This window comes from Paenibacillus sp. JT22N7 (genome assembly GCF_059383875.1).
On the sequence record NZ_JBXENY010000003.1, the window covers coordinates 57,672 to 115,342 of the forward strand.

The window sequence follows — 57,671 nt, forward strand, 5'->3', positions numbered from 1 at the left end:
ATAGCAGGCACTAAGACACGCAGCTGCCATTTGCGGATAGAAAACGGAACCATTGCTGAAATTTTGGAGAATGGGGTGGAGCTAATCAGCCCTCTACCGAAATATGATGCAAAAGGTTTATTGCTGCTGCCCTCGTTTGAAGAAGGACATATTCATCTAGACAAAACCTATTTTGGCGGCCCGTGGAAAGCGGTCAAGCCTGTAGCGAGTATTTTCGAACGGATAGAGGAAGAAAAGGTTTTATTACCCAAGCTGCTGCCGACGGCTAAGCTGCAAGCGGAGCGTATTTTGTCATTGATTCAACGATTTGGCGCCACGCATGTGCGCAGCCATTGCAATATTGAACCCGTCAGTGGACTCAAGCGATTAGAAGCTACGAAGCAAGCTTTGGAGACGTTTTCTGGTAAAATTTCGGCCGAAATTGTAGCTTTTCCCCAGCATGGCCTGCTTCGCTCTGATTCGGTTGCGCTCGTGAAACAATCGCTGGCTGAAGGCGCTACCCATGTAGGTGGGGTAGATCCGTATACAGTAGATGGCGATATCGAAAAATCGCTGCAAACGATCATTGAATTGGCTGTTTATCATGGTGCGGGCATCGATATTCATTTGCATGATGGACACGAAGCTGGTCGGCAAACTTTGAACCGCCTAGCGGAGCTGGCTGAAGAAGCGGATCTGCACGGAAAAGTAACCGTAAGTCATGCCTTTTGGTTTGCAGGCGCTGAGCCGCAGGAGACAAAAGAAATGGCTGGGCGGATGGCTCAGCTTGGCATGTCCATCGCTTCCACGGTACCGATTGGGAAAATGAATATGCCGCTGCCGATGCTGGGCCGCCAAGGCGTAAAGGTGAAGCTGGTAACCGATAGCCTCACAGATCACTGGTCGCCATTTGGGAGCGGGGATTTGCTGGATAAGGCAGGACGATTCGCAGAATTGTATGGTTGCCAAGAGGAAGCCTCCTTGTCCCAGACTCTTGCCTTAATTACAGGCGGAATTACACCGCTCAATGCTCAAGGCGAGCAGGTTTGGCCTAAGGTTGGCGATGCCGCCAGTTTTGTATTGCTTCACGCAAGCTGCTCGGCGGAGGCTATTGCCCGAAAAGCGCAGCGGCAGGCCGTGTGGTATAAAGGAAATTTGGTGAGCGGAGCTATATTATAATTCTCGCAAAACGAACTAAATAAACTTAACAAGCTAGGAAAAATGCCCGAAGGCTTCTTTATAGGAGCGCATCGGGCATTTTTGGATTACCGATTATGAAACAAAAGGGAGTTAGCAACGCTTAATAATAAAGGCAAGTCGTTACATAAAATTAATCCAGCTCGGCGCGAGTAAATAGATCGCTGATTAAATCATGATCCTCGCAAGCTGCTTTGAAGGCCAATGCAAAACTCACCATGGCTTCCCGATTGCTGGCGTACACGCAGAACATATCTGCCTCTGAGTCGAAGTGGATATGCTCGGCAAGCTCAGGCATTTTTTCCTCCAAAAATACAGCGGCGAGCGAGCTCCAGTCATAGCCGCTGCCTTCAAAACCTTCATCCACCCTCGTATCAAACAGTTCCTGTTTGTAGGTACCGGCATTTAGAATAACAGACCATGATTTATTATCGTGGTCAATAAAGATAAAAGGCTGCAATTGTGCTGTAATCCCGTCAGACTCTGTATGAAGCACTGCTTTATTGTTAGGAACTGCATAGTCGTTTAACTGCTCAAGCACCTGCTCGATAGCTTCATCCGTCATGGCGAGTGTACGATCCATTACGATGATTTTTCCCAGCTTGATGCGATCATCGAGCCAGTCCGTAATAAAGGCTGGCGCATAGCCGCCTGTGCTAAACTCGCCTTCGCCGAATGCGATCAACTTATCATAGTCGTCAATATATTTTTTCCGTGCAGGATTCGGATAAGTTTTCGTATAGAGCCAAAATTGCAAATCATACATCAAGGTAGACAGCTCGTCAGCCTGAAAGACGAAATACCCTTTCTCCTCGGTAATCTGGGTGCAAATCGACCGGATTTTTCCTTCCAGATTATCCGTTTCCGTCACAGCAGCACAAAGCTCAGTCAATAAAGGGGAAAATGCGCCTTCAGCCACCTTCACCAGATCCGCTTCCTTCTCCTCAGCAGATCTATCGAACACGTCATCGTGAACGAGCCCTATAATAAATTGCTCAAAGCTGCATGCCAAATAAGTAATGTTATATTCGTCCTCTTGATCAACGTGAACGACGGCAGGTTCGCCTTCTGGCCCGCAGAAGCGGTAATCCAGCATAATGACGTCATGGCCTGCGGATGGACAGTCGCAAATGACGATCCCAAGGTCTGGATAGCCCCATTCTTCGATCATGAACCGGCTCCCTAAATCTCCGCCAAGCGTGTAGGATTTATTGCGTCCAATGCCCATAATGCCCGTAATCGCGACATGATCCTCTGACCAGGAGGTCGGCTCCTCCGATCGGAAACGGCAATTGACGGGAACCCCGCCGTTTTGGCTGTTCATGAGAGCAATGTAGGAGGCTGGCAGTTTGTAGCCAAGCTCCTGCTCAATGGATGAGATCAGCTCAGTGGTTGGAGGGGGCAGCACATAAGACTTGCGGGCGTAATCGCTGTCCTCCCAAAAGCTTTGTAAATCGAACGAGGCAAAGGGCGCGTCATTCCCGGTGCCGCGATTTTGCCCGACCGCTGTGCTTTCCTCTACATAGCGCTTATGCTGGAGCACCATTTTTTCAGCGAGCGGCTTGGTCCACTCCAAAAACTCCAAGGTTGGTTCCGATTGGGGGTCCAAGCGGCTGGACAGGTCAAAAGCTTGTAAGGCATCCACATAACGCGCTAGAAAATAATAAGCATAGCCTTGGCGAAAATGCCATAAAGGGTCGTTTTTGCCTGGCTCGGCGATTAAGGAAAGCTGCTGTAGTGCCTCACGGTAACGATCTGTATTGTTAAGGGCGCGGGCAAGCTGGATGATGACCTCATAATCTCTGTCGGTTTCAGGGATTTGCTGCAATCGATCAACGATGCTCTCGAATGCTTCTTCGTCATGCCAAAGGTTGATTTGTGCCAGAAGCTGCTGGTCCATAAGTATGCTTCACTCCTCATTATGAAATGCTCATATCTTTTATGATATATTGTTAATTATATCCTGAGACGAAGGCGGCTGGCTAATTCATAAGCGGCTAAGCGGGAATGCAGGATGTAGTTTCAAGATGTAGTATAATGAAGAAGCATGCAAATTGATGAAAAAGTAGGCGATCGAATATGAGCGAGAAGCAAGCCAATATATATATCGGATGGAACTTTGACAACAGCTATGCAAGGTTGCCAGACGGATTGTTTACAGCAACAAACCCAACCCCAGTGCGCTCACCGGAGCTGATTGTATGCAATGAAGCGTTAGCTGCATCACTAGGGTTAAATGCTGAGGGGCTGCAAAATGATGAAGGTGTCGCCATGCTTGCAGGCAACCAAATTCCCGAAGGTGCTTTGCCGCTTGCTGAGGCTTATGCAGGGCATCAATTTGGACATTTTAACCGCTTGGGTGACGGACGGGCTTTGCTGCTGGGCGAACAAATATCACCATCAGGCGAGCGAGTCGACATTCAGTTAAAAGGCGCAGGCCGCACGCCCTATTCTCGCGGTGGAGATGGCCGTGCGGGGGTTGGGCCGATGCTGCGTGAATACATCATTAGCGAAGCCATGCATGGGCTGGGTATTCCCACTACCCGCAGCTTGGCGGTCGTGAAAACGGGCGAGCCTGTTTACCGAGAGGATACGCAGCAGGGTGCTATTTTAACCCGCGTAGCGGCGAGCCATATCCGTGTCGGAACGTTTCAATTTGCTGCGCAATGGGGAACAGCAGAGGAGCTGCGAGCACTGGCGGATTACACCGTGCAAAGACATTTTCCGCATATTGCTGGGGATGACAATTGCTATCTCTCCTTGCTGCAGGAAGTAATTAAGCGTCAGGCATCGCTGATTGCCAAATGGCAGCTCGTCGGTTTTATTCATGGCGTCATGAATACGGACAACATGGCGCTTAGTGGCGAAACGATTGATTATGGCCCATGTGCTTTTATGGATGCTTTTAATCTGGCGACAGTGTTCAGCTCCATCGATAGTCAGGGGCGTTATGCCTATGGAAATCAGCCTTACATCGCGGTCTGGAATTTGGCAAGATTAGCTGAATCGCTATTGTCGCTGCTGCATGATGATGAGGTGCAGGCGCTAAAGCTTGCCGAGCAAGCTTTAGCTGATTTTACAGACCAATACCATCGTCATTGGCTTGCAGGCATGCGTGGAAAGCTGGGTATTTTCAATGAGGAGGAGCAGGACGACGAGCTGATGAAAGACCTGCTCACTTTGATGGAGAAGCATGGCGCGGATTATACGAATACATTTGTGGCGTTAACGTTTAACAAGCCGGATGACTCGGCTCTGTTTAGCAGCACCGAATATACAGAGTGGCATGAGCGCTGGCAGAATAGGCTGGGCAGGCAGGAGCAGTCCGTAGAGGAAGCGGATCAGCTCATGCGCAGCAGCAATCCTGCCGTAATTCCCCGCAATCATCGGGTAGAAGAGGCGCTGGAAGCAGCGGTAAAAGGCGATTACAGTGTAATGGAGCGGCTGCTTGAGGTGCTAGCTGATCCGTATGCACATTCTCCAAAGCAGGCTGAATATGCGACATTGCCTGAGCCTTCAGGCCGTGCTTACCGCACTTATTGCGGAACGTAAATACACGAATATGGACATCGCTTCCATAATCCTGCATAATACACTCAGGGAACGACAGCAGGAAAAAACAAGCTTGTGAATCATTGTCGAAATTCATCTGATAGGCGAGAGGTGGAAACGTTTTGTCGAAAACAGAAGAAATTACTGCTTTTATAGAAGCGCTGGATGTGCCTTGGCAGGTGGAAATATCCAATCAGCTGCGCAGCCTCGTACACGGGGTCATTCCTGACGTTCAGGAGCGGCTGCAATATAAGAAACCTCACTTTTTGAAAAATGGCAAGTATGCGGCGGTCATTTCGCCTTCCAAAAAAGCGGTTTCCTTCACGATTTTCAACACGGCGAGTCTGGATTTGCCAGCGGAGCTGTTTGAAGGGCCTGAGGAACGAAAAACGATAAAAATTCAGGAAAAGGATACCCCTGATTATTCGCAATTAACGAAATATTTGGAGCAGGCGTCGAAAGAGCTTTAAGCCTCTTCCTTTTGCCCGAAACCTATAAAGCTGTCCAAGCACAAGAATGGAACTGAGGGGCTATTGCAGCTCACAGCACAACTTTCTGATTGGTGCGGGGACAGCTTTTTTTATAAAAACAATTCTATTTCAGCGCGAAGCTTGAGAGTAAAGGAGAGGTCGATGAATAGGGAAGACGCTTTACTCTTATTAAAATGCCATGCCTTTGCGTTTGACGATATCGAGCAGGAGAAAATGACGAAAGGGTTTCTCGGCATGCTCCGCCCCTTTAGCGGTCAGCTCGTAGAGGATAATTTTCATGAGGTAATGACAATCCTTGATGTGCTGTCGCCCGAATTAGCGAGTAAATCGGTCAGCAGTGAAATCATGGCCTGTTTATGGAGCATTTGCCATTTGGGCAGAGCCTGGGCGGTAGAGCCGGATGGCATGCTGCGGAGTAACGGCATCATTACGGCAGAGCAAACGAAGGAGATGGAGGAATGGCTGAGCATCATCTCTTATGCGGTAATGATCCTGCTGGAGGACGGCGGAACAGAGGAAGCCTTTTGGGGATATGAAGAATATAAGAGAGAAAGGGGAATGAATGATGGAATGGACGCTTGAAGATGTAGAGCAGACAAGCAAGCTGTATCCAGACAGCTTCTTTATCCCGCCTGCGAAGGAGCGACGGTCGCAAGAAGTAGGTAGGCGGGTCCGATTGCATTTTACACTGGCAAACCCGGGTGAAAATGAGCCGAGAGCCGAACGGATGTGGGTGGAGGTTACAGGCTTTAACCAAGCGACTGAGCAATACACCGGGGTGCTGACGAACCAGCCAGTCTATTTGAAAACCTTGAAGCTAGGAGACAGCCTAATGTTCGAGCCGCAGCATATTGCCAGAACGATCCTGCGGGAAGGCGATGAAAGATGGCTTGCGGATGGCGAAAAAATGGCGCTCGTTTCTAGGAGATGCTTGGAGCAGGGCGATGCCGTGTGCTGGATGTACCGTGAAGCTGGCGACAATGAGCAGGACAGCGGCTGGCGTTTGTTCGCAGGCGATGAGGAAGACAGCTATATTAACGCCGATAATATTTTCAGGGTGCAGGTTTATGAAATGGTAGACCGGGATGCTAGTTTATTAGTGCCTTTTAAGGGGGAGCTTGGCTCGGCGTTTGAAAGGCAGGGGCAGGATGCTGCATGGGAAGAGGTAGTGGAGGAAGAGTAGAATGGCCCACTTCCCTTGCAAACGACAATATATTTCATTATTCTGGATAAATAGCGTAAATTCAGCATGCTAGATTAGTAGAGGAGAGAGCCTAATGTCTGATTTTGATGATCTCGCAGCGCAAAGGCGCAAAAATCTAAAGCTTATTCAATTCAATCAAGAGGATCAATCGCTTGTCGAGTCGGATAAGCCAGCGGAAACGTTCGATGATGTAGGCGGACTAGAGGATGTTAAGAAGAAAATTCGCATGAACTTCATTTTGCCGCTAAAGCAGCCGGAATTGTTTGCCGCCTATGGCAAATCAGCTGGAGGAAGCTTGCTGCTGTTTGGACCTCCAGGCTGTGGCAAAACGTTTCTGGCACGAGCAGTGGCGGGCGAAATTGAAGCAAATTTTATCCATATTGAGCTGCAGGCGATTCTTTCAATGTACACAGGCCAGAGCGAGCATAATTTGCATGACTTTTTTGAAAAAGCGCGCCAGTGCAGGCCTTGTGTCATTTTCATAGATGAGCTTGATGCAATGGGCGGCAGCCGGAACCAAATGCGCCAGCATCACGACCGCATGCTGGTCAACCAACTGCTGCTAGAGCTGGACGGTCTACAAGCGGAGAACGAAAACGTATTTGTAATTGGCGCAACCAATACGCCATGGTATTTGGATTCCGCTCTCAGACGTCCCGGACGCTTTAATCACCTTGTCTTTGTACCGCCGCCAGAGGAAGCGGAGCGCCAAACGATTTTGGGGCTGAAGCTGAAAGGCAAGCCGATGGATTCGCTGAATTTGGAGCGGATTGCTGCCGAGACGAAATATTTTTCCGGAGCTGATTTGGAGCAGGTCGTTAGCGATGCGGTGGAATCGGCGATGGAGCGCATGCTGGAGACGGGTGAAGTGCAGCCTATTTCTCAAAATGATGTGAAAGCTGCAGTAAAATCCCGCAAAGCGACAACACTGGAATGGTTCTCCACCGCGAAAAACTATGCGACCTTCAGTGATGTAAACCGTGATTACCAGGTTGTGCTAGATTATATGAAGAAGCACGGCATTAAATAGCAGGAAGGAGCAAGGAAAAGCTTTGGCGGAAGACAGAGATTTTGAGCAAAATACTTATGCTGCTGTATATCAGCTGATCGAGTGGAAACGGTATAAGGAAGCTCTGGAGCAAACGGAGCAGCTTTTGCGCCATAACCCGGAAGATACAGATGCATTAGCCCTTATAGCACAGATTTATTTATTAATGGAAGATTACGAGAAAAGCTTGTATTGGTCCGGTGAAGTGTTGAAGCGAGATCCGGACCATACGGATGCTTGGTATGTGCGGGTTGTCACCTATTACGATATGGATGATGTGAATGCCTTTCTTGAGGCTGCTTATGAAGCTTTGCGAATTGAACCATACAGAGCCCATTACTACTATTTGCTTGCTAGTCAAATGAACAAAATGGGAAAATTAAAGCAAGCGAAGGAGTATCTGCTGCAAGCGCTCCAGCTGAATGCGGATTCGCCGCTTTATTTGGCTGTGCTGAGCTATACGGAAGCGCTGCTGGGTCATTTTGAGGAATCGGAGCAGTTGGACAAGCAGGCTATTCAGATCGAGGCGGAAGATCCAGGTGTGCTGCTGCATCTCGCTTGGGCGGCAGGCCACCGCGGCGATTATACGCTGCAGGAAAAGTATATGCAAAGTGCCGTCAGGCTCAATCCAGAGGATAAGCAATATCAGGATGAATATTTAAATGCTTTGCAAAACAGCCATAAGCTGTACCGTATTTTTTTAGCACCAATGAAGGTTATCCGGCGCATGAAACGCTGGCAGATTCTCGTCAGCTGGCTAGTGGCGGTGTTCTTTTTTAAACCGCTCCTAATTCTATTTATTGTGCTGTATATTTTAGCCCATTGGGTGACGAAGGGCATTGTGCATGTACGCGTTTTTGGCTGGCGGCGTCGCGGCTCATGAATGATCTAGCAAATTTGTTAAAGAGACTGATTTTTACTTCGGTTCACTGCTATTCTTTTCGGGGTCAAGCGGACGATCCATTAACCCCCAAAATTATCCATACCTATGCCATAGTCTATGTAACTGCTGGCAAGGGCTTAATGAAAATGAACGGTTATGCTGCTCAAGTCAAGCCAGGCGATTTATTTTTTCTACAGCCTGAAATGATGGTCGAAGGATATTCGGACTCCACCGATCCGATTCAGTATTCATTGATCGTGTTCTCCTGTATGCAGTTGAGCAGGCAGCGAGAAGGCTGGTCAGTGAAGCGGCCTATATTTCCATTGAAGGGGAAGATGGAGGGAGTTGACGATCTTGCTGCGGTTGAAGGGCTAATTCAGCAATTGTTTGAATTAAATCGGCAAGCCAGAGTACAAGAGAGTCATACGATCCACTACAATCTTTCTAAGCTGCTGTTGCTGATGATGGGCACAAGCAAACCAGCGGAGCAGCAGACTGTAGGCATGGAGCAGGTGCTGGCCTATATGAATGAAAATTACACGAAGGATTTGCAGGTCAGCCAATTGGCGGAAATGGCAGGCTTCAGTCCGAATCATTTTACGAAAATTTTTAAACACCAAATGGGCACCACACCTACCGAATATCTTATGAAGCAACGGATTACTAAAGCAAAGCAATTATTAGTTTCCTCAATGAAAGCTAAGCGTGTAGCTGAGCAGGTCGGTTACAAGGATGAGCATTATTTCAGCAGAGTTTTCAAAAAAGCCGAAGGCGTTGCTCCTACCTTATATATTAAAAATAAATGCCATCGCATTGCGGCTTTATATTATGGACTGGATGACCATCTAATCACGCTTGGCTATAAGCCAGTTGCTGCGCTGTCCTATACGGACCGGGTTTCCTCCACCTACACCATTCCGAGGCTGAATGCGTACAGCCAGCAAAGCTCTATGCTCCAAGGCGGTCACACGAATTACGATAAGCTGCTCCGAACAAAGCCGGATCTGATGCTGACAAGTGATCGTCTGGAGCGAGATGAGCTGCTGAATCAGATTGCGCCAACTGCCGTACTAAAGCATTCGAACAAGTATGGACAGACGCTGGAGCAGCTTGCTGGCCTATTAGGCAGAGAGCAGCAGGCCGCAGCATGGATAAGCAGCTATGGCGAGAGAACGGAAAAGCTGAAGGAACGAATGAAGGCCTGCTTGGGAGAACAGAGCGTTTATTTTATAAGGGTGAGCCAGAACTTTTATCGGGTATATGGGCGAAAAAATCAAACGGGCAGCCTTTTTTATGATGATCTGGGTTTAACGCTTCCGGATCGGTTCCCTGCTCACGAATGGGCACTCGATATCCAGCTGAATGAACTGCCATTATTTAATTCACAGCATATTTTTCTGATGGCTGATCCAACTAAAGGCTCGAAGAAGCGCTTGCAGCAGTTGCTTCAATCGGAAGAGTGGCAATCCCTTGATGCGGTACGTCGCCATCATGTATATGATGCTAGTGATTTATTTTTTAAAGCGCTGGGCCCTTCCGGGAGAATGTGGGCGATGAACTATGCAGCATTAAAGCTGGGAATAATAGAATGAAATGATCCAACCTAATCGCATGGAATAATCCATGGTTATTGGAAGGGCCTTTCTTTATGATTGGTGATAATGATTATTATTACTATAAAGAGAGGGTTAACAACAAATGAATAAGCACCGAATGATGTACCTCGTATTATGGGCTATGCTGCTGCTTGCAGTGACGGCTTGCGGTAAAGCAGAAGGTCAAGCGAGCGAGTCTGAACAAACGAATCAATCTGCAAATCAACCTGTGGAAAAAGCGACTCGAACCGTTACCCACCTGAAAGGGGAGGCCATCGTTCCAGCTAAGATCGACAAAATAGTCGTGCTTTCCGCTGCTTATATCGATCATCTGCTGACTATCGGCGAAAAACCAGTTGGCGTAAATGTAGAGACCCGTTATGGTGGAGATTACCTGCCTTATTTGGCAAGCGAGCTGGAAGGTGTACAATTAGTAGGCTCTGCGGATAGTCCCAATTTGGAAGCAATTGTTCAACTGGAGCCGGATGTCATTCTCATAGAGAGCCGGACCGCGGAAAATACGTATGATCAGCTGGCAAAGATCGCGCCAACGCTTGTGCTTGGTACGGAGTGGCTGGAGTATGGCGATGATACGACCTACTGGACTGCGGATTTATTGAAGGTGGCCGAATTGTACGACAAAGTGGATTTGGCTAAAGTGAAAATTGCCGAGCTTGATGCAAAGACTAAACAAGCCAGTGAGAAAATTAAGGCTATCGACAACCATAACCTTGCTTATTTAAGAGTCAGAGAGAAAAACCTGCAAATTTATGCGGAAAAAGGCCATCCAACAAATACGTTGTTGTACCACGATCTCGGCTTTACGAAAACGTCATTGACGCCTGAGGAGCAGCGCGGCGAGCTGTCTTTAGAAGTGATTTCGGGCTTAGACGCCGATTATATCGTGCTTGAGGTTGATCCTAATGGACAGGATAATCTCAAGAGCATCAACGATAGCTCTTTTTGGAATAAGGTTTCTGCGGTGCAAAACAATAAGGTGTATGAAACAGACTCGTTTTGGCTGTTTAAAGGCTGGGGCGTTATTGGACGCGGACAAATCATAGATGAAGTATTGAAGATGATTGAGTAAGAAGATGGAGGATTGTTCTCAGCGGGAACAGGCGGCTAACTTTTTACAAGACCATTTTCGGATATCCATAGGAGAATTGGCGGAAGAAGCTTATCCATTCTCTGCTGCAGAGCTTCTAGATCCTGCTAAATGCTCTCACATTATGAAGCTCCAGTCCAGACAATTGGGAGATCCGGGTGGTATTGTAGTAGGAACCTTGTTTGCCAAACGTTACGCTGTATTTTTTATGGGCATGCTGTCTGCTGTTAGTTTATTTGACTGTCTACTGGAAACATCGGCTGCAAATGTGCGATTTCGAATAATGAAGCTCGCGGCCATGGAGTATCAGGCAACGTTGGCCGTGCGTCCATGGCCGCCCGTTTTCGAGCTGGAACAACGCAAAGTAGAGGTTGAAAATTGGACAGATCGTTTGCTTCAGCATACGGAAAAGATTTTGACGGCGGTATCCTCGCATACTGGAGCAAAGGTTAGCGTCATGTGGTCGCTGATTTCGCATTATGTTCAAAAATGTTATGCCCAACTCGAGCACAATACGAGTATTTGGCAAACGGAACAGCGATTGCAGCTTATAAAGGCTGACCGGCATGTTTTGTTCCAAAAAAGGCATGGTAATCCGCTGGATGTTTCATTTAAAGAATTTCAGCATCGCCAATATGGAGGGGCTTCGGTTCTTTTACGGCGATATTGCTGCTTAGCTTACCGGCTGCGGCGGGAGGGACAGCAGGTGCATGGGTATTGCAGTACTTGCCCAAAGATCAGCGCTGAGGAGAGGCTCGATCTATTGAAGGATGGAGCAAATACTTAGCTGATAACGAATAGATTAGGTGTGCTTTTACAGAGGCTCCTGCGGCTTAAGCTGCTGGGAGCGTCTTTTTTTTTATAGGAACAGTAAGTCTAGAGGCTTTTTATATTGAAAGATGGCTAAGCCAAAGAGACCTGCTCTTGAGGGAGTCGGTTTCTTTGTGCTTTACACTATTCTTTTAAAGAAAAGGCATAAGTACAAACCGTATGATTGAAAAATCCATTAACTAGCATCAGAGGAGCAATTTCGAGGGATTAAAAAATAAAGCATGTTAGCACATTGGCACATTGGCAGAATGATTACTTTATATAGCTTTCGTTAGTAGGTAGCATGACGAGAATATGTAGCTTTCTATTTTATCGTTAGCTATATTTTTATAAGTTCAACCGTCTACGGAAATTAGGGCACGTCATAAAATGATCGATAGCTACTAAAACAGTCAATGAGTCTAAAAAATAAACCAGCTGTTTCCATTAATGCATCGAAAACAGCTGGTTATCTTGGCCTTATTATTCATATTGTCATCGTATAATAAAGTTTTATTTAAAATTACTTGAAGCAGTAGCTCCGATCATCGTGCCTGTATCACCAGGATCTATGGTTTATAAAAAATCTGTTAAAGTTATCCACTTGCTTTTTTAAAAAAAATAAATCTAATTATTTCATTGTGAAGTATTGGTAGCCGTATTTTATTTAGACTGAGCTTGGGCGAATATTGTTGCATGATCGCCAGAGAAATTATCGTTTGAATGGCATTCGCTGTGGCCTGATTAGTCAGTTGCACATCCTCAACACAAAACGCTACAATGAGGAGAAAGGCAGAAGGGAAAGATTGGTATGAAATATCCAGGACATTACGTATCGTATTTAGTTGAGTTTCATGCAACGCGAGATTTTTTCGAATGCCATGAGCTGTTGGAGGAGTATTGGAAGGAACATCCAGAAGATGAGCGGGCGTTAATCTGGGTAGGGCTGATCCAGCTGGCTGTTGGCCAATATCATGAGCGGCGGGGCAATCTCGCAGGCGCAGCAAAAATGTACGAGCAAGCGCTCGGCAAGCTGACCGCCGTAGCTCTGGACAGTCTCGGACTAAATGGCGCTAAGGCAGTTGTGGAACTGGAAGCTGTGCTCGCGAGGGCCAAGCCTCAGGAAGATGTCATTTCGCCTGTCTATCAAGATATGACTCTCGAGATTGTCGATGCTGAACTGCAAGTGTTATGTGAGCAGGAATGCACGGAAAGAGGAATAACCCAGAAGCAGTGGGGGTTGCCAAGCGATATGACAGACGAATCGCTTATCCATCGTCATACGTTGCGGGATCGCAGCGATGTCATTGCCGCAAGAGCAGAAGCGATTGCCGCGAGAACAAAGAAGCCGTCCACGCACAATCGTTGAATGATTGTGCGCAGGCAGCTATCGGTTCAACTTCCCTTTTGTGCGGGAACGGCTACTTTTTCAAATCAATAGGTTTATTTAGGAAAGGCTTGCGTTTATGGCTGCTTCAGCTTGTCATAGCCGTTGACAATGAGATCAAGTTGGCCTGTTTCCGGCTCTATCGTCATGCCATGAACGGGAACGTTTGGCGGAAGCAGAGGGTGGTTGCGGATAATGCCTACGCTTTTCTCCACGCTTTCTTTCACATTGTCGAATCCAGTCAGCCAGCGCATAAAATTGAGCCCGGAATGCCTCAGCGTTTCAACCGTCTGCTCAGGTACGCCGCGATCCGTCATATGCTGGACGATGACCTCGGGATTAAGCCCGGTCATGCCGCAGCCATGATGCCCGATAACAAACACTTCATCGGCTTGCAGCTCGTAGATGGCGATTAAGACGCTCCTCATAATATTGCCGAACGGTTGGGTGACGATGCCGCCAGCGTTTTTAATAATTTTGGCGTCTCCGTTGCGCAGGTTCATCGCTTTAGGCAGCATTTCGGTGAGTCGCGTATCCATGCAGGTGACGATAACCATTTTTCGATCGGGAAAACGGCTCGTTATGTATTGCTCATAATCTTTGCGCTCAACAAAAGCTGTATTATCGTTCATGATTTGATCTACGTTGTTCATAGGCTCCTCCTATATCTGGTGTTGCAGATTAATCTTAGTTGAATCCTCATAAAACACAGTGTGCATAGGCTGGAGCCTTCAGGCCGTCAGAAATCGCAAATTAAGGGAATAGATTTGTCCGTCGCTTTTCAAACTGAATGTTCCACGATCTGTATCGTAACCGATACGCAGTTGAGGCTCAAAAAAAACTTCATGGCGGGGCTCATACAAAAAGGAGAAGGGCTGACCTTGTGTTAATCGGTCGTCTGAACTAGGTTCCTTTACAAGCTGGAGGGCAGGGACGCCGCTGACAACGCAGCCGCAGCCTTCTGTATCATGCAGCAGCTTAAGCTGATGAACGCCGTCCTCTAAATAAGGAGAAAGCTGCTCAACTGCTGATGGCGAAAAAGTTATAAACATAGGTGATGCCTCTCTTCCATTTCAAATCGCACTTTAATGATGTTTAGATTAAAGTTGATTATACGTACAGTAATCGTTAAGATCAAGTTAAGATCAGATGAAAGATGAAGGAATGTCGTTATTCTTTTGCTGAAATCGCTCATTTTATGGTGAAACAGGCTGATCTTTTATTTATTTGGAAAGGGTGATGAGAAATGACCGTACATAATTCGAAGGCACTTGCTCCGTTTCTGGAAACGGTGAAAAAATTGAAAGCTTACGGTGAGGCGCTAGGCGTGCTGTATTGGGACCTGCGCACCGGCGCTCCGCGCAAAGGCATGGATATGCGTTCGGAGGTCATCGGATCTTTGTCCGGCGACATGTTCAAGCTTTCCACATCGCCTGAATTAGGTGAATGGCTGAGTGAGCTGGAACAGCCGGAAACGTTTGGCAAACTAAGCGAAATAGAGCGCAAGCTTGTAACCGATACGAGGGAAGAATACGACCGCAGCGTCAAAATTCCGCCGAAGCTTTATGAGGAGCATGTCGTTATTTGCTCCCAGGCAGAATCCAAATGGGAAGAAGCGAAGGCAGCTAACGATTATGAGGGCTTCCAGCCTTATTTGGAAAAAGTCATCGATTATACGCAGCAGTTTATCGACTTATGGGGGCCGAAAGAAACCCGCTATGACACGCTGCTTGACCAATATGAGCCGGGCATGACCGTGAAGGAGCTGGATAAAGTGTTCGGCGGCTTGCGTGAGCAGCTGGTTCCACTAGCAGCAGCAATTGCGGCTTCCAAGCATCAACCGGATACGTCCTTCCTGCGTCAAAACTATGATAAGCAAGCTCAAAAAGCGTTCAGCCTGCGGATTTTGAAGCAGATGGGCTACGATTTTGAAGCGGGCAGACTTGATGAAAGCACGCATCCATTCGCAACAGGACTCAACACAGGCGACGTGCGAATTACGACACGTTATTTGGAAGATGATGTGACGAGCGCCTTGTTCGGCACCATTCATGAGGGTGGCCATGCGCTGTATGAGCAAAATATTATGGCTGAGTTGGATGGAACGACGCTAAGCACAGGCACATCGATGGGCATCCATGAGTCGCAATCGCGTTTCTGGGAAAATGTCATTGGCCGCAGCAAGCCGTTCTGGCAGCATAATTTTGCCGCTTTGCAGCAGCAGTTCCCGGGTCAGCTTGATGTGACGCTGGATCAGTTTTATCGGGGAAATAACGTCGTTCAGCCGTCACTCATTCGCATTGAAGCCGATGAGCTGACGTACAATCTTCATATTATTATCCGCTATGAAATTGAGAAAATGATATTTAACGAAGGCGCGAAGGCCGCGGATCTTCCCGCTATTTGGAATGAAAAATATAAAGAATATCTGGGTATTGAACCACCGACGAATGCAGAAGGCGTCCTGCAGGATGTACACTGGTCCGGCGGCGCATTCGGCTACTTCCCGTCCTATTCTCTGGGCAACATGTATGCAGCGCAATTCGCCGATACACTGGAGCGCGAGCTGCCGAACTTCTGGGAGCTTGTAAGCACAGGGAATCTGCTGCCGATCAAAGAATGGCTCAGCGAGCGCATTTACAAATACGGCAAGCTCAGAACACCTTCCGAGTTGATCCAAAATGTAACCGGCAAGCCGCTGGACCCGCAATATTTGGTGAAATATTTGGAGAAGAAGTATAGCGAGATTTATAAGCTGTAGTAAGGGAATAGTTGTAGCTGGTAAGGAAGGTTTGGTTAGTGGGGGAAGGTAGCTGCGCTATTGTTAGGAAGCGACTTACCTCCACGCGAACCGGAAGCTCCCATGAAAACCCCGGCACGTTCGCACTCCGCTCCCCGTAAGGGGTAATGCGGATTTTGGATTAGCTAAACGGGTGGATAAGGGAGAGGAAAATGAGGTTCGCGAAAATGGGCCTTTTTTTCCTTGCTAGGTAAGGAGTTTTTGAGGGTGCTGTCGCTCCCCGTGCGGGAGCGTGGATTGAAACCGTCTGCCAATTCCGCCACGACCGCATATTTTTTTGTCGCTCCCCGTGCGGGAGCGTGGATTGAAACGCGTATTTGTCCATCAAGGCGACCTGTGGGCTAGTCGTCGCTCCCCGTGCGGGAGCGTGGATTGAAACTGTAACGTTATGTTGTCGATTTTTGGCGCTATATGGTCGCTCCCCGTGCGGGAGCGTGGATTGAAACACGTTTCCGCGATGTATCTTCGCCGCTTAATAGTCGCTCCCCGTGCGGGAGCGTGGATTGAAACGGCTCACTGGTTATTGGTTTAGCGCTATGGGCTAGTCGCTCCCCGTGCGGGAGCGTGGATTGAAATGTTTATTAATTTATATAAAATGCAAATTTATTTTATTGCTTCCGATGATGTGTATGCAAACGGAAGCTCTTCCTGCTGCACCTTGCTAAGTACGTATTCGAGACCAATCTCCTCTGACTGTTCAAGGCTTAAGGAAGCACAGCATGCGATTGTTACTTAGAGTACAGTCACAGAGACCACTGTGGCTTAGGATATATATATTTGGAAACTTATTCCTTTTTTGAAGGACTGAGTTTCCGTTATTCTGGATTTCACTCCCATTTTGGGCCTTAAGCGGACAGGAGAGCCGCTATTACCTTCATAATCCTCTCAAAATGACGATGGGCAGCGCATTAGCGGCTCCTGAGTCCGCAGCCTGTGCCAAAACCAGTGATTCGGTACAAATAGCGGCTGCTGCGTCCTCCAAGTCTATTTTTGTCTGTTTGTGCAGGGAGCAAAGCTCCAAAAAGAGCAGCATGAAGCTGCCTTTTGGTAAGTAGGTTCACATTTATGAGTTGTGCCATTCTCGGTAGTAGAGGGAAGACGTTTGAACGCTGGCTTCTTTCGAGATATAGCTCGCTTGCGTTCACATACATGCCCTAGTAGAGCCGTTATTCCGGAGCAGGTGGAATAACGGCTTTTTCATGCCCAAAAAGCCGTTAGCGGCAATCACCGCCGACGATATGCACGCATAGGCTGGAGTACAACACGCAAGCTGTAAATAGCGGGAGGAGAAAGAAAGATGAGGAGAAGATGGACAACGTTGCTGCTAGTTGTCACGCTGGCTGCAACCGCTGCGCTGGCAGGCTGCGGCGGCAAAAGCGAGAAAACAACGCTGAAAGTCGGCGAGGTCACGCGCTCTCTCTTTTATGCGCCACAATATGTAGCACTGGAGAAGGGCTTTTTTGAAGAGGAAGGGCTGAACATTGAACTGACAACAACGGCTGGCGGTGACAAGACGATGACGGCCCTTCTGTCGGGCGTAATCGATGTGGCGCTTGTCGGCTCGGAAACTTCGATTTATGTGTACCAGCAGGGAGCGGAGGACCCGGTCATCAATTTTGCCCAATTGACGCAGACCGATGGGACGTTTCTAGTTGCTCGCGAGCCGGAGCCCACCTTTGATTGGCAGTCATTGAAAGGAAAAACTTTCCTTGGACAGCGGAAGGGCGGCATGCCGCAGATGGCTGGAGAATTTACGCTGAAAAAATTCGGAATTGACCCGCAAAAGGATTTGGAGCTGATCCAAAATGTCGATTTTGCCAACATTTCGGCAGCTTATGCTTCAGGGACAGGCGATTTTGTGCAGCTTTTTGAGCCGACGGCTTCTATTTTTGAGAAAGAGGGCCGTGGCAAGGTTGTGGCTTCCTTTGGTGCGGAGAGCGGGCATTTGCCGTACACCGTTTATATGGCGAAGCAAAGCTTTACAAACAAAAACAAGTCGGCGCTGCAATCTTTCACCAATGCGATTCATCGGGCACAATTATGGGTGGCTGAAAATAGTGCCGAAACCATTGCGGACGTTGTCCTGCCTTATTTTGAAAATGTAGATCGCGGCATTTTGATTAGCTCGATCGATCGTTATAAGCAGCAAGGCTCTTTCGCGACCGACCCGATTATTGACCAGGAGGAATGGAACAATTTGCTGGACGTCATGACCTCGGCCGGCGAACTGAAGGCGCGAACCGAGCATGATGCCATCGTAAACACGGCCTTTGCGGAAGCTGCGATTGAAGCCGTGAAGTAGCGATGGCTGCGAGGAGGAAAAAAAGATGGCGAATAGTGACCCCGCGCTTACGCTGCGGCAAGTGACTCATGTATATGTGAATGACAAGGGCGCCTCGCTTGCTGTGGAGGATATGAACTTGACCGTTCAGCGCGGCGAGTTCGTCAGTCTGGTTGGCCCAAGCGGATGCGGAAAAACGACGGTGCTCAGCATGCTGGCGGGCTTGTTTTTACCGACACGCGGCGAAGTGCTCCTGAACAATCGACAGGTTAAACAACCGTCAACCCTTGTCGGTTATATGCTCCAGCAGGATTATTTGTTTCCATGGCGGACGATTTTGGATAATGCGGCGCTGGGGCTGGAATTGACGGGGAATAAGACGCAGGCTGCGCTTGAAACCGTAGCTGAATTGCTGGCTGAGCTCGGCCTGCCCGGAGCGGGAGCCCGTTATCCGCATGAGCTGTCGGGCGGTATGAGGCAGCGGGTCGCCTTGGCGCGGACGCTGGCAACTGAGCCGGAAGTATTGCTGCTGGATGAGCCTTTTTCTGCGCTGGATTTGCACATTAAGCTTCAATTGGAGGATTTGGTGCAGGTAACGCTGCGAAAGCTTGGGAAAACGGCGCTGCTCGTCACGCATGATCTATCTGAAGCGGTGGCGATGAGTGATCGCGTCATAGTACTGGCAGCAAATCCAGGTCGAATTCGCTACGAGCTGACGATACCCGATTCAATCCGGCAGGCATCACCGATGAAAGCTCGACAGCTGCCGGAATTTCAGCCGCTGTTCGATCAATTATGGGCAGAGCTGGACGCTGCCGAGAAGACCCTCTGGGAAGGGAGCGAGAGCAATGAAGGATGACGGGGGTTCAAATCAGCAAAGGGAGCAACACACAGATAGTAAGCCGGAGCGAGTAGGGCAGGAACAGAAATTGCCTTCTGATGTAAAAGAGGGTAGAGCAGTATGGCTAGACTGGCTGCACCAGGCTTATATGCGGCGGGCAAAAAGGACGACGGCGTTAGTCGGAGTGACGCAGTTCATTATTTTAGTACTCTTTATTGGGCTGTGGGAGGCCGCGGGACGTAATCGGTGGGTTGATCCGCTGCTGTTCAGCTATCCAACGAAGATGTTCCATCAATTGTGGGGGACGATGTCGAACGGCTCAATCTGGCCGCATATCGGGGTGACCGTATCGGAAACGATTGTCGGATTTGCACTGGGCACACTGCTGGGCACGCTCCTTGCGGCGCTGCTGTGGTGGTTCCCTTTTGTATCGAGGGTTGCGGACCCTTATTTGGTCGTGCTGAACAGCATGCCGAAGGTAGCGCTAGGGCCGATCTTTATCGTTTGTCTTGGTCCTGGCTTTCTCTCCATTGTAGCGGTCACTTTGTCGGTAACGGTTATTATTACAACCTTGAACATCTATAACCAGTTTCGTGAGGTGGATGCAGGCTATATTAAAGTCGTCCGGCTGTTCGGAGCGGGGCGGTCACAGCTTTTTCGCAGCGTGATTTTGCCAGCTTCGTTCCCGGTTATTATTTCGACGCTGAAAGTGAATGTGGGCTTGGCATGGATCGGCGTTATTGTAGGCGAGTTTCTCGTGGCGAAGCTTGGGCTGGGCTACCTAATTATTTATGGCTTCCAAGTGTTCAACTTTACGCTCGTTCTCTCCAGCCTCCTTGTAATTGCTGCGGTTGCGACGGTTATGTACAAAGCCGTTTCGGCGCTGGAGCGCAGGCTGATGGCGGGATGGCGTGAGCAGTAGAGCATATGGCAAAACGTTTTTTATGTCATTTTTTGAGCTAGTTCGTAGATAACAATAGGTACAAATACAGGCTTTGGCATAAAGGCTAGGGCACCTTCATAACTATGAGTATAGTTCGATTTTAGCTGGCGCTTTCGTAATAGGAGCGGGAGCTGCAAGGGTGAAAAAAGATTTTGCGGCGAGCCTCCCGCAAGCTGCTCGTATATAGCGGCCAACTAAAGGCGGGGAAATGGGGAGCGAAGGTCTTGGGGAAACGTGGATTTACGTTTTGCAGCGGGTTTTGTGGGTGTTTTTTAAAACAATCTCTCTTTGTCTGCATTCGTTTTATCAACATTCGCCCACGTCCTGCATACACTTTAAGTGAATGATTGCATGGAGGAGGTTAAATCAATGGCTAATGCAGATAAACAGCTTCAGTACAGAGAAATTATCACCAAAGCTGTCTGCGGCAAAGGTCGTAAGTTTTCCACTGTAACCCATACCGTTACGCCGCCTCAACATCCGACCAGTATTTTGGGCGCATGGATTATCAACCATCAATATGAAGCGGTTCGTTCGGGCGATGGGATTGAGGTCATCGGTACTTACGACATTAACATCTGGTACTCGTACAGCAAAAACTCGCAAACCGAGGTTGCGAAGGAATCCGTTCATTATGTAGAAAATGTTCCGCTTTCGTTTGTCGATCCGAAGCATCGTGCCACAACCGTGGAAGTTTCAGCAGATGCGCTTCAGGAGCCGAATTGTATCGAAGCGAATGTTTCATCGAGCGGCTCCGGCGTTGTCATCCGGGTTGAACGCGAATTTTCGGTAGAGCTGGTTGCCGAGACAAAAGTGACGGTTGCTTGTATCCCTGGAGGTTTGGACGGCCTTGATGCCAAGGAATACGAGTTCGGTCTCGGCGATGACGACTACGAAGATCTTGATCCGGATTTGCTCGACGACGAGCTTTAATCTGGCAGCCTGACGGCCATGTGGCTTATGTGGATTGAAACTTCCCGGCACGGAAGCTTAAATCTTCTCCACGGTAGCTTAACTCCATTGTGCCTCGGCTTCTGTACGGTATGATATGCGGCGATGTCCGCAAACTTGAGGGCGAAAGCCCTCTTTTTGTTGGAATTAAACATAATCGGGCGTATGCCCTATAAGCCAGGTTTGAGTAGGGTGAGTGGGTTTTAGTAGAAAGGAGCAATGAGATGGCGGCAGTATGGCTGTGGAACAGCAGTACCGGGCGATTGGAGTTGGCGGGCAAAGAGAATGCCGCTGCCGCTGAATCAGCTCCAACTGCAAGCCTGCTTGCAGAGGTCAAGGCTGGGGACGCGGTTATCGTGAGCGGCTGTGTTGCTGAGAAAAAGAAGGGTAGTGAATCTAGGCAGGGAGAGACAGGTCAGCAGGGAGAGACAGGTCAGCAAGGCGAGAGCGGGCAAGGGCAGAGTAGGTGGGAACAGCAGGGCGTTAAAGAAAAGCGGGGCTTGAGGGAACAGAAGGGAATTACGGAAAAACAGCATATGAGTGAAAAACGTGAAGGCTATGAAAAGCAGGTGCTGCCTGCTTTGCCAAGCGGCATCTGGCTGCTGAATGAGGGGGAGATCGGCTTTGCGGCGATGTCTGCCGCCGAGCAGCAGCAAAGGCTGCGCCGGGCAGGCTTGCTCCGGCGGCAGGAACTGGGAGATAGCGACCGATTGTATAAGGTCGCTATTGCGCATTTGGAGCCGATCGAGCTGCAGCGCCTCGATCGGTGGGGCAGGCCCGCAGCGGGGCAGCCGCTGCTGCGGGCGGAGCCAGGCGGCCATGCGGCAGCGCCATGGCCGCGGGATGCGGCTCTGCGGCGGGTCATCCGCGCCGCAGTCGCCGCTTTGTATGCACTCGGCCTCGATATGGGCGAGGCCGAGGTTGTGCTGGGCGAAGGCGGGCGGGCCGCCGTCCGCGCAGCGGGGGCTGTGCGCGATGCGAAGCTGCGCGCAGTGGGCTTGGCGCGGATGGCCGCCTGGTATGAGGCGGCAGCAGCGCCTATGCCGGGAACGGCGCCCAAGCTGATGCTGGGCGCCGACCCGGAGTTTGCGCTGGTGCGGCCGGATGGGCGGATCGTGCCGGCTTCGCGCTTTTTTGGCGATGGCGCCCAAGGGGCCGCGGGCAGCGACGCCATGCTCATTGGGCGACGGATCGTCTATCCCGTCGCCGAGCTGCGGCCCGAGCCGGCTGAAAGCCCGGCCGCGCTGGCCGCGCATCTCCGTCGGCTGCTGCTGCGCGCCGCCGAACGCATAAGCGACCCCAGCCTCTGCTGGGTCGCCGGAGCCATGCCCGTGCCGGGGCTGCCGCTCGGCGGGCACATCCATCTCAGCGGCACGCCGCTATCCAGCCGACTGCTGCGGCTGCTCGACAGCTACGCGGCGTTTCCGCTCGCGCTCGTCGAAGACCCGGCCGGCCGGGGCAGACGCCCCCGTTACGGCGCCCTTGGCGAATACCGCCAGCAGCCGCATGGCGGCTTCGAATACCGCACGCTGCCGAGCTGGCTCATCTCGCCAGCAGCGGCAAAAGCCGCGCTCGCGCTCGCGCTGCTATGCGCGCGCGAGACTAGAGCCCTCACCGACATACCGGCTCTTGACGAGCGGTATGTCGAAGCCTTCTACTCCGGCGACCGCACAGAGCTGGCCGGATGTCTGGACCCGCTTGCCGCAGCAATGGCGGCGACGCCAAGCTATGCGGCGCTTGCGGCCGATATCGAGCCTTTGCTCGATGCAGCGCGGCGCGGCATAACCTGGGATGAGCGGGCTGACATCCGCCACAAATGGCGCATCCCTATGCCAGCTCCACCTTCTAACAAGCCGCCAAACAAATAGACGACATAATTTTTATTATTTAATCTTTAATGTTCATTACATGCTTCACCTCAGCTCAATAATGGAAGCAAACGAAGCTGATATGAAATCCAGCCTGTACGGTGCCCACATAACGTAGCGACAAAGCGCTGCCAGCTTATTAGCTCCACAAAATTTCCCCAAACCAACGAAGCGAATTTACTATTTTCAAATTGCCTTCTATTTCCCAAGCTTATCCGACAAAAGAGCTATCCTGCACTTTCACCCCGGCTTGTTTCCCAAGCAAACAGGCCCTTTCCCCCTTGCCTCACTGTTTATTTCTCTTCTTATTTCTCGCTTCACTTCACTCTTTTTTGCTAATTTCTCCGGTTTATCTCCCTATACGAACATCAGGAAAAATAGACAAGTTGGCGCGGAAAGCCAACGCTTGATATAATAGTAGAAAGTTGCTTCATTAGAATTTCGGAAGAATTTCGGAGATTTGGCGAAATTTGCGGCTCTGATGATACGATAAACATAGATTGCGAACGCCCGCGTTCGCTTACCACAATAAAGGAGGGGCAACAGTGGCAAGCTATACCCCGATGATTATGCAATACCTTGCGATTAAAGAAGAAGCGAAGGATGCGTTTCTTTTTTTTCGTCTGGGCGATTTCTATGAAATGTTTTTTGAAGACGCGATTGCGGCCTCGCGAGAGCTTGAAATTACACTAACCGGAAGAGAAGGAGGCGGCACGGAAAAAATTCCAATGTGCGGCGTACCCTATCATTCTGCGCAAAACTATATCGCAAGACTCGTTGAAAAAGGCTTCAAGGTTGCCATTTGCGAGCAGGTCGAGGACCCAGCGGCTGCCAAAGGCGTCGTACGACGTGAAATTGTTCAGGTCATTACCCCGGGAACGGTCATGGAGTCGAAAGCGCTCGCGGATAAAACGAATAACTTTATTTCAGCGATTGCTCTTTTAAACGGGAAAGTATCGATTTCCTCATGCGATTTGTCTACAGGCGAGCTGTACGTCACTTCGTTCCCGCTTCAGATGGAAGCGCTGATCGATGAAATTAACGTTTATCAGCCTGCGGAAATTGTTGGCGATGAGGAATTGCTGGACAAGCTGCAAGCATCAGATGCTTGGAATCGCCCGATATTGCTGACAAAGCGCGAGCCTGTGCCGGAGCAAAAGCTGCTCGACCAGTTCGGAAAGCAGGAGCTTGTACAGCTGAATGAAGCATGCATGCGCGCAGTGAGCCTGCTAATTGGCTATTTGGATGATACGCAAAAGCGCTCGCTCGGTCATGTTCGCGCAATTCGCAGCTATGAGCCGGGTCAATATATGATCCTTGATCATTATACCCGCCGAAACCTGGAGCTGACTGAAACTGTGCGCGACCGCTCGAAGAAGGGCTCGCTGCTTTGGCTGCTGGACCGCAGTCAAACCTCAATGGGTGCAAGGCTGATGCGCCGCTGGATCGACAAGCCGTTGCTGTCGCGCAACGCGATTGAAGCAAGGCTGGATGCGGTGGATACGTTGTACCGCAACTTGATTTTGCGCGATGATATTCGCTCTGAGCTGAATGATATTTATGATTTGGAGCGTCTGGTCGGAAGAGTGGCGTTTGGCAGTGCCAACGGTCGCGATATGAATGCCCTCAAAACGTCGATTCAGCGCGTTCCGCAACTAGTACAGCTATGCAAAGCCTCGGGTTCGCAGCGGCTGCAGAAGCTGGTTGACGGACTGGACGATTGCGCTGATTTGGCAGATATGATTGCGACAGTAGTCGTAGACGAGCCGCCAGTCTCGATTCGCGAAGGCGGAATTATTCGTGCAGGCTACGATGATTATTTGGACCAGCTTAAAGAAGCTAGTACCAATGGAAAAAAATGGCTCGCCGAGCTGGAGCGCGCAGAGCGCGAAGCAACTGGCATTCGCTCGCTCAAAATCGGCTACAATAAAATATTCGGTTATTATCTCGAAGTTTCCAAAGCCAATCTCGCGATGCTGCCGGAGGGCCGCTACGAAAGAAAACAGACGCTTTCCAATGCCGAGCGTTTCGTAACGCCGGAGCTGAAGGAAAAGGAACGCCTAATTCTTGAGGCCGAGGAAAAGATGGTCGATATCGAATATGAACGTTTTCTGGAGCTTCGCGAGCATTTAGCAGGGCAGCTTCACCGTCTGCAGCGGCTTGCTGAAGCCATAGCTGAGCTTGATGTGTATCAGGCATTTGCGACGGTCAGCGCAGAGCGCAGATTTACCCGCCCCTCGATTACCGATTCGTTTGATATGGTCATCGAAGAAGGCAGGCATCCCGTTGTGGAGGCCGTTATGGAAAATGGGGCAGCGTTCATTGCAAATGCGACGCAGCTACATAAAGAGCATAACTCGATGCTGCTCATTACCGGACCGAATATGGCGGGCAAAAGCACCTACATGCGCCAAGTGGCCTTGATAGGCATTATGGCGCAAATCGGCTGCTTTGTTCCGGCAAAATCGGCACAAATTCCACTGACCGACCGGATTTTCACGCGGATTGGCGCGGCAGATGATCTGATTGGCGGACAAAGTACGTTCATGGTGGAGATGAAGGATATTCAAATTATGACCGAGAAGGCGACGGAGAACAGCCTTGTCATTATTGACGAGCTTGGGCGCGGTACTTCTACGGGCGAAGGCATGGCCATTGCCCAAGCGGTTATTGAATATGTGCATCATCAGATTCGCTGCAAGGCGCTCGTATCGACCCATTTTCACGAGCTGTCGCATTTGGAGGATTCCTTGCCTCAGCTGACCAATGCATGTATGGCGGTACAGGAAAGCGGCGATCATGTTACCTTTTTGCGCAAGATGATACCCGGCGCAGCAGGGACGAGCTACGGCATTTATTGCGCAAAGCTTGCTGGCTTGCCGGAGTCCATTATTTCCCGATCCTATGAGCTATTGGAAGTTTCGGATGCATTGGTTGAAAAAAATGCGAGTATCAAGATGAGCACAGCTGCTGTTGTTGAAACAGATAGTCGCACTGCTGAGGAGAAATCTGCTTCTAATAAAAATAAACCAGAGTATTCGTATGCAGCCTTGCAGTCTAATGATGCTTTGTCTAATGCTTCCGACCATGCATACAGCAGCATTTCATCTGCTTTCGATCCTTCGGCCAGCCAAGCATCGAATGCTGGTGTTCGCGAAACTGCGGCGGCCATTCAGCTGTCCATCTGGGATGAGCCAGCTGCCGCGCAGGCTGATTCGGGCCGCCGTAAAGGCAGCCCCAAATCCGAGCAGCTTGCTGATCAGCTGCGCAAGCTCGACCTGTTCAATATGACGCCAATGCAGGCGATGCAGTGGCTAAATGACATGAAACGCAAAATGAACGACTAGAAGCGGCGTGTCCGTGTGGGAAGGAGGAAAACAGATATGGGTAAAATTCTCGTACTGGACGAGCAGCTCGCGAACCAGATTGCCGCAGGCGAAGTGGTAGAAAGACCTGCTTCTGTCATTAAGGAGCTAGTCGAAAATGCTGTCGATGCCGGCAGCTCCACAATCGACATCACAGTGGAAGAGGGTGGCTTGAACCTTATCCGTGTGACAGACAATGGCTCGGGCATTCCCGCTGAAGAAATCGAAACGGCATTCCAGCGCCACGCTACGAGCAAAATTGCAACGAGCAGCGACTTGTTCCGCATCGCAAGCCTAGGCTTCCGCGGCGAGGCGCTGCCAAGTATCGCGGCCGTATCACGGCTGGAATGCTTGTCCTCTACCGGACAGACTGGCTTAGGGCATAAGCTGAGCATTGAAGGCGGGACGATTACGGCCAGTATTCCGGCTGCTACGCCGCAAGGTACGGATATGACGGTGCGCGACTTGTTTTACAATACGCCAGCCCGGTTGAAATATATGAAGGCGGTGCAAACCGAGCTTGGACATATTTCAGATTATATTTACCGCATTGCGCTTGCGCATCCCGGTATTGCTTTTACACTAAAGCACAATGGCAATACGCTGCTGCGAACGCTCGGTACAGGCGACCGTCTGCAGGTTATTGCTGCTATTTACGGCTCGAATACGGCCAAAGCAATGATGGCGGTACAAGGCGAAAGCCCGGATTATGAGCTGTTAGGCTATATTTCCAAGCCTGAGCTGACACGTTCGAATCGCAATGGCATAACCGTCATTGTAAATGGGCGGTATATTCGCAGCCATGCCGTTAATCAGGCGATGCTTCAGGCTTACCATACGCTGCTGCCTATCAATCGTTTTCCACTTGCGATTATTGAAATTGGCATGCATCCGAGCTTGCTTGATGTAAACGTACACCCTTCCAAAATGGAGGTTCGCTTCAGCAAGGAGGCAGAGCTGCGGACGCTCGTTGAGTCGGCTATTCAGGCTGCACTTGGCAAAGAACGTCACATTCCTGGTCCGGATTCTATACATAATCAGAAAAGGTCAGGTCCTGTATTCGTTCAGGGCGCCATGTCCTTTCATCGTCCGGAGCCCAAAACACCGCCTGTACCAGAGAAGGAAAACAAAGGGGAGCGGTCGATAGCACAAGCGCCTTATTCCCCATTTGGCCAAGGTGCTTCCAGAGAATTTGTGCCGAAGGATGCGGCTGAACGTTTGTACAAGCCTGCCCAAACTGGATATAGCTTGGCGCGTGAAGCAAGCACAGCATGGGGGAACCTTGCCTCTGAGGCTGTGCAGCCCCTTGCACGTGCAGCGGCGAATAGTTCTCCTTCGCAAAGCGAAGACGCTCCGCTTCCATCCGAGCCTTCATGGATACGCCAAGACGCAGCTAGCACGGCTAGCTCGCAGACTGTGGCTAACGGAAGCGAGCCCGGCAACGGATTGGAAAGCTCAGGGGCTGCAACTGCTGATTTAAGCAGTGGAGTTGCTGCTACTGTTCATACGGCAGCCTTGCCCGACATTCATTTCGGACAAGGAGGCCAAGTGCCAGCCGCTCCGGAGCAGCCTTCAGCAGCCAATGAAGCGGGTTTTCCCGAGCTGCATTGGATTGGCCAGCTGCATGGCACATATATTGTGGCGCAATCCGAGGAAGGACTGTATTTAATTGACCAGCATGCGGCGCATGAACGGATCAATTATGAATATTATTACGCCAAGTTTGGCATGCCCGAGGCTGCTAGCCAGCAGCTGCTAGTGCCGCTTACGCTGGAGTTTACGCCGGGAGAGGCCGAGCAACTGCGCGGCTTGCTGCCCCTATTTAACGAAGCGGGCGTCGAGCTTGAGCCATTTGGCTCCCAAACGTTTCTTGTTCGTGCTTATCCGCAGTGGCTGCCGGATGGCGAGGAGAAGGATATTATTGAAGAAATGGCCGATTTGCTGCTGGCCGAGCGCAAATCGATCAATATTGCCAAGCTGCGCGAGAAGGCGGCCATTATGTGCTCTTGCAAGGCATCTATTAAAGCGAATGACAGGCTGACAAGGGAAGAGGGAGAAGCGCTGCTTTCCCGGCTTGGTGCATGCCATCAACCGTATACTTGCCCGCATGGACGCCCGATAGTCGTGCATATGTCCACCTATCAGCTCGAAAAAATGTTTAAGCGGGTGATGTCATGATCGTGACGACCGCCGATCGTCCATCTGAGGCGACGGTCGCCAAGGCGAGAAGAATTGCAGGCGAGCTGTCCGTCCCTTATCGGGCGAGGGGCCGAATGACGCTGCGGCAAATCGGCGCCGAAATGGCCGAGATTCGCCTGTTTGTTGTGACGGATCGCGAAGTCAGGTATTATGAAAGACAGACGGATACGCCGTTATTTTTTCACCCCAGTATGGCTTTTGTAAGAGTTAAGCGGCTTCGAAGGGGAGAAACAGATCCGCTCATTACGCTCTCCGGCTGCGAGGAAGGCGATACGATAGTAGATTGTACAGCTGGACTCGCCTCAGATTCGCTCGTATTCGCTTATGCGGCCGGTACGTCCGGACAAGTAACTGCCATCGAAAGCGAGCGGGTACTATGCGCCTTGGTGCGCGAAGGGCTTGCCGTCTACGAATCGGGGCTTGCTGATGTGGATGCGGCGATGCGCAGAATCCGAATGATCAGCATGAACCATCTGGACTACTTGCGGCAACTGCCGGATCGAAGCGTCGACGTCGTGTATTTTGACCCGATGTTCCGGCAGCCGATTCATGAGTCGAGCTCGATTCAGCCGCTGCGCCAATTGGTCAATGACAACGCCTTGTCTATCGAGGCAGTGACCGAAGCACTGCGAGTGGCGCGCAAAACCGTCGTGCTTAAGGAGCACCGCCATAGCGAGGAGTTTGCAAGACTCGGCTTTGAGCGGCGGCATTTACATTCTTCAAAAATTGCTTATGGAGTGATAGAGGTTGCCAGAACAAGAGAATAAGCGGGTAACCGCGCTGGGCAAAAAGCAGCCTTTGCTCGTATTAATTGGCCCTACGGCAGTTGGCAAAACCAATTTAAGCCTGGAGCTGGCCAAAGCTTGGCAGGCGGAAATCATTTCGGGCGATTCCATGCAGGTTTATCGCGGCATGGACATTGGAACAGCGAAGCTTCCACTGGAAGAACGAGAGGGCATCCCGCATCATTTAATTGATATTCGCGATCCGGATGACCCCTATTCGGTGGCAGACTTTCAAGCAGGCTGCGGAAGCAGCATTGAAGAGATAGCTGCTAGGGGAAAGCTGCCCTTCATCGTTGGCGGCACGGGACTATATGTGGAAGCCGTTTGCTACGGCTTTGAATTTTCAGAGAGTGGCTCAGATGAGGCCTTTCGCCAGGAGCAGGAGCAGTTCGCTCTTGCGCACGGTGCTGAGGCGCTGCATGCGAAGCTTGCGCTTATTGACCCGAAGTCCGCGGAACGCCTGCATCCGAATGACCAAAGGCGCGTCATCCGCGCGCTTGAAGTATTTCATTTAACAGGAATCAAGCAATCAGAGCAGCTCGAGGGTCAGAAAAAAGAATCCCCCTACGAATTGTGTATCATCGGGCTGACGATGGATCGGGCGGAGCTGTACCGCCGGATTGAACTGAGAATTGACCAGATGCTGGAACAGGGACTGGTCGAGGAAGTGAAGGCGCTGCTGTCGCGTGGCGTTCCTCCTCATGCTGTAGCTATGCAAGGACTCGGCTATAAGGAAATAGCGTCATTTTTACGGGGAGAATGTACGCTTGAGGCTGCGGTAACTTTGCTGAAACGGGACACGAGACGCTTTGCCAAGCGCCAATTGTCATGGTTTCGTCACATGAAAGATATCGAATGGATCGATATGGGGGAAAATTTTCACAACAATTTGCATCGGATTCATGGTATAATAGCAGGAAAGTTTCAAGTCCATCTTGAATATACTTCTAATCAATCTTTTGTAGACGGAGGTAACGTCCAATGAACAAATCCATCAACATTCAAGATACGTTCTTGAACCAATTGCGTAAAGATAACATTCCCGTTACAGTCTTCCTGATGAACGGGTTCCAAATCCGGGGCGTTATTAAAGCGTTTGACAACTTCACCATTATTATTGACAGCGAAGGCCGTCAACAAATGGTGTACAAGCATGCCATTTCGACGTTTACTCCGCAGCGAAATGTATCTCTCATGCAGGACAACAGCAGCTCTGACTCGTAAGGCGCACGTTATTAGTGAAACTTTCTAATAGCGATCTGCGTTTAACTAGATAGCGGAAGGAAAGGGCAGCCCGCTTTAACAGGGGTTGTCCTTTTCATTCCAGGGGTATAAATAAGAAGACAGACAGCTTCTAAGAAGAAGCGCAGGAGGGGAGTCACAATGGCTGATCGCAGGCAAAGAACACAACCTGAGAAGAAAACGGGTCCTAAGAAGAAAAGAAGAATGTCGGGGAAAACCTGGTTTTTCCTGTTATTTTTCACTGTAGTTATAGCTATCGTGTGCGGGATCATCGGGTATTCGCTTATTATTTTGAATGGTGAGCGGCTGCTGAAGGAAAGAGCCGATATGATGGTTATGGGCGAAGCATCTATTGTTTATGATGCGAATGGAGATGAAATTTCTCGATTGTCCACACCGGAAGAAAATCGTGAAATTGCCGAATATGATGAAATTCCGAAAGAAATGATGAACGCCGTAGTGGCGACGGAGGATCAGCGTTTTTACGAGCATGCCGGCATCGACTTTTTTGCAATTGGCCGGGCACTCGTCAAGGACGTTATCGCTCGCAGCGCGGTCGAGGGCGGAAGTACGATTACCCAGCAGCTAGCTAAAAATATGTTTTTATCCTCGGATAAAACGTTGTTCCGGAAAGCGACGGAAGCTTCGATTGCTGTCGCATTGGAAAACAACAATACGAAGGAAGAAATATTGACGCTTTATTTAAACCGGATTTACTTCGGCAAAGGCATTTACGGCGTCAAGGGAGCTGCAAAATATTATTTCAACACCGAGCTGAAAGACTTGAAGCTGTGGCAAATGGCGACGCTCGCCGGCATGCCGAAAGCGCCAAGCCGCTACAACCCGGTTAATGATGCGGAAGGCTCCAAGGTGCGCCGTGGAGTTGTGCTTCAGCTGATGTACGATCAGGGCTACATTACGAAGGACGAAATGGATGAGGCGAAGGCCGTTGATTATGTGACTCCGCCTACCGTAGAGCAAAGCAAGGACGAGCCTTATAAAGCGTTCGTTGACTACGCAGTAGAAGAAGCATTGAGAGTTATGCCGGATATGACCGAAACGGATCTGCGTATTGGCGGTTACCGGATCTATACGACGCTCAACCCAACAGCGCAAAGCGTCGTTGAGAAAGAATTTGCCGACGACTCCAACTTCGAGGAAAGCGTCGACGATAAGAAGGTTCAAGGCGCAATGGTTATTATCGACCATCGGGACGGGGCTATCCAAGCCATCGCAGGCGGCCGCGATTATGAACGCAAAGGCTTGAATCGCGTCGAATTGCCGCGTCAGCCGGGATCGGCGTTCAAGCCGATTACTTCTTACGGCCCGGCGCTGGAAACCGGTCAATATTTCCCGTGGACGGTTTTGAAAAATGATAAAACGTGCTTCGGCAACTATTGTCCTAAAGATTCAAGAGGTGCAACGCCGATTACGATGCAGGAAGCGGTTAAGCATTCCCGCAACTTGCCTGCCGTATGGACGCTGAATGAAATTGGCGTTAGCAACGGCGTGAAATTTGCGAAAAAGCTTGGTTTTGAACTGAGCGACCAGGATCGCAATCTTGCGATTGCGCTTGGCGGATTGACGGAAGGTGTTACACCGCTGCAAATGGCGACAGCTTACAGTACTTTTGCCAATAGTGGACAAACCGTTGATTCCCATACCATTAGAGAAATTACGACGAGCAGCAATACGGCTGTCTATACGTACAACGCTCCGTCAACTGAGCAGGTTATGAATGTGGATACCGCTTGGTATATGACTGAAATGCTGCAGACCGTTGTCCAATCCGGAGGTACGGGAACAGGTGCGGCAATAGACCGCCCGGTTGCCGGCAAGACGGGCACGACCCAGCACGGTATTCCCGGCTTTAACTCCAGCGCAAACCGTGATGCTTGGTTTGTAGGCTATACACCGGAGTGGACAGCCGCTGTATGGATGGGTTACGATCGAACAGATGAGCAGCATGTGCTCAAGAAGAGCAGTGCCCAGTCGGCTGCCATGTTCTCCAAGGTTATGAAGCAGGCGATGGCAGACATGCCGAAGTCCAGCTTTAAGAAGCCACAGGGCGTGAAAGAGCCGGTTAAAGATGTCGGTGCAGTAACGAATTTTAACGCTGTGTTTGTTCCAGAGCAAATGAAAGTTGCTTTGTCATGGCAAGGGGCAGCAAGCAGCAACATTTCGTATAAGGTTTATCGCAAAGCGATGGATCAAGCGGATTTCAGCTTGTTTGTTGATGCTGCTGGAACAACCGTTGATGATATGTCCGTTGCACCAGGCATGACGTACGACTATTATGTCATAGCAATCGATGCGGAAAACAATCTGACAAGCAAGCAGTCTGAGACGATAACCGTACAAATTCCCGAGACGGTCATTGATGTTCCAGACGTTCCGATGGATTCCCTTGATCCTGATGAAGGGGGGATTGAACTGCCATCCTTTAGTCCTGACAGCGGTATGACGCCAACCCCGACGCCTAGCATGGAGACACCTCCAATTGAAACCGTCGACCCAGGGACAGTTAGTCCCGAGCCTACGGATAACATGGCTAGCCCTCCAGTTGAGGAGGGTGGGCAAAATGGCGGCAATGTAGATGGAGGGGATAATCCGGCGAACGCGACGCCGGACCCCGCCCAAGGGGATGGAACGACTAACGAAGCCGGGTAGCAAGCGGCAATACGTAAGGAGCTGGTTACAGGAATGAGCAGGAAACAGTGGTCGGTATGCAGTGCTTTTGTAATGGCACTTCTCATAATGACATTGCTTGCCGGCTGTGGAGCGAAAGGAAGCTTGACCGGTAAAGGAACGGCGGCGGAATCAGGCAATGCCGAGAAGGTGATGCGCTGGGAGCGCATGCCGGAGATGGAACTGGATCTCAATAAATCGTATTCCGCCGTTTTTACAACGAATAAAGGGAATTTTACTGTGAAGCTGTATGCGAACGAAGCGCCTATTACGGTAAATAACTTTGTTTTTCTGGCTCGCCATGGCTTTTATGACGGTTTGACGTTTCATCGCATTATTGAGTCGTTTATGATTCAGGGTGGCGATCCGCAAGGCAATGGTGTTGGGACGCCTGGTTATTCGATTCCCGACGAGCTGGATACGGAAATTAAGTATGAGTCTGGTATCGTTGCAATGGCGAATGCTGGAAAGCCGAATACCGGCGGCAGCCAATTTTTCATTTGCACAGGCTCTGGCTCCGAGAATTTGAATCAGAACCCGAACTATTCCATTTTCGGCAAAGTTGTAAGCGGTATGGACACGGTGCTTGAAATTGCGAAGACGCCAGTTGAAAATAATGAGCCGCTTGAAGAAATCATTATTCAAAATGTAATCATCCAGGAAAAATAGCTTTGCCATCGCCGTCCCGTTACTGGGGCGGCGATTTTGCAGTGTAAGAAGGCTAAGCTTGGTTTATTTTTCAAGTCGGGTGGAGATGAGCGGCTGGTTATGGTAAGCTTTTTACAAAGCTATCCTTTACCATCGAAAGCCGTTACTTTAGGGCTTATCTCAACGGAAAGGTACGTTCCGTATGAAACGAAAATTTTCTGACCGTGCGAACTGGCGTCGCATTTTGCGCAAGAGCTACTCTTGCATCACGCTGGACAATGATGAGTTCCGAGGCTTGGTAACTTTTTACCGCATTCACGAATTGCGTGAGCCGCTTTGGAAAGAGTACAACGGACGCCGGCTTTGTCTGGCTGATCGAGGTTATTTGTGGATGCAGCATTTTCCTCGTGGCGAGCATTTCGTCGTGACGACGATGTTTGATGACAAGGGCCGTGTTGTGCAGTGGTACATTGACATTTGCAAGACACAGGGACTGACGGATCAACAGGTTCCCTGGTTTGATGATCTGTTTCTTGATGTGGTTGTTCTGCCAAGCGGTGAAGTATTTCTGCTCGATGAGGATGAGCTTGAGGATGCGCTGCGTCAGGGTGATGTAACAGGCAAGGAGGCTGCTATGGCACGCAAGACAGCCGGCAGGCTGCTGTCCAATATACGCAATGGGCGTTTCCGTTATTTTACGCTAAGCTTGAAGCATCGCAAAAGTTTGGCGGAGAAGACAGGAGAGTTAAGCGAGTCATGAAGCAAATGCCAAGGACAGGGAGCAGCCGACGCAAGCGGCGGACGAATAAGCGTCCGGGGCTGCTCTTGTTTCGTATGTTGGCCTGGTGCACCGTTGCTGGGGTGTTCTGGTGTGGTTATGTGTTATGGGTTATTAACAGCTATGATGCTCCTAAAGAGCGCGAGAAAGCGGATGTCGGTATCGTGCTCGGCGCCGCGCTTTGGGACAATGTGCCAAGTCCGGCGCTTAAAGAGCGTCTGAACTTGGCCTATAAGCTGTATGAGCAAGGCAAGGTGGACAAGCTCATTATGAGCGGTGGTCTTGATGCAGGGGGCGCAGTTGTGACAGAAGCGGCGGGAATGAAGACGTATCTGGTCAATAAAGGCATTCCAGAGGACAAGGTGCTGCTGGAGGACAAATCGACGAGCACGTATGAAAATCTGCTGTTCAGCAAAACCATTATGGAGCGCGAAGGTTTTGCGAGCGCTTTAATTATTACCCATCAATTCCATGCGCCTAGGGCACTGGAAATTGCGCAATTTTTGAACTATGCGTCAGTTGAAGCTGAGGGTACACCATCACAGGTATTGAAGCCGTGGAACGCTGAAGGGCGCGAGGTTCTGGCCTATACGAAATGGAAGCTTGACGCCCTGATGCTCTGGCTGGGCTGATCCTATGACAGGTATAGTTATAAAATCTGTTAATAGGACCGTTTATGCCTGAATACACTTGTAAAGCGGAACAATGCCCAAGCAGCGAGACTGCTGCATGGGAGCGGTTCCTGCTTGAATGCGGCGCTTATGCAAATGCGCTCATTCCTAATGACAAGTGCGAAGGATAGGTGATGCGTCAGATGAGCGGACATGTCAAATCGGGCACAAATAGCGGACCCAGGCCTTCAAGGCAAATTAACGTTATTCTCAGAAGCCATGAGACGTATGCAGTCGCAGCTTCTGCGCCCCTCACTGAAAGCGAGTCTTTGTCAGCGGTGAAGCCTTTGCCTGCGAGCGACCATTTTGCTGAAATTCAGAAAGAGCTTGAGCCAATGGTCGGGATGGAAAATGTGAAAACGCTGATTTATGAAATTTATGCCCTTCTCTATATAAGCCGCATGAGGTCGGAAGCTGGTCTTTTTGGCGGCTCGCATGTGTATCATATGATTTTCAAAGGCAATCCCGGTACCGGAAAAACAACGATTGCGCGCATCGTCGCCAAGCTGTTTCAAAAAATGGGCGTGCTGTCGAAAGGCCATCTGATTGAGGTAGAGCGTGCTGATCTTGTAGGCGAATACATTGGCCATACGGCTCAGAAAACGCGCGATTTGGTACGCAAGGCCATGGGCGGCGTGTTGTTTGTCGATGAGGCTTACAGTCTAGCCAGAGGCGGGGAAAAGGATTTTGGCAAAGAAGCGATTGATACGCTTGTGAAGTGCATGGAAGACCGGCGCAATGATTTTGTACTGATTCTTGCCGGCTACCCGGCCGAGATCGAGCATTTTTTACTGACGAATCCCGGCTTGCCTTCGCGGTTCCCGATTCAGATTGATTTTCCTGACTATTCGGTGGACCAATTGATTCAAATTTCCGAGCTGATGTCCAAGGATCGTGATTATCATTTGGCGCAGCAGTCCATATTTAAGTTAAGGCAGCATTTAATGACGGAGAAACAAAATGACATTTTTTCCTTCAGCAATGCAAGATACGTTAGAAATATTTTGGAAAAGGCGATTCGCCATCAGGCGGTGCGGCTTCTGAATCATTATGCAAGCGGTGTACCGCCAAAGCAAGAGCTATTGACCATCAGGCCAGAGGACTTCAAATGGGAGCCGAAAGCTTGATGGAGCCACAATGAATGATTGAGAGGGTAAACATATGCGAGAAAAGACGCACGATACACAGACTGACATCCAGGACCGGGCTATATTGGTCACTTTGGTTACACAACAAATTAAACGCGGTTCCAGTGACCCGGAGCATTCGCTTCAGGAACTGGTGAAGCTTGCTGAAACAGCAGGCGTTGAAGTGCTTACAACATTAACGCAAAACCGTGAAAAGCCTGATACAAAATGGTTTATCGGCAAAGGCAAGGCGGAGGAGCTTCGTCTGGTGGCCGATGAAATGGGTGCGACGACTGCTATTTTCGATCAAGAGCTTTCCGGGGCGCAGGTGCGCAATCTCGAAGAGATGCTGGATGTGAAAATTGTAGACCGGACGCAGCTTATTTTAGATATTTTTGCCCAGCGTGCGGGAACGCGCGAAGGGAATATACAAGTTGAGCTGGCACAGCTCAGTTATTTGCTGCCGCGCTTGTCAGGACACGGCAAAAACTTGTCGCGTCTTGGCGGCGGCATCGGTACGCGCGGTCCCGGCGAGTCCAAACTGGAGACAGATCGGCGCCATATTCGGGGGCGTATCTCTGATCTTAAAGCCCAGTTGGACGAAGTTGTTCGCCATCGGCATTTGTACCGCGAGCGCAGAAAGAAATCCGGCATCATTCAAGTGGCGCTAGTCGGCTATACGAATGCGGGCAAGTCGACGCTGCTGCGTCAGTTGACGGATGCCGATGTATATGTGGAGAATCAGCTGTTCGCCACACTAGACCCAACTTCACGCACGCTTGAGCTGCCTAACGGCCGCGAAGTAATTTTGACCGATACGGTAGGCTTTATTCAAAATCTCCCGCATGATCTCGTTGCCGCTTTCCGCGCGACGCTTGAGGAAGTGAACGAGGCGGATTTAGTGCTGCATGTTGTAGACAGCAGTTCGCCGATGCGCGATGAGCAAATGGCCGTTGTAGACCGCATTCTGAACGATCTTGGGGCTGCAGGCAAACCGACGCTGACGATTTATAATAAAATCGATCTTTGTTCGCCTGAGGAAGCCTACACGCTTCGTTCTGGTGGAGATTCTCTAATCATTAATGCGTACAAGGAAGCCGACTTGAAGCTGCTTTGCGATACGATTCAGGAAAAGCTGATGGGGGATACCATTGTTTTTGCGCTGCCAGCTTCCAGAGGCGATTTAATCGCGCTTGCCTATCGTACGGGGGAAGTAATTGAGCAAGAGGTGGACGGCGAAGAGGGAGAACTGCTTCGTCTGACGATTCAACTAAGCAAACAGGATTATGAAGTGAATGGGCACCGCCTGCATCCTTATATCGTATAAGGATGCCTCGGAGCCGATCGACAAAAGGGAGAGACTACAGCAGCAATGAACGGAAATAGCGGATTTGAAAATGGACGGAGCGGCAAGGAAGAAGACTTGGTATGGAAACGGCTTGAGGAGCTTGCTGAGGAAGCTGAGGAGCTTGCAGGCGATCGAATGAAGGCGGTTGACCGCATTGCGGAACGCAATCAGTGGAAGGTCATTCAGGCTTTTCAGAAGCATCGGGTCAGCGACTATCATTTTAGCGGCTCCACTGGCTATGGCTATAATGATCGTGGGCGTGAAGTGCTTGATTTGGTATATGCAGATATTTTCGGTGCGGAGGCGGCGCTCGTTCGCCCGCATTTTGTATCTGGGACACATACGATTAGCTGTGCCTTATTCGGGGTATTAAGACCAGGAGACGAGCTTTTATACGTTACAGGCAAGCCTTATGATACGCTGCATAAAGTCATTGGCAAGCCGGGCGATGGAAAAGGCTCCTTGCAGGATTTTGGCATCCAATACAATGAGGTGGCGCTGCTGGATGACGGCGGCCTTGACTGGGCAGGAATTGAAGCAGCCATTACAGCACAAACTAAAGTAATTGGCATCCAGCGCTCTCGCGGCTACAGCTGGCGTGCTTCTTTTACTGTGCAGCAAATTGGTGAAATAACGAGCCGTGTCAAGCAGATCAAGCCTGATGTGCTGGTGTTCGTAGACAATTGCTATGGTGAATTTACCGAGCTTTTGGAGCCGACCCAGGTTGGAGTTGATATAATGGCAGGTTCATTGATCAAAAATCCTGGCGGCGGCCTTGCCTCGACCGGCGGCTATATTGCTGGAACAGCGGCAGCGGTTGAAGCGGCAGCTTATCGCTTGACCGCTCCAGGAATTGGTGGCGAGGTAGGCGCTATGCTTGGGACGCTGCGCTCGATTTACCAAGGGCTGTTTCTGGCCCCTCATTTAGTGGGACAAGCGGTTAAAGGCAGCGTGCTTGCTTCTGCATTATTCACGCAGCTTGGATTTGATACGCAGCCTCACTGGGATACGCCGCGTACGGATTTAATTCAAGCAGTCAAATTTGGCAGCGCAGAGCATCTGATTGCTTTTGTACAGGGCATTCAGCAGGCAGCGGCAGTTGACTCCCATGTTACACCAGAGCCTTGGGACATGCCTGGTTATGAACATCCTGTCATAATGGCGGCAGGAACGTTTATTCAAGGCGGCAGCCTCGAGTTATCTGCAGATGCGCCTATTCGCGAGCCTTATATCGCTTACATGCAGGGTGGGCTTACGTTTGCCCACGCGAAATTCGGTATTTTGACGGCACTGAAGCGTCTCGTTGAAAATGGATTAATTGTAATTAAACCTCACATAACTTGACACTTCCTTGGTAGGACGTTAAAATAGATGTAAATGAGCGACTGGAAGGTTGATGTGATATGGCTGACGAGATACGTAGAAATATGGCCTTATTTCCAATAGGCATTGTAATGAAGCTAACTGATTTGACCGCCCGCCAAATCCGCTATTACGAGCAGCATGAGCTGATCGTACCGGCGAGAACGGCTGGCAACCAACGGCTTTTTTCCTTTAATGATGTGGAACGGCTGTTGGAAATTAAATCGTTGATTGAGAAGGGTGTCAATATTGCCGGAATTAAGCAGGTTATGAATCCGGTTTCCAAAGAATCCGATGATGCGACTATCGTTAGCGAGCAGTCGGAGGTTACACGCAAGGAACTGTCTGATGCCCAGCTTCACCGCATGCTCAAGCAGCAGCTATTGGAGAAACGGCCTGGTCAGGCCTCGCTTATACAGGGTCAGCTGTCGCGTTTCTTGCACAAGCGCTAGGGTGCAATCGTACGATTATAATCAAGCAAACAAGGGAGATGACTTTTAGTGAGCTATACTAAAGAGGATATCAAGAGAATTGCCGAGGAACAGAACGTAAGATTCATTCGCCTTCAATTTACAGATTTGCTGGGAACGATTAAAAACGTTGAGATTCCAATGAGCCAATTGGATAAAGCGCTTGATAATAAAATGATGTTTGACGGTTCTTCCATCGAAGGTTATGTACGTATTGAAGAATCTGACATGTACCTTTACCCGGATTTAGATACATGGGTCGTATTCCCATGGGTTGCACAAGATCGTGTAGCTCGTCTCATCTGTGATATTTATATGCCTGACGGCACACCGTTCGCAGGAGACCCGCGCGGTATTCTGAAACGTGCGCTGAAGGAAGCGGAAGAAATGGGTTATACGGCGATGAACGTCGGTCCTGAACCGGAATTTTTCCTTTTCAAAACCGATGAGCGTGGCGAGCCTACAATGGAACTGAATGACCAAGGCGGTTACTTTGACCTTGCACCTATGGACTTGGGCGAAAACTGTCGTCGCGAAATCGTGTTGACGCTGGAGGAAATGGGTTTTGAAATCGAAGCATCTCACCATGAGGTTGCTCCAGGACAGCATGAAATTGACTTTAAATACGCAGACGCGATTAAAGCGGCTGACCAAATTCAAACGTTCAAGCTCGTTGTTAAAACGATTGCGAGAGAGCATGGCCTGCATGCTACATTTATGCCTAAGCCATTGTTCGGCGTTAACGGATCGGGTATGCACTGCCACCAATCGTTGTTCCAAGGCAGCACTAACGTATTTTATGACGAGAGCGACAAGCTGGGCCTTAGCGCAACCGCTCGTTATTATATGGCAGGTATTTTGGAGCATGCTCGCGCAATGGCTGCGATCACGAACCCAACAATCAACTCGTACAAGCGTCTTGTGCCAGGATATGAAGCGCCTTGCTATGTGGCATGGTCCGCAAGCAACCGCTCGCCAATGATTCGTATTCCAGCATCAAGAGGACTGAGCACGCGCGTTGAAGTGCGTAACCCAGACCCTGCTGCTAATCCATATTTGGCACTTGCTGTTATGCTGAAAGCTGGCCTTGATGGAATCAAAAACAAAACGACTCTTCCAGCTCCAACAGACCGCAACATCTACATTATGACTGAAGAAGAGCGCATCGAATCCGGCGTGCCTAGCTTGCCAGTTGATCTTAAAGAAGCGTTGGATGAGCTGCTCCGCAGCGATGTCATCTGCAGCGCGCTCGGCGAGCACGCTCTGGCTCACTTCTATGAGCTGAAAGAAATTGAGTGGGATATGTACAAAACGCAAGTCCATCAGTGGGAAAGAGATCAATATTTGACATTGTTCTAAAGGTGGAATCCCTTTAATAGCGAGGGCTGAGGGGGAGTTAATAACGGGGGCAAGTTTAGTGGTTTTATTTAAATTACAAATCTGCCCCCCGATTGCCCCCCAAAATATTTTCAGTGTATGCTTCAATTTTTTCTAAATTCCTTATTGCTAGTTTATTCGAAATATGTGTGTATACATCAGAAGTTATTTTTATGCTACCATGACCCAGTTGCTCTTGGATATATCTCATATCTGCTCCTGCTTCAAGCATGAGAACTGCATAAGTGTGTCTGAGAGAATGTATAGGTAATGATGGTAAAGCTGAACGTTTTAATATGCGAGAGAAAGCATTGAATAATGATGATTTCGGCATAAAGTTTCCATTAACTCTGCAAAGAACAAGATTGAGATCGTGACGATATAAATCTCCTAAATTAAGTTTGTTCTGATTTTGCCAATTAGCATGATATTTTAAATCGTTTACAAGGTTATTAGTAATGTTAACGATTCTTTCAGAACTCGGCGTTTTAGTATCCCCGAACAACTCTTCTTCACTTTCCGCTTGAAAATCTAAAGTTTCATCAACTCTTATGGTTTTTTTCTTAAGATCAATATCAGACCATTTTAGACCTGCCGCTTCACCCTTCCTTATGCCAGTTTCAATCAATAATTTGAAAAATATCCAGTAAATGTATCCGTAATTATGTGCGTTTTTTAAGAAATAAGGAATATGGTCAGATTCAATAAATTGGGTTTCCCGTTTCTTCTTCGCCTTTTTAAAAACAATACCAACGCAGGGATTCTGATCAATTTTCCCTTGTAACAATGCTCGTTTCATCGCCCCGTACATAGTAGAATGAATAATTTCAACGGTCCTACGACTTAAATCTTTTTCTAAACAATAATCTATAAATGTTTGGTACATATCAGGTTTTAATTCTCGTAGGTAGAGATTTTTGAAATAAGGGACTATATGATTTTTAATGTTATTTAGATGTAAGTTTAATGTGTTTTTCCTAACCACGCCACGTTTGTAACGTTCAACCCAATTAAATAAATAATCAGCTAGCGGGAGATCAGTTATCTCAAAACCTTCTTTTTGTTTTCTTAAAAAATCTGCTGCTGCTAATTCTGCTTCAGGCTTACTTCTAAATCCACGTTCTGACTTTTCTCTTTTCTTCTTTGTGAATGGATCTATATACTTAAGTCTATATTCCCATCCAGTCGAGTGTTTTTTGTAATTTGCCAATTTCCTACCTCCAAAAGAACGTATGTTCTATTTTTATCTATGTAAAACCGTCTTGCGACGGTGAAAATGCAAGGTCCGTAATTGTATTTGTAGTAATTCTTATTTTCCCTTTTTACTTTTCTCTTTTGCTTCCCAAAACAGACCTATCAGAATATCCATGACTCTTCTTTTAGTATCTTCATCAAGAGGAACACCATCAAAAGTTATTTCTCCGTCTTGTTCTAATATACTTTTCAAATCTCTTTTATCTTTTTCTGTTGCCCATTCTGGTGCTTTTGTGGCTTCATAACCTAATAAATAATCAGGAGTAACATTATAAAAATCAGCTAGTTTATTGAGCATCTCATTACGTGGATTTGTATTTTGTTCCCAAGAATTATATCTGGAACGGCTAACCCCGATTCGTTCCGCAACTTCATATTGAGTGAGTCCAGTCTGAGCTCTTAACTTAGTTAAAATGACTCCAATTCCCAAAACAAACGCCTCCGACAATAAAATTATCCAAAACCCCTTGACGGATAATATAATTATCCAATATAATCAAAACAGCGAAAGGGGGATTTAAGTGGTATGGCAAATAAACGCGACAGATTTAGCGAACTAAGAATCGCGAAAGGCACTCAGGCGCAAGTCGCTAAAGAAAATGGATTATCAACTGTTTATGTTAGGAAAATCGAGAACGGAACATGCAATCCTGGCAGGGAAACTATGTTCAAGTTCGTAAAGTATTTTAAAGAGCCAATGGAGCTCTTATTTCCTGACCTCTTTGAAGGTAGTTAGCGATAATTTAATTATCTATTAGTCATTATAGATAATTAAATTATCGAAGTCAACAACGAGTTATTTTTTTTGTCTTGAATGGATAATTAAATTATCCAAATTCCTTTGTTTGTGAAAGGGAGGATAGAAATGATTGAAATTACGGTTGATGCACAAGCGGTTAAGGACTTGATTCATAGGAGAATAGCCGATTTGATCAAGGAAGTAGATGCTGAACTTGTTTACTGGGATACAAAAGAGCTTACGCGTCGTACCTGCATGTGTATCAATTCTATTAAAGAAAGCTTTTTTTACGACCCAAGATTCCCAAAACATAAAATAGGGACAAAATGGTATTTTCCAGCTCGGGAGACTAGAGAGTTTTTGGTGCTCTGGTTATCTGAACAATGATTTGGTTACGACCGGATACCAATTATTTTACGAAAGGAGAATCCTCTTGTTAATAAACATAAACGATATCAAGGTTAGTGACCGGATACGTAAGGACTTTGGCAACATAGAGGAATTGGCAGCTGACATACAAGCTAATGGCCTTATTAATCCGATTGTGATAACGCCTGATTATCAATTGATTGCAGGCGAGCGCAGGCTGCGTGCACACTTTTTCAATCAAGCGGAACAGGTCCTGGTGCGCATCATGGATATTAAAGATGCAGAACACCAACTCCAGCTTGAAATCTCTGAGAACGAGCATCGTAAGGAGTTTAGCTTTACGGAGCGCGTTGAATGGGGAAAGCGTCTGGAGCAGATTGAGAAGATAAAAGCGAAGGATCGCATGGCGGGTAAGGAAAATTTACCTGAGCAAACAGGTCAGGTTCGCGATATCGTCGCTGAACAGGCTGGTTTCGGCAGCGGTAAGCAGTATGACAAGGCAAAGTTCATTATGGATAATGCCACGCCGGAGGTTATCCAGCAGCTTGATGAGGGCCTTATATCCACTCATGCAGCCTATAAGCAGACAAGACAACTACTTGAGAATGCTGAGAGAGAGATTGAACAGGAACGGGAACGAGCTGATCAGGCTGAGCAAGAAAGAGCGGAATTGGAGCGGCGTTTTAAAAATTCTATTCCAGCTGATCAATTGGATGAAGCAATATCATCGGCGGTTGAACGACATCAGGAAGAAACAGGGCTTCTTCTTACTCAAAAGGAAGAGGAAAAGCAAATGCTCCTCAAAAAGAAGGAGAAAGAACTGAAATTGAAGCATGAACAGGAAATGGAGAACGGCGAGTTCGTGCTAAAGAATCTGCGGGAAGGCTTGAAGGATGCTCAAGAAAAAATCAGGGCACTGGAACTTCAACAGCCAAGTGATTTTGATGAGCAGTATGCAGCAGCCCAGCTTAAGAAATTAAAATTTGAAGCAGATTCAAACACTCTCCAAATCAGCATCCATGTGAAGCAGTTTTTGCAAAAGGTCGGCATTTCATCTTTTAACCTTGGTGCGATAGCAACGGCAAGTAGTTCCGAGAAAAAACGCCTGTCCGAGAGTATGGACATGCTTGAAGCATACATTGAGCAGATTCGTCCGGCCATCAATAGCAGAAAGGCAGTTGATTTAAATGGCAAATGATTTGATGTCGGTTGTGGAAAAGCAGCTTCAACTCACTGAATCCCAAGGCACCGCGCTTCGTTCCCTTTTCGATGGGATGAAGCAAATGAAAGAGGATGTAAATGAAAAGTTTGAAGAAGTTCAGATTATGGTTCAGGAGGTCCGTGACAGCGTGACTCTGATTGATGCGGAGTGCTATAAAGTCCAGTATGCTGTTCGCGTTACCTCAGGAAAGCTGACTAAGGATCGTTATAAAGAAAGTGATGAAAAATTCAAGGAATTGGTCGGCAAGTATCGCCGTATGATCTGGAGCAAATTGAAAGAAGAGTTTCAGGTAGCGAAGTATTCTCATATTCGCCGCGTTGACTTCGATCAGGCGCTTGAGTTTGTAGAAAATTTCAGACCGGAGGATTATATCTGATGAAAATGACTCCTGTATTATCCAGCAATCTTGCTGCTGTCGGCTACGATAACATCCAAAATGTCCTGCATGTCCAATTCAAAGGCAAGCAGACAATTTACGCTTATCGAGGTGTGTCAGTGGATTTATTCGATCAAATGATGTCTGCCCCTTCAATCGGAAGCTTTTATTCAAGAAACATCAAAAATCAATTTCAAAGTGAGGTGATCGCAAATGAGCACAGTGATCAAACATAAATGTCCTAAGCGTCTGGAAGGATGGAAGAGGCTGCATGATCTTTATTCCCTGATGAGGAGTCGCGTCATTTTAGAAGAGGCTGTCGATTTTTTGAACATGGAAATTCATGCGATGGAGAATTGGTTGCTCAATCGGGAAACGAAAATGTTGATGCCAAAACTATCGGCTACGGCACAATTGAATTTAGATGGTCAGGAAATGACCATAATTTCAACGGCGCTTGCTGAAAAGGCTGATCATTTAATTAGTCAAGGGGACCCTCGGTATGGGGAGCATCATCTGATTCTTGCTATAAAAGTGCGGAATGCTCAGATGGCATTTCATGCACGACATATGGCAGCCTTTCAAGAAAAGTATGGCTTAAATAAGAAAGAGCCTGCTAGTGGGCAGACTCTTCTTGGGTAAATATCTAGTTTGGCGACTGATATTGCCCCCATTATAACAGCGATGGAGGGATTTGTGAATGATTATTAGTTATGTAGAGGTTGAAGGCTTCCGTGGATATAAGGAGCTTCAACGGTTGAATTTTACCAATGTTAATGAAATTACGGGAGGTAACGGACGCGGTAAGTCGTCCGTTGCTGAAATTATATCTTTCGGATTGTTAGGTGTGGACAAGCAAGGTAAAGAACGCGGCGCGGATCGGCTGATGAATCAAAGCTGTACTGAGTTTCGCATTATCATCAATGGGCATATTGCCGGTAAAGAATTTGAAGTGGATCGACACGTCATTAAGTTGAAAGGAAAGACGGAAAACCGGATTCTTCTCAATGGCGTTCAGAGCGCTCAGGATCAAATAGATAGCTTGATTGGGAATCGCAGGCACTTCATGGCTTCATTTCTGCCCAAATTTCTTTTGGGAATGACTGATAAGGAACTGGAGGAAGAGATTGTACCTCTTATCCCAATCCCTAAACAAGAGGATGTTATTGCCTTGTTGTCAGAAGACGAGCCGGAAGCGGCTATTTTGTTAAATGGCGCGAGTTTAATTGACCCTAACTTTTATATAAAGAACCAGAATGTGTATTTGAAAGAACAAAAGGAAGAACTCATTCGCTTAAACGGTAGCCTGGATGAGGTGAACAACATTCTTAAATCAGAAATACTTGATCCAATCGTTATAGATAAAAGCGGAATTGAGTCTTTAAAGCAAACAATATCTTCTATTGAGAGCCTCAAACCCCAATTACTTGACGTTCAATCTCTGGAAATAGATAAGAAGCGGCTTATGACCAAATACGCTGATTTGCAACGAGGATTGAATTTTGATGAACATTTCATCAATTGCGATAAATGCGGTCATGAAATCAATTTGAATACTGATCAGGAAAAACGAAATTCCGGCATCACCGAGCAACTGGTTGAGATCAAGCATAGCGAACAAGTTCTAGATAAGGAAATAGAGTCAGCAATTCTGGCTAATAAAAAGGCAAATGAGGAATTCGATACAGTGAATTGCGAAACGCTCAAGGAGCTTTACGCCGAAATGGATATGCTTGAAAAGAACCTTGAAGTGGCACAACAACATAACATGCGTGTTCAGGTTATGAAAGAAAATCATATTAATGCAAAGCAGAGGCGCACTGAAATTATTGCTCAAAAAGGAATCGCTGCAAAGGTAATTGAGAACACGGAGAAGCTAATCAAAGCAGCAAAGGCCTACAATATCAAGCGTTGCTCTTTACAAGTAGAGTCCGTTTCCAAACATCTTAATCGTTCATCAATCCGATTATTCGAATTGGTTAAGAGTACGGGGGAAATGAAGCCTGCATTCAAAGCGGAATTTGATGGTAAGGAAGTAAGGCTGCTTTCAACATCGGAAGAAATTCACTGTTTCTTAGAATTTTCCAAGCTATTCAGAGAGGTGACTCAAACTAATTATCCGGTATTTGTTGATTGTGCAGAGTCGATTGAAGATTTTGAAAAACCTGATACCCAATTGTTTGCTGCTCGCGTCGTGCCGGGACAATCTTTATTGGTAAATGGGGAGGGAGTCATTTATGCCTAAACAAGAAGAGGTAGCAGAACTTAGCAATTATGAATTACTTATGCAAGCAGCCGAAGGGCTTGAAATTACACTTCCGCTTCAAGCGCCATTCACTCCAAATGATATTAATAAACTAATGCCCCTGCTTCGGATGCCTTTGGATGATACAGCGATCCAAAAGGCCAAATCCACCGATACTGGTAAAACTTATGACTCAGTCGGCTACTCCTATCAGGCCCATGTTGATCGCATGAATTGGGTATTCGGGGCAACAAATTGGGATTGGGAAATTATCAATCTCAAATCGGAAGATAGCGTTACCTCAAATAATTATGTTAAGTACGTTTACTCAGCTGAAATCAAACTGCTGCTGGGATATATGGTTTTTAATGAGGCTGAACAGGCTTGGAAATGGCTTACGGTGTACGGCCTGCCACCAATTCCCACAGGGCATGAAAGCGTAGAAGAAGATTCGGCGCATAAAGGGATGGTCACAAAGGGGATTAAGCGGGCAACATCATTTTTGGGTGTTGGAGCTGACGCTTACCTGGGAGTTCTGGATGATGATTTGGTTACAGGAGCAGAACCAGGTGACAGGATGCAGACACCAAGATATATGAAGGAAAAAGTAATAGATTCAGCCGGTTACCTTAAGCTTAAAAATTTAGCAGCGCTTAAAGGATTAGACGTTGATACCAAGCTTCGGGAATTCTACAAAGTGGAATCTGAGGGGCACATAACAAACGATCCAGCTAATTTGACTAAGACAGAGGAAAGAGAAGTGAAAGGGTATCTACTAAAGCTTCCAGATGTCATTCTGAGTATTGAAGAAGCTGGAGAGAAGGTCGTTCAGGAGCACGACGGAAAAACAGAGGATGGACAGGATAGCCACCCTAAAACCTTAGCTGAGCTTATGGCTGCCGATGAGGAAATCATACGTGCAATTGCCTCGGAATTTAGTTTTCAATTGCCGGATACCTTAACGGATCGAAATAAATCAGCAATTTGCAAAACACTCGCCCAACTGATGGGCTTGAAATAAGGGGAGAAATACATGCTTAATCGAGTCATCCTTATTGGACGCCTTACACGTGATCCTGAGCTCCGCTATACACCAACTGGAATTGCAAACTCATCTTTCACAATAGCAGTTGACCGTCCGTTTACGAGCGGTCAGGGCGAGCGTGAAGCGGATTTCATTCCGGTAGTCACGTGGCGTCAGCTAGCCGAGACATGCGCCAACTACTTGCGCAAAGGCCGCTTAACGGCGGTTGAAGGTCGTATTCAGGTTCGGAACTACGAGAACAACGAAGGCAAGCGCGTCTATGTGACGGAAGTAATCGCTGACAATGTCCGTTTTTTGGAATCCAACAAGGATGCGGGCGGGAATCGTAGTGGCGGGGACAATAACAATAATCGCGGCCACTCGCGGAACGATAACCATGATCCATTCACGGATAATGGTAGACCAATAGATATTTCTGAGGATGATTTGCCATTTTAAAAGGCGGGAGGAATGGCTGTATTGAGTATACAGAAACAATATACACTTGGAGAGCTTTACAGTCTGGCAGACTCATGCAGCCATGACTATCCAGTTACACTGGCGAAGAAAATTGACTATCTTACTGAGGTTCAAATCCTTCTTGGCCGGAAGGCGGCAGAAGCAGTAAGAGAATACAAGCGAAAGTATGCAGAGAGAAAACGTGTTTATGCCGAATCATATCTAGCTTCAATCAAGGACAAGGCGCAGCGAGCTGAACTGGCCGTCGCCAATCTCAGATTAGAAGAGGCTGATCTTGAAGCGGATAAAGTACGCTGGAACAACGCTTTTGAATCCAATGGTGAGGTAATCAATTCACTAAAATATAGTTTGAAAGTTCTATTGGCAGAGGTTAATAACCCAGCTAATGCAGTTAGATAGGAGGTTTTTCGTGAAAACGAATGAGCGTGTATTGGAATTTATCAAGTCTCATATCGCTTCCGTTGGCTACGCACCAACACTTAGGGAAATACGTGATGCAGTTGGCTTAAACTCCATAGAGACGGTACACGGGCATCTATTGCGCCTTGAGGCTAGAGGGATTATTGCACGCAAGAAAGGTACGCCACGATCAATTACCATACCGAGCAGCGCTGGAAAGGAAGAAGACGATGGCAACGTATAGGCAGGTTCAAACAAGCTTTTGGCAGGATGGTTTCGTTCTATCCCTTACTCCAGAAGAAAAGTATTTCTATATCTATTTAATGACCAATAGCAAGACCACTCAATGTGGAATTTATGAACTGCCGAAGCGTGTTATTGAGATGGAAACTGGATATAACCGCGATACAGTGGATAAATTATTGAATAGATTTGGAGAATATCAAAAAATAGTTTATTCGGAAAAAACACAAGAAATTATGCTGCCGAATTGGTTGAAATATAATTCAATAAACAGTCCAAAAGTGAAGCTTTGCATAGAAAAAGAGCTTAAAACGGTGAAAAACAGAGATTTTGTCGCTTCATTTTATGAACTATGCAAGGAATATAAATATGATCTTGATACTGTATCGATAGACTTGGGGGAAGAAAAAGAAAAAGAAAAAGAAAAAGAAAAAGAAGAAGAACAAGAAAGAGAAGAAGAAAATAAAACAAATGCGCCTGCGGCTCCATTTGACTCTTTTTGGAACATATACCCAAGGAAAGCTGCTAAGAAAGATGCAGAGAGCGCCTTTAAGGCTTTATTAAAAGCAAAAGAATCGGTCTCGGATATTATGATTGCAACAACGAATTACGCTTCGCAGGCACAGGGGAAGGAACTTGAATATATCAAGCTTCCAGCTACGTTCCTGAGGAAAGAGCGCTGGAAGGATTACTTGCAAACCGATATTAAAGTTTTTAGCACAACCGAACATCCACTTCCGCCTGATAATCCACCTGATAAGCCTTCCTTAACTGCTTTATTCTCTAGGGGGTGAGGGGGTGGACAAAAATATCGAAGCAGCAATACAAGCGCAGAAAACACTTGATTTGCAGCGCTCGCGAATGGGTTTGGATGCAGGGAGTAAACAAATTGACGGCGCAGTCGCTGGGATTGTTGGGCTTGTTCAGAAGCTAGACAGCGATAACCAGGCTCTAGGCTTACCAGATCCAAATGCTCAAGAATTCTATGATTGCGAGCAATGCGGTAATAGGGTTGAGCGATACTTATTCAAATTCAACAAGAGATACTATTTCCCGGCATGCTCCTGTGTGGTAAAAGCAAGGGATGAATGGGAAGAGAAGCGGGAACGGAGAAAACGCAGGATTGAGATGGAGCGTACATTCCGCCAGAATCTCATGAACGAAGATTTAAAAACTGCACGTTTCGATACATTCATTCATCGAGCAGGCACAGAGTTAATGTATTCGGATACGAGAGCATTCGCTGACAAGTTCCAAACAGCTAAACATGGACTTCTAGGCTGGGGCGGTGCTGGAAACGGAAAGAGTCATCTCTTTGTATCAATTCATCACCAGCTTAGTGATGAAGACCACGTTTGCTTGTTCCTTGAGTGTCAGAGACTTTTCAACCTTGTCGAGGATGCGAAGAAATACAGCAGCAAGGTAAGCGTGAACGACATCATCAACGCGGCGGTGAATTGTGACCTTCTCACTCTGGACGAGCTTGGAGCTGGGAAGCTTACTCAGGATGAATTCACCGATGTATTGTTTCCTATCATCAACGGGCGGCAAGGTAAATTGACGAATTACACGACAAACCTGAGCTTGGAAGAGCTTCAAAAATGGTTTGCATACGACAAGTACGGTAAGCCATTGGATGATAAAGAGCGGCTTCTGGATAGGATATTAGGCTCCTGCAATATTATCCAAAATACAGCTTCATCAAAGCGGCAGGAAGATGCTATTAAGAGGATGCAGCAGCCGCGATAAAAGGTTTCAAAATAACTATTGGGGGATAGGGCCATGAAATTTAGCATAGACAAGCATTACCTTATAGACCCGCTGAAAAAAGTAGCCAGCGCGCTGCCAAGTAAAGCAATGATACCTATACTGTCAGGGATTTTGTTTGCCGTGGATGAGAACGGATTAACCATGACGGCTGGTAACGGGCATGTATTTATCAAGTCGGTAATCGGATTGGATGATTTTGAGGCAAACAGGCCTGGCTCCGTAGTTCTGGATGGGAAAAAGGTTTTAGAAATAGTGCAGAAGTCTGGATCTGACATAACCTTCGAAGCAAAAGGATTAGAAATGACAATAAAGAGCGGTTCGAATAGGTTCAAATTGACGGGTATAGAATCGGAAGATTTTCCCGAGATCCCAGTTGTCGATGGGGAAGCTGTTACTTTAACTGGAGAAGCTTTCAAGAAACTGGTACGTAAAACCGTATTCGCAACAGCTGGTGAAAAATCAGGATCGCCGATACTGACAGGAGTACATTTTCAATTTACCGATGGAAAGGTTCAAGCCACCGCAACTGATAGAATTAGGATGGCTAGGACACATTTGGAAAGCGAAACAACATCTCAAATATCAACGGTGGTCAGCCGAGAAAGCTTGAATACTTTCATTAAAATCGCACCCGATGATGGGATTAATTTCACATTCGGAGCATATGGATTTTTAGCAGAAATGAAGGAGCTTGTATATTATTCAAGGGTTTTGGAAGGAGAATTCCCGGATCTTGATCGATTAATTAAAATCTCACACAAATTAACAGCGCAAGTAACGACTAGGAGCATGATTTCAGCGCTAGAAAATGTAGATATTATTGCAAGTTCGGATAGTGTCCACAAAGCAAAAGTGACGATTTCTAAAGAAATGATGATTGAATCCAACACAGAAGGTGGAGATGCTGCAGTATCTGTTGATCTCCTGCAAGTCGAGGGTGATGAGATAACAACCGTATTTAATATTGAATTTGCTTTAGATGCTTTAAAGGCATTGGATTCACAGCAGGTCGTTCTATGCTTTGAGGACCGTCTTAAACCATTTACAATCCAAGGGCCAGAGGATTCAAACGATCTTTATATCATTTTGCCTTATCGGACTCATTAATGAGTAAGTACAATGCAAAGAAAGTCATTGTAACGGCAGATGGAACACTATTCGAGGAAGCACTAATCAAGAAATACAAACTGGATATAACTGGTGTGCGCTTCGATAGTCAGATGGAGGGCGAATACTACCAAGAACTGCTGCGGCTACAAAAGGATGGAGTTGTCACCGAGATTACATGCCAACCCGTTTACGTCCTGCAGGAAAGTCCTTCGATCAAGTACATTGCTGATTTCCTCGTCACTTATGCTGATGGTCAGCAAGCAATTATAGATATAAAAGGTGTGGAGACTCCTTCATTTCGAATCAAAATCAAACTTTTCAATTCGAAATTTCCTGATTTGAAATTGCATCTTATAACAAAGAAGCGCGGGAAATGGTTGGGACTGGATGAGATAAAAAAAGAGAAGGCAGCTATGAGGAAGGCAGAAAAAGAATTACTACAAAGAGTGTCCAAACAGAGAAAGGGTGTTGTAAATGGTCGTAACAAACAGCAACTTAGCAGAAGGAATTGAAATTAAATTCACTGTCATTAAAAACGAGGATATCAAGTTGCATTTAGACGATCATGACAGAAGCATTCTTTCGAGTTTGCTTTGGAAGGTTGATCAAGCTCGTTTCCTCGAAGGGAAAGATATTAATACTTACTTGGTCGCCAACATCGATGAGCCGTATGCGCCAGAAATTATTGAAATCTTCCAGCGTCATGGGCATTGGGGTATTGCGACCGATCCTAATCAAATCGAAGCTATCCTTGATGACGGCTTCTTAAAACTACCAGCCTATCACATGGGGGATTAATCAATGAAAACCGAATATACGGCAGCATATCTGTTTGGCGGTATAGGTGGCGGCGCTCTTGGCTTCAAAGGAGCGCGTGCAGAGTACATGGGTAAAATCGCGAGTTTTAGAAGCCTTGTAAGCATTGATGCCGATCCGGTTGTATGTGCCAACTATGAGCGTATAACGGGCGGAAAGGCCGTCCAAATGGACTTATTTGACCGACAGCAGTATACAGACTTTTTTGGTAAGGAGCCTCCAGAAAACTGGCATGAAGCTGAACCATGGGACATCTGGCGGGCGTTTGGAGAGCAAGTTCCGGATGTAATTTTTACTTCACCACCATGCAAAGGATTCAGCGGGCTGCTGCCAGAGAAATCGGCTAGCACCAAGAAATATCAAGCTTTGAATCTACTTACCATCCGGGGAATCGATATAGCGTTAGCAGCATGCCGAGACTACGGCGGAGAACTACCGGCATTGTTTCTTCTAGAAAACGTTCCACGCATTAAGACGCGGGGCAAGAAAATATTGGAGCGCATCAAGGCCACACTTAAAAAATACGGTTATGTAGTTAATGATGAAACCCATGATTGTGGTGAGATTGGTGGGCTTGGGCAGCATCGTAAGAGGTATCTGCTGATCGCCAGAAACGAAAGCCGCATGCCTGCATTTGTTTACAAGCCGGAGACTAAACCGCTAAAAACGATCGGACAGGTAATAGGTGATCTGCCATTGCCGGGAGACGAGGTTAACGGTGGTCCAATGCACCGCCTGCCGATGCTGCAACGCAAGACGTGGGAACGACTCGCCTTTATCCCTGCTGGAGGAGACTGGCGAGACCTTGAAAAGGTAGAGTTCGAGCGATATCGCCTAGAGCATGAACCGCGAGCTGGAGCATGGGCTGTAGATGAGTGGGACGCAACAGGTCGGACCGTAACAGGTGGCGCAGGAGTGGGTAGAAGTAACGGGTTATCAGCGATTAACGACCCACGAACAGGATTTTCAGAGGGTACACATCGATCAATCTACCGAGTGTCGAAAGCTGATAAGCCGGGGCCAACCGTAACCGGGGCAGCGCGGCCAAACAATGGTTCCTTATGCGTTGGCGATCCACGACTTAAAGAGCGTGAGAGCCGTCATGGTAGCGTGTATCGTATCGTTCGAGATGATCAACCAGCTCCATGTGTTACCGGTACACGCTTCGGCAGCGGGGCAATAGCAATTGCTGATGCTCGCGCTGCCGATCCGCGATTAAACGTTCGCGACGGTAGGTATCCAGGCACATACCGGGTTGAAGACTGGCAGGAGTCGTCTAATACAATTCTCGGTCAAACCGATGTACAGTGCGGCGCTCCGTCTATCAATGATCCTAGACTTGGCTGCGCTCCACGCTCAGGGACATACGGTGTTCAGGAGTGGGACGAGCCAGCGAAGACCGTAACCGGTTCAGGGGATGTGCATTCAGGTAATTCAGCTATTGCAGATCCGCGAATGCCGGAATATAACGAGGGTTGCATCATGATCATTATTGCGGAGGACGGGACCTGGCACAGGCCGCTAACGACTTATGAACTCGCTGCGCTTCAGGGGTTCCCGAGTAAGCTTCCAGACGGTAGGCCATTTCAAATAGAAGGCTGCAAGGACGCAAAGGCACGGGAATATGTAGGTAATGCCGTTCCGCCTGATGCTGCACAAGAGATGGCAAACGTCATTTTGATGGCTATGGTCATGTCTGCAGCTGGAGAGACATTCATCTTTACTCATCAGGACATTTGGGTAACGCCGAATGATACAGCGGAGAGGGTGTTAGTGCACTGATGGATAGCACAGTCCTAGCCTTAAAGAAAATACGGAGTCATATTTTAATCGATGAGTACCGGCTTCATCAGCTCATTGCAAAAGAATTGGACGTTGAAGGCATCTCGTATCAAAACGAGTTCCTTCTCGGACCAAACAATAGAATTGACTTTTTAACGGACAACGGAATCGGTATTGAAGCCAAAAAAGGTAAGCCGAATGAACAAGCAGTTTTCAGGCAACTTGAACGTTATGCTGCTTTTGACCAGGTATCGGGCTTAATCCTTGTAATAGAACGCTATATGGATTTACCAGAAACAATAAATGGCAAACCTGTTGTATCAATCGGATTAAGAAAACTATGGGGCATAGCCAGTAGATGAGGTGATGAGCATGCAAGCTTTAGAGTTACCGGATTACCTTCGGCAGCCGAAAGAGAGCAATCATTATTACGGCACATTGAAATATGAGACAGTAACAAATAGTTGGATTATTGAAGGCGAGCCCGTTGTATGTCAGGCGGCTAAACGGATGTTTCCGGGAGCGGAAGGTCGTCATAAAGGAATTGCAAGATTTAAGTCGAGCAAGCGCACAAACGGCGATCTTAATTGGTTAATGATGCGATACCCATTAAAAGTTATCGATCAAGAAAAATGGCAGCAAGATTATACAGTTGCCAAGGAATATGTACTCAAGCGGGAAGCAATCAGGATGGCCCCTCAAAAAGTGGAGCCATCGCCATTGATCTTTAAAGGTTCACTGACAGAGTTCCAAAAGGAAGGAGTAGCTTTCCTTTCGAATAATGCTCCGACACTTTTGGCGGACGATATGGGGCTTGGCAAAACCGTTGAAGCACTGGCTTGGATCGCAGCTCAAAACAAGTTTCCTGGCATTATAGTCGTTCCCACAAGTGTGCAGGCACAGTGGCGTAAACAAATCATGAACTTCATTCATCCACAGCCGTTGCCTACAGAGATATCATTATTTCCTGATGAAACTAAACTTGCTTGCGTCGAGCACAGGAAATGCCGTGGGATTATCCGGCACGCCTGTGTACAACGGCGGGGGTGAAATCTGGAACGTCATGAATATCCTTGAACATCAATGCTTAGGAGATTGGGGCAGCTTCACGCGGGAATGGTGCTATGGTTATGGCGAAATGACAGTAACCGATCCAGAACTGCTAGGCGAGCATTTGAGGCGGGAAGGCTTAATGCTAAGACGCACCAAAGAAGAAGTTCTCTCTGAACTTCCGGCCAAACGTCGAATTGTTCAGGACATTGATTCCGACGAGAAGACATTTACAAGGGAAATGAAATCAGTATTTGAACTAATTGAGCGGTACGACACGATTGCCGACCACTTTGAGAAGGGACGAGCTAAACGCGAAATAGGAGAACGAATGAGAAGGGCTACAGGCGTTTCTAAAGCTCCATATGTGGCGGCATTCGTTAAGATGCTCCTCGAAGCTGGTGAAGCTGTCGTGCTATACGGATACCATCATGAGGTATATGAGGTATGGCTGGAAGAGTTGAGCAAATTCAATCCGGTTAAAGTTACTGGTTTGGAAACGGCCAAACAAAAAGAAGAATCGAAGGATAAATTCATTAAAGGGGAAACAAGCCTTATTATTATTTCGCTGCGCGCTGCAGCCGGTATTGATGGACTCCAACATCGAGCAAATATCAATGTATTCGGAGAGTTAGATTGGTCACCAGGTATCCATAGCCAGTGTGAGGATCGGACGCATCGGATGGGCCAGAAAGATTCTGTCATTAGTTACTATCTTGTGTGCGGTAATGGCAGCGATGAGCAGATGATGGAAGCGCTTGGGTTTAAGACAGCTCAGTTTGCTGGGATTATGGGAGAGAAAACGGAAAGCGAAGAAGATCGGGCGATAGCACAAACGGAGGTTGGCAAGCATCTGGATAAGGTTATAGCCAAACTCAAGAACAAAACAAAAGGAGCATAGGAGGGATTACCCTTCTTGCTCCACCTTAAGCTCAATTAGCTCGTTAATATTTTTTAAACCAAATGCTTCAGCAATTTTTTCTAAATGCTCCCTATTAATCGATGTCCTCATGTTGTTACATAACTCACTTACTGCTGCTCTTCTTAATCCTGTTATTTCTGCTAAATGCTTTTGAGTCCAGCCTTTTTCATCGATCAACTCTTGAACCCTAATATATATTTGTGCCAACACTAACACCACCTATTCATTGATAATATCACAGACAATGAAATTACGCAATTTCGTATTTGGGTATTGACGTTACGACATAACGGAAATATAATGTGATTATAAATACTAAATAACGAAATTAAGTAATTATGAAGGAGCAATCATATGCCCATTGGAAAAATGACGGAAGATGAAGCAAAGGATTATGTGGAAAACAAGCTCAAAAGATTATGGGAAGACAGCGCTCAGTATGTACGGGAGTGTCCATGCTGCGGAATGTGGGTCGATGTTGACGACTACAGCGGCGATCTTGATAAATGCGATGGATGTTAGTATCAGGGATTTTGCCTCACAATTAGCTGGCGAGCAAACGCATAGGAGGTTGTTTAGATGTTAAAAGCAACAGGAATAGTTCGTAAGGTAGATGAATTGGGCCGAGTGGTCATTCCAATGGAGCTTCGCCGTACTTTTGGAATCGCAGAAGGCGATCCGCTAGAAATTTTCGTGGACGGTGAGACCATCGTCTTCCGTCAATATAAGCCAGGTTGCGCTATAACTGGCAGCCAAGATAACCTAATCAGCTTCGAAGGGAAGCTATACAGCCGCGAAGCAATTCAGCAACTGGCTAAGTTACTCTAACCGCCTGATGAGCTGCCAGAGGGAAACTGGCCGAAAGCATATCG

59 protein-coding genes and 1 CRISPR repeat array (1 of these 60 only partly in view) are annotated in these 57,671 nt (G+C 47.8%); of the genes, 53 read left to right on the forward strand and 6 right to left on the reverse strand.

What is annotated here, in order from left to right; translation table 11 throughout:
• Positions 1-1,158 carry the 3' portion of an amidohydrolase gene (locus AC50Y5_RS08580; protein WP_494859834.1) on the forward strand. It extends 69 nt beyond the left edge of the window, so the window shows 1,158 of its 1,227 coding nt (coding positions 70-1,227); its start codon lies off the left edge, out of view; it ends in the stop codon at positions 1,156-1,158.
• Between the two features lie 151 nt (positions 1,159-1,309).
• Here the strand turns inward: AC50Y5_RS08580 and AC50Y5_RS08585 are convergent, their stop codons facing one another.
• Complete coding sequence (locus AC50Y5_RS08585; protein WP_056028135.1) at positions 1,310-3,076, reverse strand: Imm51 family immunity protein; 1,767 nt, start codon at positions 3,074-3,076, stop codon at positions 1,310-1,312.
• Positions 3,077-3,255: 179 nt separating this feature from the next.
• Between AC50Y5_RS08585 and AC50Y5_RS08590 the strand changes: the two genes are divergently transcribed.
• The 10 genes from AC50Y5_RS08590 to AC50Y5_RS08635 all read left to right on the forward strand — a co-directional run bounded on the left by AC50Y5_RS08590 (position 3,256) and on the right by AC50Y5_RS08635 (position 13,236).
• Positions 3,256-4,728 carry a protein adenylyltransferase SelO gene (locus tag AC50Y5_RS08590; protein ID WP_494859837.1) on the forward strand — a complete coding sequence of 491 codons (1,473 nt, stop codon included), beginning with the start codon at positions 3,256-3,258 and terminating at the stop codon, positions 4,726-4,728.
• A gap of 122 nt (positions 4,729-4,850) precedes the next feature.
• The gene (locus AC50Y5_RS08595; RefSeq protein ID WP_056028129.1) at positions 4,851-5,198 is read left to right on the forward strand and encodes a DUF1801 domain-containing protein; all 348 of its coding nucleotides are present in this window, start codon (positions 4,851-4,853) and stop codon (positions 5,196-5,198) included.
• A 162-nt stretch (positions 5,199-5,360) separates the two neighbouring features.
• Positions 5,361-5,801, forward strand: a complete 441-nt coding sequence (locus AC50Y5_RS08600) for a hypothetical protein (protein ID WP_056028126.1) — start codon at positions 5,361-5,363, stop codon at positions 5,799-5,801.
• Positions 5,782-6,402, forward strand: a complete 621-nt coding sequence (locus AC50Y5_RS08605; RefSeq protein ID WP_056028123.1) for an immunity protein Imm33 domain-containing protein — start codon at positions 5,782-5,784, stop codon at positions 6,400-6,402. The genes AC50Y5_RS08600 and AC50Y5_RS08605 overlap by 20 nt, the downstream gene beginning before the upstream one ends.
• 94 nt (positions 6,403-6,496) lie before the next feature.
• The gene (locus AC50Y5_RS08610; protein WP_056028118.1) at positions 6,497-7,453 is read left to right on the forward strand and encodes an ATP-binding protein; all 957 of its coding nucleotides are present in this window, start codon (positions 6,497-6,499) and stop codon (positions 7,451-7,453) included.
• A gap of 22 nt (positions 7,454-7,475) precedes the next feature.
• Positions 7,476-8,354 carry a tetratricopeptide repeat protein gene (locus AC50Y5_RS08615; protein WP_056028115.1) on the forward strand — a complete coding sequence of 293 codons (879 nt, stop codon included), beginning with the start codon at positions 7,476-7,478 and terminating at the stop codon, positions 8,352-8,354.
• On the forward strand, positions 8,351-9,946 hold the full coding sequence (locus tag AC50Y5_RS08620) for an AraC family transcriptional regulator (protein WP_494859840.1): 1,596 nt from the start codon (positions 8,351-8,353) through the stop codon (positions 9,944-9,946). The genes AC50Y5_RS08615 and AC50Y5_RS08620 overlap by 4 nt, the downstream gene beginning before the upstream one ends.
• A 106-nt stretch (positions 9,947-10,052) precedes the next feature.
• Entirely contained in the window at positions 10,053-11,039 is a 987-nt protein-coding gene (locus tag AC50Y5_RS08625; protein ID WP_056028110.1) for an ABC transporter substrate-binding protein, read from the forward strand.
• On the forward strand, positions 11,032-11,844 hold the full coding sequence (locus AC50Y5_RS08630; RefSeq protein ID WP_494859842.1) for a hypothetical protein: 813 nt from the start codon (positions 11,032-11,034) through the stop codon (positions 11,842-11,844). Before AC50Y5_RS08625 ends, AC50Y5_RS08630 begins: the two co-directional genes overlap by 8 nt.
• 834 nt (positions 11,845-12,678) lie before the next feature.
• Entirely contained in the window at positions 12,679-13,236 is a 558-nt protein-coding gene (locus tag AC50Y5_RS08635) for a DUF309 domain-containing protein (protein ID WP_494859844.1), read from the forward strand.
• A gap of 95 nt (positions 13,237-13,331) precedes the next feature.
• On the opposite strand, the gene AC50Y5_RS08640 is transcribed toward AC50Y5_RS08635, so the two are convergent.
• On the reverse strand, positions 13,332-13,907 hold the full coding sequence (locus AC50Y5_RS08640; protein ID WP_056028098.1) for a beta-class carbonic anhydrase: 576 nt from the start codon (positions 13,905-13,907) through the stop codon (positions 13,332-13,334).
• Between the two features lie 78 nt (positions 13,908-13,985).
• A complete protein-coding gene (locus AC50Y5_RS08645; protein ID WP_056028095.1) occupies positions 13,986-14,306 on the reverse strand; it encodes an iron-sulfur cluster biosynthesis family protein in 321 nt (106 codons plus the stop codon).
• 194 nt (positions 14,307-14,500) lie between these two features.
• Here AC50Y5_RS08645 and AC50Y5_RS08650 point away from each other — a divergent pair, with 194 nt between their 5' ends.
• The 20 genes from AC50Y5_RS08650 to glnA all read left to right on the forward strand — a co-directional run bounded on the left by AC50Y5_RS08650 (position 14,501) and on the right by glnA (position 40,980).
• A complete protein-coding gene (locus AC50Y5_RS08650; protein ID WP_494859847.1) occupies positions 14,501-16,015 on the forward strand; it encodes a carboxypeptidase M32 in 1,515 nt (504 codons plus the stop codon).
• 251 nt (positions 16,016-16,266) lie between these two features.
• Positions 16,267-16,630: direct repeats of the CRISPR family, unit length 32 nt; unit sequence GTCGCTCCCCGTGCGGGAGCGTGGATTGAAAC.
• A gap of 721 nt (positions 16,631-17,351) precedes the next feature.
• The gene (locus tag AC50Y5_RS08655; protein WP_056028089.1) at positions 17,352-18,356 is read left to right on the forward strand and encodes an ABC transporter substrate-binding protein; all 1,005 of its coding nucleotides are present in this window, start codon (positions 17,352-17,354) and stop codon (positions 18,354-18,356) included.
• Positions 18,357-18,381: 25 nt separating this feature from the next.
• Entirely contained in the window at positions 18,382-19,194 is an 813-nt protein-coding gene (locus AC50Y5_RS08660) for an ABC transporter ATP-binding protein (RefSeq protein ID WP_056028086.1), read from the forward strand.
• 130 nt (positions 19,195-19,324) lie between these two features.
• A complete protein-coding gene (locus AC50Y5_RS08665; protein WP_494860678.1) occupies positions 19,325-20,098 on the forward strand; it encodes an ABC transporter permease in 774 nt (257 codons plus the stop codon).
• Positions 20,099-20,488: 390 nt separating this feature from the next.
• The gene (locus AC50Y5_RS08670; protein ID WP_056028083.1) at positions 20,489-21,052 is read left to right on the forward strand and encodes an outer spore coat protein CotE; all 564 of its coding nucleotides are present in this window, start codon (positions 20,489-20,491) and stop codon (positions 21,050-21,052) included.
• Between the two features lie 242 nt (positions 21,053-21,294).
• Positions 21,295-22,938 carry a putative amidoligase domain-containing protein gene (locus AC50Y5_RS08675; RefSeq protein WP_494859850.1) on the forward strand — a complete coding sequence of 548 codons (1,644 nt, stop codon included), beginning with the start codon at positions 21,295-21,297 and terminating at the stop codon, positions 22,936-22,938.
• 545 nt (positions 22,939-23,483) lie between these two features.
• Complete coding sequence (mutS, locus tag AC50Y5_RS08680) at positions 23,484-26,285, forward strand: DNA mismatch repair protein MutS (protein WP_494859852.1); 2,802 nt, start codon at positions 23,484-23,486, stop codon at positions 26,283-26,285.
• 36 nt (positions 26,286-26,321) lie between these two features.
• Positions 26,322-28,481 (forward strand): DNA mismatch repair endonuclease MutL, encoded by a 2,160-nt coding sequence (gene mutL, locus AC50Y5_RS08685; protein WP_494859854.1) that lies wholly within the window; start codon positions 26,322-26,324, stop codon positions 28,479-28,481.
• Positions 28,478-29,269, forward strand: a complete 792-nt coding sequence (locus AC50Y5_RS08690; RefSeq protein WP_494859855.1) for a class I SAM-dependent methyltransferase — start codon at positions 28,478-28,480, stop codon at positions 29,267-29,269. Before mutL ends, AC50Y5_RS08690 begins: the two co-directional genes overlap by 4 nt.
• Positions 29,250-30,272, forward strand: a complete 1,023-nt coding sequence (miaA, locus tag AC50Y5_RS08695; RefSeq protein WP_430161165.1) for a tRNA (adenosine(37)-N6)-dimethylallyltransferase MiaA — start codon at positions 29,250-29,252, stop codon at positions 30,270-30,272. The genes AC50Y5_RS08690 and miaA overlap by 20 nt, the downstream gene beginning before the upstream one ends.
• The gene (hfq, locus tag AC50Y5_RS08700) at positions 30,269-30,511 is read left to right on the forward strand and encodes an RNA chaperone Hfq (RefSeq protein ID WP_056028072.1); all 243 of its coding nucleotides are present in this window, start codon (positions 30,269-30,271) and stop codon (positions 30,509-30,511) included. The genes miaA and hfq overlap by 4 nt, the downstream gene beginning before the upstream one ends.
• A 159-nt stretch (positions 30,512-30,670) precedes the next feature.
• Positions 30,671-33,199: a transglycosylase domain-containing protein gene (locus AC50Y5_RS08705; protein WP_494859860.1), complete on the forward strand. Its 2,529-nt coding sequence runs from the start codon at positions 30,671-30,673 to the stop codon at positions 33,197-33,199.
• Positions 33,200-33,232: 33 nt separating this feature from the next.
• Positions 33,233-33,886, forward strand: a complete 654-nt coding sequence (locus AC50Y5_RS08710) for a peptidylprolyl isomerase (RefSeq protein ID WP_056028066.1) — start codon at positions 33,233-33,235, stop codon at positions 33,884-33,886.
• 181 nt (positions 33,887-34,067) lie between these two features.
• On the forward strand, positions 34,068-34,625 hold the full coding sequence (locus tag AC50Y5_RS08715; RefSeq protein ID WP_056028063.1) for a ribonuclease FAU-1 family protein: 558 nt from the start codon (positions 34,068-34,070) through the stop codon (positions 34,623-34,625).
• Positions 34,622-35,275 (forward strand): YdcF family protein, encoded by a 654-nt coding sequence (locus tag AC50Y5_RS08720; RefSeq protein WP_494859863.1) that lies wholly within the window; start codon positions 34,622-34,624, stop codon positions 35,273-35,275. Before AC50Y5_RS08715 ends, AC50Y5_RS08720 begins: the two co-directional genes overlap by 4 nt.
• 182 nt (positions 35,276-35,457) lie before the next feature.
• Positions 35,458-36,441: an AAA family ATPase gene (locus AC50Y5_RS08725; protein WP_099520164.1), complete on the forward strand. Its 984-nt coding sequence runs from the start codon at positions 35,458-35,460 to the stop codon at positions 36,439-36,441.
• A 34-nt stretch (positions 36,442-36,475) separates the two neighbouring features.
• Positions 36,476-37,768, forward strand: a complete 1,293-nt coding sequence (gene hflX / locus AC50Y5_RS08730; RefSeq protein WP_056028060.1) for a GTPase HflX — start codon at positions 36,476-36,478, stop codon at positions 37,766-37,768.
• A 45-nt stretch (positions 37,769-37,813) separates the two neighbouring features.
• The gene (locus tag AC50Y5_RS08735) at positions 37,814-39,133 is read left to right on the forward strand and encodes a methionine gamma-lyase family protein (protein WP_494859866.1); all 1,320 of its coding nucleotides are present in this window, start codon (positions 37,814-37,816) and stop codon (positions 39,131-39,133) included.
• Positions 39,134-39,192: 59 nt separating this feature from the next.
• On the forward strand, positions 39,193-39,603 hold the full coding sequence (locus AC50Y5_RS08740; RefSeq protein WP_046232536.1) for a MerR family transcriptional regulator: 411 nt from the start codon (positions 39,193-39,195) through the stop codon (positions 39,601-39,603).
• Positions 39,604-39,651: 48 nt separating this feature from the next.
• Entirely contained in the window at positions 39,652-40,980 is a 1,329-nt protein-coding gene (glnA, locus tag AC50Y5_RS08745) for a type I glutamate--ammonia ligase (RefSeq protein ID WP_494824548.1), read from the forward strand.
• 73 nt (positions 40,981-41,053) lie between these two features.
• Here glnA and AC50Y5_RS08750 read toward each other — a convergent pair whose 3' ends face one another.
• Together AC50Y5_RS08750 and AC50Y5_RS08755 are read right to left on the reverse strand one after the other, a co-directional pair.
• Positions 41,054-42,208 carry a site-specific integrase gene (locus AC50Y5_RS08750; RefSeq protein ID WP_494859868.1) on the reverse strand — a complete coding sequence of 385 codons (1,155 nt, stop codon included), beginning with the start codon at positions 42,206-42,208 and terminating at the stop codon, positions 41,054-41,056.
• A gap of 99 nt (positions 42,209-42,307) precedes the next feature.
• Positions 42,308-42,682, reverse strand: coding sequence for a helix-turn-helix domain-containing protein (locus tag AC50Y5_RS08755; RefSeq protein ID WP_494859870.1), 375 nt, complete (start codon positions 42,680-42,682; stop codon positions 42,308-42,310).
• A gap of 96 nt (positions 42,683-42,778) precedes the next feature.
• On the opposite strand from AC50Y5_RS08755, the gene AC50Y5_RS08760 reads away from it, so the two are divergent.
• From AC50Y5_RS08760 to AC50Y5_RS08855, 20 genes are all read left to right on the forward strand, one after another.
• Positions 42,779-42,988 carry a helix-turn-helix transcriptional regulator gene (locus AC50Y5_RS08760; RefSeq protein WP_494859872.1) on the forward strand — a complete coding sequence of 70 codons (210 nt, stop codon included), beginning with the start codon at positions 42,779-42,781 and terminating at the stop codon, positions 42,986-42,988.
• A 129-nt stretch (positions 42,989-43,117) separates the two neighbouring features.
• Positions 43,118-43,378, forward strand: coding sequence for a group-specific protein (locus AC50Y5_RS08765; protein ID WP_494859873.1), 261 nt, complete (start codon positions 43,118-43,120; stop codon positions 43,376-43,378).
• 46 nt (positions 43,379-43,424) lie between these two features.
• On the forward strand, positions 43,425-44,558 hold the full coding sequence (locus tag AC50Y5_RS08770) for a ParB N-terminal domain-containing protein (RefSeq protein WP_494859877.1): 1,134 nt from the start codon (positions 43,425-43,427) through the stop codon (positions 44,556-44,558).
• Positions 44,548-44,958: an ORF6C domain-containing protein gene (locus AC50Y5_RS08775; protein ID WP_494859881.1), complete on the forward strand. Its 411-nt coding sequence runs from the start codon at positions 44,548-44,550 to the stop codon at positions 44,956-44,958. The genes AC50Y5_RS08770 and AC50Y5_RS08775 overlap by 11 nt, the downstream gene beginning before the upstream one ends.
• Positions 44,958-45,194: a KTSC domain-containing protein gene (locus AC50Y5_RS08780; RefSeq protein WP_494859882.1), complete on the forward strand. Its 237-nt coding sequence runs from the start codon at positions 44,958-44,960 to the stop codon at positions 45,192-45,194. Before AC50Y5_RS08775 ends, AC50Y5_RS08780 begins: the two co-directional genes overlap by 1 nt.
• Complete coding sequence (locus AC50Y5_RS08785) at positions 45,172-45,600, forward strand: hypothetical protein (protein ID WP_494859883.1); 429 nt, start codon at positions 45,172-45,174, stop codon at positions 45,598-45,600. Before AC50Y5_RS08780 ends, AC50Y5_RS08785 begins: the two co-directional genes overlap by 23 nt.
• A 58-nt stretch (positions 45,601-45,658) precedes the next feature.
• A complete protein-coding gene (locus AC50Y5_RS08790; RefSeq protein WP_494859885.1) occupies positions 45,659-47,203 on the forward strand; it encodes an AAA family ATPase in 1,545 nt (514 codons plus the stop codon).
• Positions 47,196-48,224 (forward strand): hypothetical protein, encoded by a 1,029-nt coding sequence (locus tag AC50Y5_RS08795; RefSeq protein WP_494859887.1) that lies wholly within the window; start codon positions 47,196-47,198, stop codon positions 48,222-48,224. The genes AC50Y5_RS08790 and AC50Y5_RS08795 overlap by 8 nt, the downstream gene beginning before the upstream one ends.
• Positions 48,225-48,236: 12 nt before the next feature.
• On the forward strand, positions 48,237-48,686 hold the full coding sequence (gene ssb, locus AC50Y5_RS08800; RefSeq protein ID WP_494859889.1) for a single-stranded DNA-binding protein: 450 nt from the start codon (positions 48,237-48,239) through the stop codon (positions 48,684-48,686).
• Between the two features lie 12 nt (positions 48,687-48,698).
• The gene (locus AC50Y5_RS08805; protein ID WP_494859891.1) at positions 48,699-49,106 is read left to right on the forward strand and encodes a hypothetical protein; all 408 of its coding nucleotides are present in this window, start codon (positions 48,699-48,701) and stop codon (positions 49,104-49,106) included.
• Positions 49,107-49,116: 10 nt separating this feature from the next.
• Complete coding sequence (locus AC50Y5_RS08810; protein WP_494859893.1) at positions 49,117-49,350, forward strand: LexA family protein; 234 nt, start codon at positions 49,117-49,119, stop codon at positions 49,348-49,350.
• Positions 49,337-50,143: an LvrA C-terminal domain-related protein gene (locus AC50Y5_RS08815; protein ID WP_494859895.1), complete on the forward strand. Its 807-nt coding sequence runs from the start codon at positions 49,337-49,339 to the stop codon at positions 50,141-50,143. The genes AC50Y5_RS08810 and AC50Y5_RS08815 overlap by 14 nt, the downstream gene beginning before the upstream one ends.
• Positions 50,144-50,147: 4 nt before the next feature.
• Positions 50,148-51,098: an ATP-binding protein gene (locus AC50Y5_RS08820; protein ID WP_494859896.1), complete on the forward strand. Its 951-nt coding sequence runs from the start codon at positions 50,148-50,150 to the stop codon at positions 51,096-51,098.
• A gap of 33 nt (positions 51,099-51,131) precedes the next feature.
• Entirely contained in the window at positions 51,132-52,226 is a 1,095-nt protein-coding gene (dnaN, locus tag AC50Y5_RS08825) for a DNA polymerase III subunit beta (RefSeq protein ID WP_494859898.1), read from the forward strand.
• On the forward strand, positions 52,226-52,741 hold the full coding sequence (locus AC50Y5_RS08830) for a DUF1064 domain-containing protein (protein ID WP_494859903.1): 516 nt from the start codon (positions 52,226-52,228) through the stop codon (positions 52,739-52,741). Before dnaN ends, AC50Y5_RS08830 begins: the two co-directional genes overlap by 1 nt.
• Positions 52,704-53,027 carry a hypothetical protein gene (locus AC50Y5_RS08835; RefSeq protein WP_494859906.1) on the forward strand — a complete coding sequence of 108 codons (324 nt, stop codon included), beginning with the start codon at positions 52,704-52,706 and terminating at the stop codon, positions 53,025-53,027. The genes AC50Y5_RS08830 and AC50Y5_RS08835 overlap by 38 nt, the downstream gene beginning before the upstream one ends.
• Before the next feature lie 3 nt (positions 53,028-53,030).
• Entirely contained in the window at positions 53,031-54,827 is a 1,797-nt protein-coding gene (locus AC50Y5_RS08840) for a DNA cytosine methyltransferase (RefSeq protein ID WP_494859908.1), read from the forward strand.
• A complete protein-coding gene (locus tag AC50Y5_RS08845; protein ID WP_494859910.1) occupies positions 54,827-55,189 on the forward strand; it encodes a hypothetical protein in 363 nt (120 codons plus the stop codon). Before AC50Y5_RS08840 ends, AC50Y5_RS08845 begins: the two co-directional genes overlap by 1 nt.
• Before the next feature lie 10 nt (positions 55,190-55,199).
• A complete protein-coding gene (locus AC50Y5_RS08850; RefSeq protein WP_494859911.1) occupies positions 55,200-55,877 on the forward strand; it encodes an SNF2-related protein in 678 nt (225 codons plus the stop codon).
• Positions 55,837-56,778 carry an SNF2-related protein gene (locus AC50Y5_RS08855; protein ID WP_494859913.1) on the forward strand — a complete coding sequence of 314 codons (942 nt, stop codon included), beginning with the start codon at positions 55,837-55,839 and terminating at the stop codon, positions 56,776-56,778. The genes AC50Y5_RS08850 and AC50Y5_RS08855 overlap by 41 nt, the downstream gene beginning before the upstream one ends.
• A 6-nt stretch (positions 56,779-56,784) precedes the next feature.
• On the opposite strand, the gene AC50Y5_RS08860 is transcribed toward AC50Y5_RS08855, so the two are convergent.
• Positions 56,785-57,006 carry a helix-turn-helix domain-containing protein gene (locus AC50Y5_RS08860; RefSeq protein ID WP_494859914.1) on the reverse strand — a complete coding sequence of 74 codons (222 nt, stop codon included), beginning with the start codon at positions 57,004-57,006 and terminating at the stop codon, positions 56,785-56,787.
• Between the two features lie 147 nt (positions 57,007-57,153).
• Here AC50Y5_RS08860 and AC50Y5_RS08865 point away from each other — a divergent pair, with 147 nt between their 5' ends.
• A complete protein-coding gene (locus AC50Y5_RS08865; RefSeq protein WP_494859916.1) occupies positions 57,154-57,321 on the forward strand; it encodes a hypothetical protein in 168 nt (55 codons plus the stop codon).
• Positions 57,322-57,378: 57 nt separating this feature from the next.
• Positions 57,379-57,627 carry an AbrB/MazE/SpoVT family DNA-binding domain-containing protein gene (locus AC50Y5_RS08870; RefSeq protein WP_494859918.1) on the forward strand — a complete coding sequence of 83 codons (249 nt, stop codon included), beginning with the start codon at positions 57,379-57,381 and terminating at the stop codon, positions 57,625-57,627.
• The last annotated feature ends 44 nt before the right edge of the window (positions 57,628-57,671 follow it).

Bases quoted from the DNA above. Each gene is read 5' to 3' on its own strand.
- AC50Y5_RS08585 (WP_056028135.1), bottom strand. From the start codon at position 3,076: ATGGACCAGCAGCTTCTGGCACAAATCAACCTTTGGCATGACGAAGAA.
- AC50Y5_RS08590 (WP_494859837.1), top strand. From the start codon at position 3,256: ATGAGCGAGAAGCAAGCCAATATATATATCGGATGGAACTTTGACAAC.
- AC50Y5_RS08600 (WP_056028126.1), top strand. From the start codon at position 5,361: ATGAATAGGGAAGACGCTTTACTCTTATTAAAATGCCATGCCTTTGCG.
- AC50Y5_RS08605 (WP_056028123.1), top strand. From the start codon at position 5,782: ATGATGGAATGGACGCTTGAAGATGTAGAGCAGACAAGCAAGCTGTAT.
- AC50Y5_RS08610 (WP_056028118.1), top strand. From the start codon at position 6,497: ATGTCTGATTTTGATGATCTCGCAGCGCAAAGGCGCAAAAATCTAAAG.
- AC50Y5_RS08620 (WP_494859840.1), top strand. From the start codon at position 8,351: ATGAATGATCTAGCAAATTTGTTAAAGAGACTGATTTTTACTTCGGTT.
- AC50Y5_RS08625 (WP_056028110.1), top strand. From the start codon at position 10,053: ATGAATAAGCACCGAATGATGTACCTCGTATTATGGGCTATGCTGCTG.
- AC50Y5_RS08635 (WP_494859844.1), top strand. From the start codon at position 12,679: ATGAAATATCCAGGACATTACGTATCGTATTTAGTTGAGTTTCATGCA.
- AC50Y5_RS08640 (WP_056028098.1), bottom strand. From the start codon at position 13,907: ATGAACAACGTAGATCAAATCATGAACGATAATACAGCTTTTGTTGAG.
- AC50Y5_RS08645 (WP_056028095.1), bottom strand. From the start codon at position 14,306: ATGTTTATAACTTTTTCGCCATCAGCAGTTGAGCAGCTTTCTCCTTAT.
- AC50Y5_RS08650 (WP_494859847.1), top strand. From the start codon at position 14,501: ATGACCGTACATAATTCGAAGGCACTTGCTCCGTTTCTGGAAACGGTG.
- AC50Y5_RS08655 (WP_056028089.1), top strand. From the start codon at position 17,352: ATGAGGAGAAGATGGACAACGTTGCTGCTAGTTGTCACGCTGGCTGCA.
- AC50Y5_RS08660 (WP_056028086.1), top strand. From the start codon at position 18,382: ATGGCGAATAGTGACCCCGCGCTTACGCTGCGGCAAGTGACTCATGTA.
- AC50Y5_RS08665 (WP_494860678.1), top strand. From the start codon at position 19,325: ATGCGGCGGGCAAAAAGGACGACGGCGTTAGTCGGAGTGACGCAGTTC.
- AC50Y5_RS08670 (WP_056028083.1), top strand. From the start codon at position 20,489: ATGGCTAATGCAGATAAACAGCTTCAGTACAGAGAAATTATCACCAAA.
- AC50Y5_RS08675 (WP_494859850.1), top strand. From the start codon at position 21,295: ATGGCGGCAGTATGGCTGTGGAACAGCAGTACCGGGCGATTGGAGTTG.
- mutL (WP_494859854.1), top strand. From the start codon at position 26,322: ATGGGTAAAATTCTCGTACTGGACGAGCAGCTCGCGAACCAGATTGCC.
- AC50Y5_RS08690 (WP_494859855.1), top strand. From the start codon at position 28,478: ATGATCGTGACGACCGCCGATCGTCCATCTGAGGCGACGGTCGCCAAG.
- hfq (WP_056028072.1), top strand. From the start codon at position 30,269: ATGAACAAATCCATCAACATTCAAGATACGTTCTTGAACCAATTGCGT.
- AC50Y5_RS08705 (WP_494859860.1), top strand. From the start codon at position 30,671: ATGGCTGATCGCAGGCAAAGAACACAACCTGAGAAGAAAACGGGTCCT.
- AC50Y5_RS08710 (WP_056028066.1), top strand. From the start codon at position 33,233: ATGAGCAGGAAACAGTGGTCGGTATGCAGTGCTTTTGTAATGGCACTT.
- AC50Y5_RS08715 (WP_056028063.1), top strand. From the start codon at position 34,068: ATGAAACGAAAATTTTCTGACCGTGCGAACTGGCGTCGCATTTTGCGC.
- AC50Y5_RS08720 (WP_494859863.1), top strand. From the start codon at position 34,622: ATGAAGCAAATGCCAAGGACAGGGAGCAGCCGACGCAAGCGGCGGACG.
- AC50Y5_RS08725 (WP_099520164.1), top strand. From the start codon at position 35,458: ATGAGCGGACATGTCAAATCGGGCACAAATAGCGGACCCAGGCCTTCA.
- hflX (WP_056028060.1), top strand. From the start codon at position 36,476: ATGCGAGAAAAGACGCACGATACACAGACTGACATCCAGGACCGGGCT.
- AC50Y5_RS08735 (WP_494859866.1), top strand. From the start codon at position 37,814: ATGAACGGAAATAGCGGATTTGAAAATGGACGGAGCGGCAAGGAAGAA.
- AC50Y5_RS08740 (WP_046232536.1), top strand. From the start codon at position 39,193: ATGGCTGACGAGATACGTAGAAATATGGCCTTATTTCCAATAGGCATT.
- AC50Y5_RS08760 (WP_494859872.1), top strand. From the start codon at position 42,779: ATGGCAAATAAACGCGACAGATTTAGCGAACTAAGAATCGCGAAAGGC.
- AC50Y5_RS08765 (WP_494859873.1), top strand. From the start codon at position 43,118: ATGATTGAAATTACGGTTGATGCACAAGCGGTTAAGGACTTGATTCAT.
- AC50Y5_RS08775 (WP_494859881.1), top strand. From the start codon at position 44,548: ATGGCAAATGATTTGATGTCGGTTGTGGAAAAGCAGCTTCAACTCACT.
- AC50Y5_RS08780 (WP_494859882.1), top strand. From the start codon at position 44,958: ATGAAAATGACTCCTGTATTATCCAGCAATCTTGCTGCTGTCGGCTAC.
- AC50Y5_RS08785 (WP_494859883.1), top strand. From the start codon at position 45,172: ATGAGCACAGTGATCAAACATAAATGTCCTAAGCGTCTGGAAGGATGG.
- AC50Y5_RS08790 (WP_494859885.1), top strand. From the start codon at position 45,659: ATGATTATTAGTTATGTAGAGGTTGAAGGCTTCCGTGGATATAAGGAG.
- AC50Y5_RS08795 (WP_494859887.1), top strand. From the start codon at position 47,196: ATGCCTAAACAAGAAGAGGTAGCAGAACTTAGCAATTATGAATTACTT.
- ssb (WP_494859889.1), top strand. From the start codon at position 48,237: ATGCTTAATCGAGTCATCCTTATTGGACGCCTTACACGTGATCCTGAG.
- AC50Y5_RS08805 (WP_494859891.1), top strand. From the start codon at position 48,699: ATGGCTGTATTGAGTATACAGAAACAATATACACTTGGAGAGCTTTAC.
- AC50Y5_RS08815 (WP_494859895.1), top strand. From the start codon at position 49,337: ATGGCAACGTATAGGCAGGTTCAAACAAGCTTTTGGCAGGATGGTTTC.
- dnaN (WP_494859898.1), top strand. From the start codon at position 51,132: ATGAAATTTAGCATAGACAAGCATTACCTTATAGACCCGCTGAAAAAA.
- AC50Y5_RS08830 (WP_494859903.1), top strand. From the start codon at position 52,226: ATGAGTAAGTACAATGCAAAGAAAGTCATTGTAACGGCAGATGGAACA.
- AC50Y5_RS08835 (WP_494859906.1), top strand. From the start codon at position 52,704: ATGGTCGTAACAAACAGCAACTTAGCAGAAGGAATTGAAATTAAATTC.
- AC50Y5_RS08840 (WP_494859908.1), top strand. From the start codon at position 53,031: ATGAAAACCGAATATACGGCAGCATATCTGTTTGGCGGTATAGGTGGC.
- AC50Y5_RS08845 (WP_494859910.1), top strand. From the start codon at position 54,827: ATGGATAGCACAGTCCTAGCCTTAAAGAAAATACGGAGTCATATTTTA.
- AC50Y5_RS08850 (WP_494859911.1), top strand. From the start codon at position 55,200: ATGCAAGCTTTAGAGTTACCGGATTACCTTCGGCAGCCGAAAGAGAGC.
- AC50Y5_RS08865 (WP_494859916.1), top strand. From the start codon at position 57,154: ATGCCCATTGGAAAAATGACGGAAGATGAAGCAAAGGATTATGTGGAA.
- AC50Y5_RS08870 (WP_494859918.1), top strand. From the start codon at position 57,379: ATGTTAAAAGCAACAGGAATAGTTCGTAAGGTAGATGAATTGGGCCGA.